52 protein-coding genes, 1 rRNA gene, 1 pseudogene and 1 riboswitch are annotated in these 57,671 nt (G+C 63.4%); of the genes and pseudogenes, 13 read left to right on the top strand and 41 right to left on the bottom strand.

Translation table 11 applies throughout. From position 1 onward, the window contains the following. Positions 1–2 precede the first annotated feature (2 nt). Together AC27E8_RS11625 and AC27E8_RS11620 are read right to left on the bottom strand one after the other, a co-directional pair. The gene (locus tag AC27E8_RS11625) at positions 3–1,115 is read right to left on the bottom strand and encodes a sugar ABC transporter substrate-binding protein (RefSeq protein ID WP_283204087.1); all 1,113 of its coding nucleotides are present in this window, start codon (positions 1,113–1,115) and stop codon (positions 3–5) included. Positions 1,116–1,446: 331 nt separating this feature from the next. Continuing rightward, positions 1,447–2,619: a glycosyl hydrolase family 18 protein gene (locus AC27E8_RS11620; RefSeq protein WP_487098933.1), complete on the bottom strand. Its 1,173-nt coding sequence runs from the start codon at positions 2,617–2,619 to the stop codon at positions 1,447–1,449. Between the two features lie 151 nt (positions 2,620–2,770). Between AC27E8_RS11620 and AC27E8_RS11615 the strand changes: the two genes are divergently transcribed. Continuing rightward, complete coding sequence (locus tag AC27E8_RS11615) at positions 2,771–3,982, top strand: MFS transporter (RefSeq protein ID WP_487098932.1); 1,212 nt, start codon at positions 2,771–2,773, stop codon at positions 3,980–3,982. A gap of 51 nt (positions 3,983–4,033) precedes the next feature. Here the strand turns inward: AC27E8_RS11615 and AC27E8_RS11610 are convergent, their stop codons facing one another. Further along, positions 4,034–5,020 (bottom strand): aldo/keto reductase, encoded by a 987-nt coding sequence (locus AC27E8_RS11610; RefSeq protein ID WP_487098931.1) that lies wholly within the window; start codon positions 5,018–5,020, stop codon positions 4,034–4,036. A 110-nt stretch (positions 5,021–5,130) separates the two neighbouring features. Between AC27E8_RS11610 and AC27E8_RS11605 the strand changes: the two genes are divergently transcribed. After that, positions 5,131–5,730 (top strand): polysaccharide deacetylase family protein, encoded by a 600-nt coding sequence (locus tag AC27E8_RS11605; protein ID WP_487098930.1) that lies wholly within the window; start codon positions 5,131–5,133, stop codon positions 5,728–5,730. Positions 5,731–5,821: 91 nt separating this feature from the next. Here the strand turns inward: AC27E8_RS11605 and AC27E8_RS11600 are convergent, their stop codons facing one another. From AC27E8_RS11600 to kdpF, 5 genes are read right to left on the bottom strand one after another with little or no spacing between them, the layout of a single operon-like run. Further along, entirely contained in the window at positions 5,822–8,086 is a 2,265-nt protein-coding gene (locus AC27E8_RS11600; protein ID WP_487098929.1) for a universal stress protein, read from the bottom strand. Next, positions 8,083–8,676 (bottom strand): potassium-transporting ATPase subunit KdpC, encoded by a 594-nt coding sequence (gene kdpC / locus AC27E8_RS11595; protein ID WP_487098928.1) that lies wholly within the window; start codon positions 8,674–8,676, stop codon positions 8,083–8,085. The genes AC27E8_RS11600 and kdpC overlap by 4 nt, the downstream gene beginning before the upstream one ends. Positions 8,677–8,690: 14 nt before the next feature. Beyond that, positions 8,691–10,742: a potassium-transporting ATPase subunit KdpB gene (kdpB, locus tag AC27E8_RS11590; RefSeq protein ID WP_487098927.1), complete on the bottom strand. Its 2,052-nt coding sequence runs from the start codon at positions 10,740–10,742 to the stop codon at positions 8,691–8,693. Positions 10,743–10,759: 17 nt separating this feature from the next. Continuing rightward, positions 10,760–12,448, bottom strand: a complete 1,689-nt coding sequence (kdpA, locus tag AC27E8_RS11585) for a potassium-transporting ATPase subunit KdpA (protein WP_487098926.1) — start codon at positions 12,446–12,448, stop codon at positions 10,760–10,762. A gap of 49 nt (positions 12,449–12,497) precedes the next feature. After that, on the bottom strand, positions 12,498–12,575 hold the full coding sequence (gene kdpF / locus AC27E8_RS11580; RefSeq protein WP_148260233.1) for a K(+)-transporting ATPase subunit F: 78 nt from the start codon (positions 12,573–12,575) through the stop codon (positions 12,498–12,500). 274 nt (positions 12,576–12,849) lie between these two features. On the opposite strand from kdpF, the gene AC27E8_RS11575 reads away from it, so the two are divergent. Both AC27E8_RS11575 and AC27E8_RS11570 read left to right on the top strand, forming a co-directional pair. After that, positions 12,850–14,439, top strand: coding sequence for a DUF4118 domain-containing protein (locus AC27E8_RS11575; protein WP_487098925.1), 1,590 nt, complete (start codon positions 12,850–12,852; stop codon positions 14,437–14,439). Continuing rightward, entirely contained in the window at positions 14,436–15,134 is a 699-nt protein-coding gene (locus AC27E8_RS11570; protein ID WP_487098924.1) for a response regulator, read from the top strand. Before AC27E8_RS11575 ends, AC27E8_RS11570 begins: the two co-directional genes overlap by 4 nt. Before the next feature lie 71 nt (positions 15,135–15,205). Here AC27E8_RS11570 and AC27E8_RS11565 read toward each other — a convergent pair whose 3' ends face one another. The 3 genes from AC27E8_RS11565 to AC27E8_RS11555 all read right to left on the bottom strand — a co-directional run bounded on the left by AC27E8_RS11565 (position 15,206) and on the right by AC27E8_RS11555 (position 18,173). Further along, positions 15,206–15,382, bottom strand: a complete 177-nt coding sequence (locus AC27E8_RS11565) for a hypothetical protein (protein WP_014463205.1) — start codon at positions 15,380–15,382, stop codon at positions 15,206–15,208. A gap of 125 nt (positions 15,383–15,507) precedes the next feature. Continuing rightward, on the bottom strand, positions 15,508–17,112 hold the full coding sequence (locus tag AC27E8_RS11560) for a S53 family peptidase (RefSeq protein WP_487098923.1): 1,605 nt from the start codon (positions 17,110–17,112) through the stop codon (positions 15,508–15,510). Between the two features lie 131 nt (positions 17,113–17,243). Next, positions 17,244–18,173, bottom strand: coding sequence for a LysR family transcriptional regulator (locus tag AC27E8_RS11555; protein ID WP_487098922.1), 930 nt, complete (start codon positions 18,171–18,173; stop codon positions 17,244–17,246). Positions 18,174–18,307: 134 nt separating this feature from the next. On the opposite strand from AC27E8_RS11555, the gene AC27E8_RS11550 reads away from it, so the two are divergent. The 4 genes from AC27E8_RS11550 (at position 18,308) to AC27E8_RS11535 (ending at position 22,682) form a co-directional block, all read left to right on the top strand. Further along, on the top strand, positions 18,308–19,933 hold the full coding sequence (locus AC27E8_RS11550) for an MFS transporter (protein ID WP_487098921.1): 1,626 nt from the start codon (positions 18,308–18,310) through the stop codon (positions 19,931–19,933). Between the two features lie 43 nt (positions 19,934–19,976). After that, entirely contained in the window at positions 19,977–21,092 is a 1,116-nt protein-coding gene (locus tag AC27E8_RS11545; RefSeq protein ID WP_487098920.1) for a 5-methyltetrahydropteroyltriglutamate--homocysteine S-methyltransferase, read from the top strand. Between the two features lie 28 nt (positions 21,093–21,120). Beyond that, positions 21,121–21,594, top strand: coding sequence for a GtrA family protein (locus AC27E8_RS11540; RefSeq protein WP_487098919.1), 474 nt, complete (start codon positions 21,121–21,123; stop codon positions 21,592–21,594). Between the two features lie 347 nt (positions 21,595–21,941). Beyond that, positions 21,942–22,682, top strand: coding sequence for a hypothetical protein (locus tag AC27E8_RS11535; RefSeq protein ID WP_487098918.1), 741 nt, complete (start codon positions 21,942–21,944; stop codon positions 22,680–22,682). A 21-nt stretch (positions 22,683–22,703) separates the two neighbouring features. On the opposite strand, the gene crcB is transcribed toward AC27E8_RS11535, so the two are convergent. From crcB to AC27E8_RS11500, 7 genes are all read right to left on the bottom strand, one after another. Continuing rightward, a complete protein-coding gene (crcB, locus tag AC27E8_RS11530; protein ID WP_487098917.1) occupies positions 22,704–23,075 on the bottom strand; it encodes a fluoride efflux transporter CrcB in 372 nt (123 codons plus the stop codon). After that, the gene (locus tag AC27E8_RS11525; protein WP_487098916.1) at positions 23,072–23,488 is read right to left on the bottom strand and encodes a fluoride efflux transporter FluC; all 417 of its coding nucleotides are present in this window, start codon (positions 23,486–23,488) and stop codon (positions 23,072–23,074) included. The genes crcB and AC27E8_RS11525 overlap by 4 nt, the downstream gene beginning before the upstream one ends. 70 nt (positions 23,489–23,558) lie before the next feature. Then, positions 23,559–23,621, bottom strand: a riboswitch (Fluoride riboswitch). A gap of 42 nt (positions 23,622–23,663) precedes the next feature. After that, positions 23,664–24,449, bottom strand: a complete 786-nt coding sequence (locus AC27E8_RS11520; RefSeq protein ID WP_487098915.1) for a 3-hydroxybutyrate dehydrogenase — start codon at positions 24,447–24,449, stop codon at positions 23,664–23,666. Between the two features lie 5 nt (positions 24,450–24,454). Beyond that, entirely contained in the window at positions 24,455–25,684 is a 1,230-nt protein-coding gene (locus tag AC27E8_RS11515) for a 3-hydroxybutyrate oligomer hydrolase family protein (protein WP_487098935.1), read from the bottom strand. Positions 25,685–25,833: 149 nt separating this feature from the next. Next, on the bottom strand, positions 25,834–27,075 hold the full coding sequence (locus AC27E8_RS11510; RefSeq protein WP_487098914.1) for an MFS transporter: 1,242 nt from the start codon (positions 27,073–27,075) through the stop codon (positions 25,834–25,836). A 94-nt stretch (positions 27,076–27,169) separates the two neighbouring features. Then, positions 27,170–27,898, bottom strand: coding sequence for an MBL fold metallo-hydrolase (locus AC27E8_RS11505; protein ID WP_487098913.1), 729 nt, complete (start codon positions 27,896–27,898; stop codon positions 27,170–27,172). Between the two features lie 72 nt (positions 27,899–27,970). Continuing rightward, positions 27,971–28,630 (bottom strand): ArsR/SmtB family transcription factor, encoded by a 660-nt coding sequence (locus tag AC27E8_RS11500; RefSeq protein WP_487098912.1) that lies wholly within the window; start codon positions 28,628–28,630, stop codon positions 27,971–27,973. 245 nt (positions 28,631–28,875) lie between these two features. Between AC27E8_RS11500 and AC27E8_RS11495 the strand changes: the two genes are divergently transcribed. Next, on the top strand, positions 28,876–29,229 hold the full coding sequence (locus AC27E8_RS11495) for a DUF5684 domain-containing protein (RefSeq protein WP_487098911.1): 354 nt from the start codon (positions 28,876–28,878) through the stop codon (positions 29,227–29,229). A gap of 171 nt (positions 29,230–29,400) precedes the next feature. Here AC27E8_RS11495 and AC27E8_RS11490 read toward each other — a convergent pair whose 3' ends face one another. From AC27E8_RS11490 to AC27E8_RS11480, 3 genes are all read right to left on the bottom strand, one after another. Next, complete coding sequence (locus tag AC27E8_RS11490) at positions 29,401–30,660, bottom strand: MFS transporter (RefSeq protein ID WP_487098910.1); 1,260 nt, start codon at positions 30,658–30,660, stop codon at positions 29,401–29,403. Between the two features lie 45 nt (positions 30,661–30,705). Next, positions 30,706–32,328 carry a putative bifunctional diguanylate cyclase/phosphodiesterase gene (locus tag AC27E8_RS11485; RefSeq protein ID WP_487098909.1) on the bottom strand — a complete coding sequence of 541 codons (1,623 nt, stop codon included), beginning with the start codon at positions 32,326–32,328 and terminating at the stop codon, positions 30,706–30,708. Between the two features lie 148 nt (positions 32,329–32,476). After that, a complete protein-coding gene (locus AC27E8_RS11480) occupies positions 32,477–33,070 on the bottom strand; it encodes a biotin transporter BioY (RefSeq protein WP_487098908.1) in 594 nt (197 codons plus the stop codon). A 107-nt stretch (positions 33,071–33,177) separates the two neighbouring features. On the opposite strand from AC27E8_RS11480, the gene AC27E8_RS11475 reads away from it, so the two are divergent. Beyond that, positions 33,178–34,125, top strand: coding sequence for an ABC transporter ATP-binding protein (locus tag AC27E8_RS11475; RefSeq protein WP_487098907.1), 948 nt, complete (start codon positions 33,178–33,180; stop codon positions 34,123–34,125). Then, on the top strand, positions 34,055–35,731 hold the full coding sequence (locus AC27E8_RS11470) for an ATP-binding cassette domain-containing protein (RefSeq protein WP_487098906.1): 1,677 nt from the start codon (positions 34,055–34,057) through the stop codon (positions 35,729–35,731). The genes AC27E8_RS11475 and AC27E8_RS11470 overlap by 71 nt, the downstream gene beginning before the upstream one ends. Before the next feature lie 60 nt (positions 35,732–35,791). On the opposite strand, the gene AC27E8_RS11465 is transcribed toward AC27E8_RS11470, so the two are convergent. The 13 genes and pseudogenes from AC27E8_RS11465 to purN form a co-directional block, all read right to left on the bottom strand. Then, positions 35,792–37,432 (bottom strand): hypothetical protein, encoded by a 1,641-nt coding sequence (locus tag AC27E8_RS11465; RefSeq protein WP_487098905.1) that lies wholly within the window; start codon positions 37,430–37,432, stop codon positions 35,792–35,794. After that, positions 37,429–37,983, bottom strand: a complete 555-nt coding sequence (locus AC27E8_RS11460; RefSeq protein ID WP_487098904.1) for a hypothetical protein — start codon at positions 37,981–37,983, stop codon at positions 37,429–37,431. Before AC27E8_RS11460 ends, AC27E8_RS11465 begins: the two co-directional genes overlap by 4 nt. 163 nt (positions 37,984–38,146) lie before the next feature. Further along, positions 38,147–39,625, bottom strand: a pseudogene (locus tag AC27E8_RS11455) (amidase). A gap of 146 nt (positions 39,626–39,771) precedes the next feature. Further along, positions 39,772–40,605, bottom strand: a complete 834-nt coding sequence (locus AC27E8_RS11450) for an anti-sigma factor (RefSeq protein WP_487098903.1) — start codon at positions 40,603–40,605, stop codon at positions 39,772–39,774. Continuing rightward, on the bottom strand, positions 40,598–41,173 hold the full coding sequence (locus AC27E8_RS11445) for an RNA polymerase sigma factor (RefSeq protein ID WP_206886087.1): 576 nt from the start codon (positions 41,171–41,173) through the stop codon (positions 40,598–40,600). Before AC27E8_RS11445 ends, AC27E8_RS11450 begins: the two co-directional genes overlap by 8 nt. Before the next feature lie 333 nt (positions 41,174–41,506). Then, a complete protein-coding gene (gene ptsP, locus AC27E8_RS11440; protein WP_487098902.1) occupies positions 41,507–43,213 on the bottom strand; it encodes a phosphoenolpyruvate--protein phosphotransferase in 1,707 nt (568 codons plus the stop codon). A 10-nt stretch (positions 43,214–43,223) separates the two neighbouring features. Then, positions 43,224–43,493 (bottom strand): HPr family phosphocarrier protein, encoded by a 270-nt coding sequence (locus tag AC27E8_RS11435; protein ID WP_082744158.1) that lies wholly within the window; start codon positions 43,491–43,493, stop codon positions 43,224–43,226. 30 nt (positions 43,494–43,523) lie between these two features. Further along, complete coding sequence (locus AC27E8_RS11430; RefSeq protein ID WP_487098901.1) at positions 43,524–44,675, bottom strand: mannitol-1-phosphate 5-dehydrogenase; 1,152 nt, start codon at positions 44,673–44,675, stop codon at positions 43,524–43,526. Further along, a complete protein-coding gene (locus tag AC27E8_RS11425) occupies positions 44,672–45,100 on the bottom strand; it encodes a PTS mannitol transporter subunit IIA (protein ID WP_487098900.1) in 429 nt (142 codons plus the stop codon). The genes AC27E8_RS11430 and AC27E8_RS11425 overlap by 4 nt, the downstream gene beginning before the upstream one ends. A 6-nt stretch (positions 45,101–45,106) precedes the next feature. Next, positions 45,107–47,131: a BglG family transcription antiterminator gene (locus AC27E8_RS11420; protein WP_487098899.1), complete on the bottom strand. Its 2,025-nt coding sequence runs from the start codon at positions 47,129–47,131 to the stop codon at positions 45,107–45,109. A gap of 3 nt (positions 47,132–47,134) precedes the next feature. Beyond that, positions 47,135–48,595, bottom strand: coding sequence for a PTS mannitol transporter subunit IIBC (locus AC27E8_RS11415; RefSeq protein ID WP_487098898.1), 1,461 nt, complete (start codon positions 48,593–48,595; stop codon positions 47,135–47,137). 144 nt (positions 48,596–48,739) lie between these two features. Beyond that, positions 48,740–49,726, bottom strand: a complete 987-nt coding sequence (locus AC27E8_RS11410; RefSeq protein WP_487098897.1) for an NAD(P)H-quinone oxidoreductase — start codon at positions 49,724–49,726, stop codon at positions 48,740–48,742. A 30-nt stretch (positions 49,727–49,756) separates the two neighbouring features. Further along, the gene (gene purN, locus AC27E8_RS11405) at positions 49,757–50,377 is read right to left on the bottom strand and encodes a phosphoribosylglycinamide formyltransferase (RefSeq protein ID WP_487098896.1); all 621 of its coding nucleotides are present in this window, start codon (positions 50,375–50,377) and stop codon (positions 49,757–49,759) included. A gap of 73 nt (positions 50,378–50,450) precedes the next feature. Between purN and AC27E8_RS11400 the strand changes: the two genes are divergently transcribed. Next, entirely contained in the window at positions 50,451–51,614 is a 1,164-nt protein-coding gene (locus AC27E8_RS11400; protein ID WP_487098895.1) for an aminotransferase class I/II-fold pyridoxal phosphate-dependent enzyme, read from the top strand. 86 nt (positions 51,615–51,700) lie between these two features. Here AC27E8_RS11400 and AC27E8_RS11395 read toward each other — a convergent pair whose 3' ends face one another. The 5 genes from AC27E8_RS11395 to AC27E8_RS11375 form a co-directional block, all read right to left on the bottom strand. After that, positions 51,701–52,483: an SDR family NAD(P)-dependent oxidoreductase gene (locus AC27E8_RS11395; protein WP_487098894.1), complete on the bottom strand. Its 783-nt coding sequence runs from the start codon at positions 52,481–52,483 to the stop codon at positions 51,701–51,703. After that, a complete protein-coding gene (locus tag AC27E8_RS11390; protein ID WP_487098893.1) occupies positions 52,450–53,061 on the bottom strand; it encodes a VanZ family protein in 612 nt (203 codons plus the stop codon). The genes AC27E8_RS11395 and AC27E8_RS11390 overlap by 34 nt, the downstream gene beginning before the upstream one ends. Positions 53,062–53,158: 97 nt before the next feature. After that, the gene (locus AC27E8_RS11385; protein ID WP_487098892.1) at positions 53,159–54,094 is read right to left on the bottom strand and encodes a DMT family transporter; all 936 of its coding nucleotides are present in this window, start codon (positions 54,092–54,094) and stop codon (positions 53,159–53,161) included. Positions 54,095–54,304: 210 nt separating this feature from the next. Next, complete coding sequence (locus AC27E8_RS11380; protein WP_487098891.1) at positions 54,305–55,504, bottom strand: MFS transporter; 1,200 nt, start codon at positions 55,502–55,504, stop codon at positions 54,305–54,307. Positions 55,505–55,645: 141 nt separating this feature from the next. Further along, positions 55,646–56,482: an undecaprenyl-diphosphate phosphatase gene (locus AC27E8_RS11375; protein WP_487098890.1), complete on the bottom strand. Its 837-nt coding sequence runs from the start codon at positions 56,480–56,482 to the stop codon at positions 55,646–55,648. A 143-nt stretch (positions 56,483–56,625) separates the two neighbouring features. Here AC27E8_RS11375 and AC27E8_RS11370 point away from each other — a divergent pair, with 143 nt between their 5' ends. Continuing rightward, on the top strand, positions 56,626–57,093 hold the full coding sequence (locus AC27E8_RS11370) for a DinB family protein (protein WP_487098889.1): 468 nt from the start codon (positions 56,626–56,628) through the stop codon (positions 57,091–57,093). 83 nt (positions 57,094–57,176) lie between these two features. Here AC27E8_RS11370 and AC27E8_RS11365 read toward each other — a convergent pair whose 3' ends face one another. Continuing rightward, complete coding sequence (locus AC27E8_RS11365; RefSeq protein ID WP_487098888.1) at positions 57,177–57,458, bottom strand: hypothetical protein; 282 nt, start codon at positions 57,456–57,458, stop codon at positions 57,177–57,179. Between the two features lie 114 nt (positions 57,459–57,572). Further along, positions 57,573–57,671: ribosomal RNA gene (gene rrf / locus AC27E8_RS11360) — 5S ribosomal RNA — on the bottom strand; the annotation flags it as partial.

The following is a 57,671-nucleotide window of genomic DNA, read 5'->3' as shown; positions in this document are numbered from 1 at the left end:
CCTTACTGCTGCTCTGCCGGGTTCTTGATGCGCGCCCAGGTGGTGAAGCCGTCCTTGATGACCGTGCTTGCGATGTTCGACTTCGTCACAACGATGGGCTGCAAGAGCACAGACGGCACGTTCGTGGCACCGTTGTTCACTGTGCCGTTCACGAGCGATGCAGGCGGCTTCTTGCCCGTAATGAGGTCATACGCCAGCTGTGCGGCGGCATCCGCCTCTTCCTTGATGGGCTTATACACCGTCATCGACTGGGTGCCGTCGTAATAGATGCGGTGCAGGCCGGCGTCGGTCGCATCCTGACCGGTCACCGGGATGCCCTTGATGTGCTGCTGCTCAAGCGCCTGGATGGCCGCACCCGCCAGGTTGTCGTTCGCAGCCAGCACGGCGTCCACATGGTTGTGCAGCCGTGTGAGCGCCTGTTGCATCTCGGTCAGCGCCTGCTGCGAATCCCAGTTCGGTGTGAACTGCTCATAGCCGAGCTTCAGCTTGCCCGACTTGAAGAGCGGATCCAGGACGTCATGGGCGCCCTGCGCAAACTGCTTCGCGTTCGGATCTGTGGGGGCGCCGTCCAACATGACCACCGTGCCGCCCTTCTTGGTGTGCTGCGCGATATACTCGCCCTGAAGCTTGCCGACCTCGACGTTGTTAAACGAGACGTAATAGTCGACCTTGGCGTTCTGAATGAGGCGATCGTACGAGATCACGGGGACGTGCGCTTTGGCCGCCTCGGTGACGATGGTCGTGGCTGCAAATCCGTTCACCGGCGCCACGACGAGGAGTTTCGCACCCTCCGTGATGGCGCTTTCCACCTGCTGAAGCTGCGTCGCCTCAGACCCCTGCGCGTTGGCGTAGATGATCTGCGCGTTCGGATCCAATTTCTTCATCGCCGCGATGAAATCAGGCCGATCATCGTACTCCCAGCGCGGCGACGTGTTCGTCTCTGGCATCAGAAACGCAATTTTGACGCTCGGGTGCGGATTCACTGCAGACGCCGCGCCCGTCGACGTTGAGCTCTGCGCATTCGTAGAAGAGGTGCCGCAGCCGGCAACAATCCCCGTCACGACAGCTGCCGCCGCCATCCACGTTGCGCTCTTCTTCCATGTCTTCTTGGCCACTCCGTACTACCCCCTTGTTGAGTTTCGATGGAAAGCACCATGCTCCCGTCGCAACCGCTTACTCACGTTGTAGCGAAAGCGCCATCACCCAGTCTCGCATTCTTCTTCCCTTGCACACTCTCGCCACAACCTGATCTATGCATACCAGACCGGAACCTAGTTTGTCAACACAAACAACTAAGTAGGCGAAGCTGATTTTTCGCCGGCGCGCCACTTCCCATCCCAACATTCGCGTTTCACGCGCACAACGAACGGCGTTTTTGCTCCGGAGTTCGCCGTTGAGGCACGTCACCGAGCGCGCCCCGCTAACCTCGGCAGGGCGCGCCTTCGCTCAACGCACGGGGACGTGTTCCCGTGTCCACTTCTTCGTGTTGAACTGGTTGTTGACGAGGATGGGCACCTGAGGGAAATTCGTGGGATAGGACCAGAAGCTCATGCCACGCAAGTTGTATTCGACAACCAAGTCCTGCTTCGCTTGAAAGCTGCGCGGGTCTTCAAACCACACGATGTGGTGCCGACCTTGCGCGTCCGAGTAGGTGAAATACGGCGCCTCGGCCCGAAGGTCGTATTGAATCGGCACATGTTGCTGGTACGCGAGGTTCACCGCCTGAACGGGTGTCAACGTCGCCGCGCGCGTGCCGGGACGATACGGAAGCGTCCAGTCATACCCGTACACCGACACACCCAGCATAATCTTGTCGCGTGGGATGGCGGTGACGGCGTAGTCCAGTACCTTGCGTATCTGGTCCACAGGAGACACCGGCATCGGGGGACCGCCTATCCAGCCCCACTCGTAGGTCATGAGAATGACGAAGTCGCACACTTCCCCGTGCCAGTGATAATCGTGCGCTTCATACAACAGCCCCGGCTGGTCCGCGTACAGCTTCGGAGCCAGCGCGCTGGAAAGCAGGAATCCCTCTTTGTGCACGCGCTCCGCGCAACGTTCGACGAAGGCGTTATACAGGTCGCGATCGTGCGCGTAGACGTATTCAAAGTCGAGATTGAGGGCTCGATACCCCTTGTCGCCCATCACGCGGAGCACGTTCGTGAGGATCTTCTCCTGCGTCGACGGCGACGTGAAAATGGCGTGCGCCACGTCCGAGTTGAACATATCCCCGTGCCAGTTGGTGAGCACGAGCATCGGCATCACGCTCTGATGGAGGGCTGCGTCCACCAAGGCCGTATCGTCCGATCGCGCCCGGATCGATCCGTCCGTCTCTGCCTCATACGAAAATGGCGACACATACGTCAGCACAGGGGCGAGCACGTCCAGCTGATGCGGCGCAGGATCGGTGAACTGAACAAAGTACGCATTGACCTCGATGGTGCGCCGCTCTCCACCTGTCACGACGCCTTCGCGCGTCGGCACGACCAGCGCCTGCCCAACCACCAGTTGTTCGGGATTTCGAATGCCGTTTGCAGCCGCGATATCGGCAGCTGAGACGTGGTACAGCTTGCCCAGCTCCCACAGCGTGTCTCCAGGCTCGACGACGTGAATGAGCATCTGCCTTCACTCCTCATGCATGGCGATCTCGACATCAGCCTATGCCCCCTGCCCGCAGGTGGGCTGGGCGGACGCCCATCGCCATGGCCATTTGGAGTTGGATGCCACACCGTCTATGATCGACATGGCGAAGCAATGGGAGGTGTGGCACATGGCAACGGTTCCCGAAAACGGGCCTTCACCTGCTCCGCCACTGTCTCGGCGGCTCGTTGTCTTCATGGCTGTGGCCGCGGGCGTCGGCGTGGCCAACCTATACTACCTGCAGCCCCTTCTGCACGAAATCCAGGTTGGCTTCCACGCGGCATCCTGGCAGGTGGGTCTGGCGGCCACGCTGACCCAAATCGGCTATGCGCTGGGGCTATTTCTGTTCGTGCCTCTTGGGGACAGCCTCGAGCGGCGAAGCCTGATTGTGCGGATGTGCATCGTGACGGCGGGCGCGCTCCTCATTTTGGCAGCCTCGCTCAACGTGTGGTGGCTCATGGGCTCCTGCCTGGTGGTGGGGGCGGCGACCATCGTTCCTCAGCTCGTGGTGCCCTTCGCGGCTCACCTCGCGCCTCCAGAAGAACGAGGGCGAACGGTCGGCACGGTCATGAGCGGCCTGCTCATCGGCGTGCTACTCGCGCGCACACTGGCAGGTCTGGTGGGCCAGGCGCTCGGATGGCGCGCCGTGTATGTCCTGGCGGCCGCCGCCATGATGGGCCTCGCGGCCCTGCTTCGCGCGAGTCTGCCTTTATCGCCGCCCGAATCGCGCACGCCGTACGGGCGGCTGCTTCTATCGCTTTTACACCTCATCCGTGCCTATCCAGACCTACGCGACGCCTCACTGCTCGGCGCAATGTCGTTTGGGGCATTCAGCGCGTTTTGGACCGTGCTCTCGCTGTATCTTGCGGGCCCTCCCTTCCACCTTGGTCCAGGCGTAACGGGCCTGTTTGGCCTCGCGGGCGTCGCGGGTGCCCTTGCCGCGCCATATGCGGGGCACATGGCCTCGCGGCTTCCGGCCATCTGGACGGCGCGACTCGCCTCGTGCCTGACCCTCGCCTCGTTCGGGCTCTTTTGGACCTTTCGGCACAGCCTCGCGGGTCTCGCGCTCGGTGTCGTCCTCATGGACCTTGGCGTTCAGGCGACGCAGGTATCGAACCAGGCGCGCATCTACAGCCTGTCGGACGAAGCGCGCAGCCGCGTCAATTCGGTGTACATGGTGACCTATTTTCTCGGAGGCGCTTTGGGATCGTTCGTCGGCGCAAGCGCGTGGGATCGATTTCACTTCGGGGGCGTCTGTGTCACGGCGTGCATCCTTCTTGCCATCGGTATCCTCGGCGTGGCCATGGTGGCGCCGTCCCGCCTGCGCGATGCCATCAGGTGACCGAGCGGGGGTTGTCCCGCTCGGTCCCACTTCTCCCTGGCGATCTCGCCCTCAGATCCCGATGGACCTCATGCTGGCCTCTGGATACCGCGCGCCCGCGGCGACGCCTTTCGGCGCGATGGCGTCGATCTCGCGCAGCTCTTCCGCCGTGAGCTGCACCTCAAGCGCGCCGAGGTTTTCCTCAAGATACTTCACCCGCTTCGTTCCCGGGATGGGCACGATGTCTTCGCCCTGCGCCATCACCCAGGCCAGGGCGAGCTGCGCTGGCGTGCACCCCTTTTCGCGCGCCAGGCGCTCGATTTTCTCGACGAGATCGAGATTCCGCTTGAAGTTTTCGCCCTGAAAGCGCGGCGACTGGCGGCGGTAGTCGTCCTCCGGCAGATCCTCAAACCGGCGGATGGCGCCAGTCAAGAAGCCGCGGCCGAGCGGACTGTACGCCACGAAGCCGATGCCAAGCTCCCTCACTGTCGGCAGGATCTCGTCCTCCACATCCCGGCTCCAAAGCGAGTACTCGGTCTGGAGCGCGGTGATGGGATGGACCTTGTGCGCGCGGCGGATGGTCTGCGCCCCGGCCTCGGACAGGCCGAGAAACCGCACCTTCCCCGCTTGCACCAGCTCCGCCATGGCCCCCACCGTCTCCTCGATGGGCACGTTCGGGTCGACGCGGTGCTGATAGTACAGATCGATGTAGTCGACGCCCAGCCGCTTCAGGCTCGCGTCGCAGGCCTGTTTCACGTATTCGGGCCTGCCATTGATGCCCAGGAACGTCCCGTCCGGCGCGCGCACGTTTCCGAACTTCGTGGCGATCACGACGCCATCCCGATACGGCCTGAGCACGCGCCCGACGAGCTTCTCGTTCTCCCCGACGCCGTACATGTCGGCCGTGTCGAAGAAGGTGATGCCGAGTTCCACGGCGCGCTCCAGGGTCCGGATGGCCTCCGCCTCGTCCCGCCCGCTGTAGAAGTCCGACATGCCCATGCAACCGAGCCCCAGCGCGGAAACCCTGAGGCCCTGCGTACCCAACGCTTTCGTCTGCACGTGCCACCCCACCTCTCAAATGTGAGCCACTCGAAATCAACGGACGCCTGCGCAGCTAGTATAATCCTTTCTGGAAAGTTCAAAAAACGCAGGTGAAGGAGGACCTCCGGTTGCAGCACCAAACGCCCGAAACCGCACCGCCCCCGCGTCACCTCGCCATCACGTTCGACGACGGCCCGGACGGGGATATGACGCCCAAGATCCTGTCCACGCTCCGGGACTACGGCGTCCCCGCGACCTTTTTCTGCATCGGCGAACAGGTGGAACGGTTTCCCGACGTCCTCAAAGCCATCCATGACGCAGGGCATGAGCTCGGCAACCACACCATGACGCATCCCCATCTCACGAAGTTGACAGACGCCGAGATCGAACGGGAACTGCGCGAATGCCAGGCGGCCATCGAGAAGGTGGTGCAGGTGCCCATTCGCTACTTTCGCCCGCCGTACGGCGACATCGACGATCGCGTCCGCCGCATCGCGGCCTCGCTTCACGAGGAAGTGGTCCTCTGGGACGTGGACTCGCTCGACTGGTCGGGCATTCCCGGCCCGGCCGTCGCAGCCAACGTGCTGCCGAAGCTCAAGCCGGGCGCCATCATCCTGATGCACGCGGGGACGTTTGCGAAGGGCACGCCTGAGGCGCTCCCGTACGTGCTCGAGGTGGCGGTGGCGATGGGCTACGACTTCGTGCCGCTCGCGAAGCTTCACGGGTGAGACCTCCACCGCGCGAATATCCCGTCCTCCGCGCGGACGTTCGCTTTGCCGCCCGGCTGGTCGCGCTGGTCCCGGACGTCGAGCCATGTTCTCACGCGGAGGGCTGGGACCAGCGGCCGGCGTACGCGACGATGTGGAGATCGACGAATTCCGCGCGGTTCAGCACATAGGTGATGGGGCGGTGGGCGAATCGTGCGCCGAGACCTCGGTTCAAGGGCTGTCCCATCACAATTTGGGAAACCGACTCGCTCTCGGCCGTCTCCACAATGACCTCCCCGACCGACTTGTGCAGAGCAGGCCGGAGGAGAAACTCCGCGCCGAACTGCTGGGCGAGATCGCGCACGGCCGCAAAATCGCGCTCGCTCTGGCTCGATAGGGGGAACTCGGTCTGAACGACGAGCACATACAGTTTCGCCTGCAGGCGGTCCGCAATGCGCCATCCGCGCCGAATGAGCGCTTCGGAGTGAGGGCGATAGTTGACACAGACCAGGATCCGCTCCGGATCAGCGGGGGGCGGTGGCGCCAAGCGGCCGTCCACGACGTCGGCCACCTCGCGGAGCGCAATCTCGCGCAGCGCGGCCAAATGCGCTGGCTGAAAGAAGTGGCTCAGCGCCTGCTCCACCTTTTCAGGCGGGTAGATCTTGCCTTCCAAGAGCCGCTCCACGAGCGTCTCCGGGCTCACGTCGATGAGCTTCACCTCGCTTGCGAGCTTAATGAACCAGTCCGGCACGCGCTCGCGGATGGTGGCACCCGTGATGTGCTCGACGCGATCCTTCAGGCTCTCGAGGTGTTGCACGTTCACGGCGGACACCACGTCAATGCCATGCTCCAGGAGATACAGAATGTCCTGGTACCGCTTCTTGAACATACTGCCGGGCGCGTTCGTGTGGGCGAGTTCGTCCATCAGGACGACCTGCGGGCGCCGGGCGATGATGGCCGCGAGGTCCGGCTCCTCGTACACCTTGCCACCGTACTCGATCCGCCGCTTCGGAATCCGCTCAAGGTCGCCAATTTGCGCCTCCGTCTCCGGACGGCCGTGCGTTTCAATGAGGCCAATGACGACATCGATCCCGCGTTCCTTCCAGTCGTGCGCGTCCTGCAGCATGCGGTACGTCTTGCCGACACCCGGCGCCGCACCGATGTAAAGCGTGAGCTTCCCGGGAAGTTTCCGCTCTCGCACCACGCGCTCGCTCGCCCAATTGCGCTGTTCCCTTGCCTCCGGCGACAAAGGGCGCCAGCCCACCACACGCAGATCGACGTATTGCAGGTGTTTGAGCAAGTAGTGTACAGGATGATGCCAGGCCATGAGGCGGCGCGGAGACGCGCCTTTCCGCGGTTGGCCCAGGACGACTTGCGTCGCGTTGATTCGCTTCGCCACCCGGAGAATGACCTCGCCGACCGGACGGTCCCGCTTCGGCTCAAGCACCCACTCCGCGCCGTGAAACTCGGCTAACCTGCGGAGCGCCTCGACCTCACCGCGCGCGCGTTCCGTCATGCGGTCTTCGTCCGTCTCGGCCGCGAAGACGACATGAAGATCACCCTTCATACGCATCGCCATGCGCCGCCCGCGCTCGATGAGCGTCGCTGCGCGTTCGGGATGGCTGACGCAGACGAGCACCACTTCCTTCGCGCCGACGGGCCCAGGGATGGCGCGCCGCTCATAGGAATGTTCCAAGCGCTCGTCGACGTCGTCCGCCACAGCCCGAAGCGACATCTGTCGAAGCCACGCGAGTCGATCCACGCGAAAGAAGTTCTGCAGCGCCGCATCCACCTTCTCGGGCGGATAAATCTCCCCATCTCGCAGCCGCTGCCTGAGCGTCTCAGGCGTCACGTCGATGACCGTGACCTCGTCCGCCTCGCGCAGCAACCAATCGGGCACGACCTCCCGCACGCGGATGCCTAATTGTTGCTGAACCTCGTCGCGAACGGACCCTAGATGTTGGATGTTGAACGCTGTCATGACCGAGATGCCGCGCTCGAGGAGGAACATCACGTCTTCGTATCGCTTTTCGTGCATCGCGCCAGGTGGGTTCGTGTGCGCCAGTTCGTCGATCACGCACACCTCCGGCCGCCGAGCGACAATCGCGTCGAGATCCGGCTCCTCGAACGCGGCCTGCCCCACCTTCAGCACCCGCGGAGGAACCACTTCGAGCCCTTCAAGCAGCCTCTCCGTCGCGGGACGGCCGTGCGTCTCGATCCAGCCAATGACCACGTCCGTTCCCTCGTCCCGCAGTCGGCGCGCCTCGCGCAACATGGTGTAGGTCTTGCCCACGCCGGGCGCGGCGCCGATGAACACCCGCAGACGCCCTCGGCGCCCCGAATCACCCGCGGGCCGAGTGATCTCGCCCCCCGTCACGTCGTCCTCGCCACCCGCGCGCTCGGGTGGAGCTTCTCCCAGATGGCGAGATTGAGCTGCATGACGTTGACCATCGGCTCGCCGTACAAACCGAGCGCCGGGAATTCGGCGTCGCGCTGCACGAGCGAGCGAAGCCACGCTTCAGAGAGCCCCGTGGCTTTGCTGATGCGCGGAATTTGATCATACGCGTCCTGCAAGTCGATATCGGGATCCAGCCCCGATCCCGACGACTCCACCATGCTCGTAGGAACTTCATTGACGCGAAGCCCTGGGTTTTGCCGGAGCACAGCGCGCAGGTTTTGCCGGACCTCCTGCACGAGCGCCGGGTTCGTGGGCCCAAGATTCGATCCGCCCGATCCATCCGCATTGTAGTTCACGGCCGAAGGGCGCGGCTCGAACCACATGGGCTGCGGAAACGATTGCGCGATGAGCTCAGACCCCACGGTGCGGCCGTTGACCGCGACGAGGCTTCCCTGGGCCTGCCACGGGAACACCACTCGCCCCAAGGCCACGAAGAAGAGCGGGTACATGATGCCCAAAAGCACGGCGAAGACCAGGGTGAACCGAAGGCTTCTCCACACGTTGATCACAGTCGCTTCCCCCTTCACACCGCCCCGAGCGCGTGCAGGATGACGTCGATGATCTTGATCCCCACAAACGGCGCGATCACGCCGCCGACGCCGTACAACAGCAGATTGCGCATCAAAAGCTGCATGGCGCTCGTTGGGCGGTATTTGACGCCGCGCATCGCGAGCGGGATGAGCAGCGGGATGATGATGGCGTTAAAGATCAGCGCGGACAGGATGGCGCTACGCGGGCTTGTCAGGTGCATCACGTTCAAGGCGCCAAGGGCGGGCAGAAAGCTCGTGAACATCGCCGGGATGATGGCGAAGTATTTCGCGACGTCGTTCGCAATGGAAAACGTCGTGATGGCGCCGCGCGTGATGAGCAACTGCTTGCCAATGGCCACGACCTCAATGAGCTTCGTCGGATCCGAGTCGAGATCGACCATGTTTGCGGCTTCCTTGGCCGCCTGCGTGCCGCTCTGCATGGCGAGCCCCACATCCGCCTGGGCGAGCGCCGGCGCGTCGTTGGTGCCGTCGCCCGACATGGCGACGAGCCTGCCCTGTTCCTGCTCGCGCCGGATGAGGCGCATCTTGTCCTCGGGCTTCGCCTCGGCCACGAACTCATCGACGCCGGCCTCGCGCGCGATGGTGGCCGCTGTCAGCGGGTTGTCGCCGGTGCACATGATGGTCCGGATGCCCATCTTGCGCAATTCCTCGAACCGCTCGCGGATGCCCGGCTTGACGATGTCCTTGAGGTAGATGACGCCGTAGACGCGCTGATTCTCGGCCACCACGAGCGGCGTGCCGCCCTCCTTGGCGACGCGCTCCACCACTGCGTCGAGATCGCCCGGAAGGTCTCCGCCCTGCTCCGCGACGTACCGCTTGATGGCGTCGGCGGCGCCTTTGCGCAGCCGCGTGCCGTCTGGCAGGTCGAGCCCGGACATGCGCGTGTCGGCCGAAAACTCGACGTTGCGGGCGTCCGCGTAGTCCTCGCGGCGGAAGGTGAGACCCATCTGGCGGGCGAGATCGACCACCGAGCGGCCCTCGGGCGTCTCATCGAACAGCGAACACAAAGCCGCTTTCTCGGCGAGCGCGCGCTCGTCGACGCCCTGCACCGGGAGAAACGCGGATGCAAGCCGATTGCCGATGGTGATGGTGCCCGTCTTGTCGAGAATGAGCGTATCCACGTCGCCGGCGGCCTCCACGGCCTTGCCGGATTTCGCAATGACGTTGAAGCGAATGACCCTGTCCATGCCCGCGATGCCGATGGCGGACAGGAGCGCGCCAATGGTCGTGGGAATCAGGCAGACGAGAAGCGCGACGAGCGTCGCGACATCCACGTGGGCACCGAGCCCCTTCGCGATGGGCGGCAGGCAGTCGATGACGATGAGAAAGATGAGCGTGAGCCCCGCGAGCAGCACGGACAGCGCAAGTTCGTTTGGCGTCTTCTGCCGCGACGCGCCTTCCACGAGCGCGATCATCCGGTCGAGGAACGTCTCGCCGGGATTGGCGGTGACGCGGATGACAAGCTCATCCGACAACAGCTTCGTCCCGCCGGTGACGGAACTGAAATCCCCGCCCGCGCCGCGGATGACCGGCGCGGATTCGCCAGTGATGGCCGACTCGTCCACGCTGCCGATGCCCTCTACGACTTCGCCGTCCGCGGGGATGAGTTCGCCGGCTACCACCTTGACGAAGTCGCCTTTGCGCAGATCGGACGCTGGAACGCGCTCGTAGCGCCCGTCGCGCAGGACATTCGCCATCAGTTCCGTCTTCGTCCTGCGCAGCGACTCCGCCTGCGCCTTGCCGCGCCCCTCCGCGAGCGCCTCGGCAAAATTGCCGAAGAGGAGTGTCACAAGGAGAATGACCGTCACGATGAGATCGTACCCGCGCGCGCCGGCCGCACCGCCAGGGCGCACCGCGGAGCCGAACAGGCTGGGATCGAAGGTCAGCGCGAGCGTGACAAGCATGCCGATCTCGACGACGAACATCACGGGATTGCGCACCAGGACGCGCGGATCGAGCTTGACGAACGAATCGACACACGCGCGCAGGACGAGGGCGCGATCGAACGAACCTTTTCGAGCCATACACACCTGCTCTCCTTTCAGCCGAGCTGCAGCTGTTCGCCGATGGGCCCAAGGGCGAGATACGGGAAGAACGTCAAGGCGCCGACGATGACGAACACGGCCACAAACACGTAGCCGAACGCGAACGTGTCCACCTTGAGCGTGCCGGACGTCTCGGGGATGCGCGCCTTTCCGGCGAGCGAACCCGCGATGGCGAGCATCGCAATGATGGACACGTACCGGCCGAACAGCATCACGAGCCCGATGGAGATGTTGTAGAAGGGCGTGTTTCCGTTCAGCCCCGCGAAGGCCGAGCCGTTGTTGGCCGCGGCCGACGTGAACGCGTACAGGACCTCGGTGAACCCGTGCAGCCCAGGGTTGCCCATGGAGGCCCGGGCGCTCGGCAAGGCCATGGCGATGGCGGTCGGGACGAGGATGACAAACGGATGGACGAGCATCGCCGCCGTCGCGAGTTTCATCTCGCGAGCCTCAATCTTCTTCCCGAAGATCTCCGGGGTTCTTCCGACCATGAGCCCGGAGATGAAGACGGCGATGATGAGAAACATGAGGATGTTGAGCAGCCCGACGCCCTTACCGCCGAAGATCAGGTTGAACATCATGAAGAGAAGGGGAACCATACCGCTCATGGGCATCAGGCTGTCATGCATCGCGTTCACCGCGCCCGTCGTGTACGCGGTGGTGGCGGCGACGAACAGGCTGGTCAAAGGCAGGCCAAAGCGCACCTCCTTGCCCTCCATGTTCGGGCCGTGCAGGCCGAGCGCATGCGCCAAGATGGGATTGCCTGCCGCTTCGTACGCGTACACGAGGTACGCCCCCGCGAGCAAAATGGCCCCGAGCAACGTGCAGAGCACGATGGCCAGCCGGCGGCTGCGCAGAAAATACCCAGCCGTAAACACGAGGGCGGTCGGAATGAGCCCCATGCCCATGATCTCCAGGATGCACGTCCATGCGTTCGGATCCTCGAACGGGTGCGCGGAGTTGGCGTTGAAGAATCCGCCGCCGTTCGTCCCGAGCTGCTTGATGGCTTCCAGCGTGGCCACCGGCCCGCGCGCGATGGTCTGCATGCTCCCGGCTAACGTGTGCACCACGGCGGGCCCGGAGAGCGTCTCGGGGACGCCGAGTGCGAGCAGCAAGAAGGCGAGGACGGCCGCGATGGGCAGAAGCAGGCGCGTGTGCGCCCTGACGAGATCGACCCAGAAGTTGCCGAGCGCGTCGGTCTTCTGGCGGCTCATGCCGCGCAGAAAGGCCATGGCCGCCGCAAGCCCGGTGGCTGCGGACGTGAATTGCAGGAAGGTGATGCCCATCATCTGACTGAGATACGATAAGGACTGCTCGCCGGCGTAGTTCTGCCAATTGGTGTTGGTGATGAAACTCGCCGCGGTGTTGAACGCCAAATAGGGCGGCATCGCGGGGATATGGGCCGGATTGAGCGGCAGCACGGCCTGCAGGCGAAATACGGCGTACGCAAAGAGGGCCATGACGAGATTGGACACCATCATGGCGCGCAGGTACGCCTTCCAGTCCATCTCCACGTCCGGATTGACGCCGATGAGCCGGTAGATGGCCCGCTCGACGGGCACCGCCACGGCGTCCGTCCACGTGCGTTCGCCCGCGAAGGTTCGATAGATGTACCCACCGAGCGGCCACCCGCACGCGACGAGCGCGAGCACCACGAGAAAAATCGCGAAGATGCCGGATGCGGTCACACGGAGTGCCTCCCTTTCCCATTGCGCCCTCGAAGCGAGCGCGAGGACTTCAGAACTTTTCCGGATGGAACATCACGTACACGAGATAGACCATCACCGCGATGGAGAGCATGAGCAAAAACCACATGATCACGACCTCCTACGAGCGATCGAAGGATCGGTGAATGACGTACAAGATGGCGAACACGGCCAAAAACAGTGCGACGGACACGACGTCCTCCACGAGACTCCCTCCTCCCAACCGACACTCCGCAGTCTATCCAGCGGCTCGTGAGGTTTCGGATGTTGATTCCGCTCGGACGGCGTAAAAAATGCATAAAAATCGTTGGCAAGGCCCCTCTCGCGCGCTACCCTTCTCTAGAGACGAATTGCGGCATGCGCGCCGAACGGAGTGGATCCGCGTGCGATTTACCCCGAAATGGCAGATTCTGAACGTCCGTTGGCCCACGTGGTGGCAGGAAGGGCGCCAAGGGGAGCCCTCTCTGCCTCGCCCCCGCGCCCTCTGGGCGTACGCTGCCGTTTGCGGCATGGACGCCCTCCTCACGGGCCTCGTGTTTCTGTTCGACTTTCACTACGATCGCGTCAATATCGCCATGCTGTACCTGATCCCGGTGGTGGTCGCGTCGGCCGTGTACGGCCTTTGGCCCGGCGTATTTGCGGCATGCCTTGGCCTTCTGTCGTTCGATTTCTTCTTTGTGCCGCCCATCTTCAGCTACGCCGTGAGCGATCTCCGCTTTCTCGTGTCGTTCGCAGTGTTTCTGGTGGTGGCCATCACGACCGCGGGGCTTGCCTCCAGCATGCGGCGAAGGGCGGAGGAGGCGAGCCAGCGCGCGCGCATCGCGCAGACGCTGTTTCGCATGAGCCGGGCCCTGACCGCCGCTGCGGATGAGCGGCGCGTTGTGGAGACCGCGCTCGAACAGGTCCGAGAGCTTTTGCACACGCACGCGTACATCGCGCTCAAGCGCTCAAACGGCTACGACCTGCACGCCCTCCCCGGCGACGAGGCGGACCCCGTGATCGATCGGCAGGTCCTCGACTGGGTCCTTCGCCACGGCGATCTCGCCAGTTTCGGCTCGAAATCCCACGGCCAGGCCGCGTTTTTGTATGTGCCCATCCGCGCACAGGACGAGGTGTACGGCGCTTTCATCGTCGGCGAGCCCGGGCAGTTTCGGCTCGCGACGCGCGGCGAGATCTTCGACATTCTGCGAGCCGTGGCGAATCTCGTGGCCATCGCGCTCAGCCGAATCGCGTCCGAGGAGCGGGCGCGCATCGCGGACATCGCGGCAGAATCCGAGCGCGTCCGGACCGCCATCCTCAACTCCATCTCGCACGAGCTTCGCACCCCCATCACCACCATGCTCGGCGCATCGGACGCCCTGCTCGACCCTGGCGCGTCGCTCGATCCGGCGGACCGGCGTGAACTCGTGCTGACACTCCGCAACAGCGCCCTGCGCATGAACCGACTCGTCACGAATCTCATCGGCATGGCGCGCATTGAAGGCGGGATGCTCGTGCTCAACAAGCGGCCGACCGATCTCGCCGACGTCGTCCGCGGCGCGCTGCGCGAAGTGGCGGAATTGACCGCCGATCACCCTGTGCGCGTTCGAACGCCGCACCCGTCGCCCATCGTGGAAGTCGACGAGACGCTGTTCCAGCAGGCGGTGGTGAACCTCCTCTCCAACGCCGCCAAGTACTCGCCGCCCGCCGCTCCCATTGACGTGACCATCGCGGCACGCGAGGCGGAGGCGGCGCTCGAGGTCCGCGACTACGGGATGGGCATCTCGGATGACGAGTTAGACCGCGTGTTCGACAAGTTCTACCGCGGCCGGCGTGTGGACAAGATCCCAGGAACGGGCCTCGGCCTCGCCATTGTGCGAGCGGTCGTCGAGGCGCACGGCGGGCAGATTGACGTGGAGCGGATGCACCCCGGCACGCTCTTTCGCGTCCGGCTCGCGGCCCGGCCACATCCCAAGGAGGCGGAGAATCGGTGAGCGGTGCCAAGATTCTGGTGGCGGACGACGAGCGCGCCATTTTGAAGCTCATGCAGATTGCGCTCAAAGGACATGGATACGAGGTGCTGGAAGCTTCGAGCGGAGAAGAGGCGCTGGTGGTGGCGAGCACGAAGCGGCCAGATCTCGCCGTGATCGACTGGGGCCTGCCGGACATGGAAGGCATCGAGGTGTTGCGCCGGCTTCGCGAGTGGTCGAACATGCCCGTCATCATGCTGACCGTGCGCGATGCAGAGGAGGACAAGATTGCAGCGCTCGACGCTGGCGCGGACGATTACGTGGTGAAGCCGTTCGGCATGGGCGAACTGCTCGCGCGGATCCGGGTGGCCCTCCGGCACGCCGCGCGCGTGCAGGATGAACCCATCATCGAGGCGGCGGGCCTCACCATCCACCTGGCGGAGCGGCGCGTGGAACTGAACGGCGAAACGGTGAAGCTGACGCCCATTGAGTACGATCTCCTGAAAGCCCTCGCTCAACATGCGGGGAAGGTCGTGACACACAGGCAACTCCTGCGCCAGGTCTGGGGCGACGTCGATCCCGACAACGCCGCCCACTACCTGCGCGTGTACATCGGACACCTGCGCAAGAAACTCGAGGACGATCCGTCCCGTCCCTGGCGCATCGTGACCGAACCAGGTGTGGGCTATCGATTGGCGATTGAACCGCCGGAGACGTGAAAAGGCCGCCCAAGCCGGGCGGCCGACATGTCTTTGCCGAGAGGAGCCTTCCGGGACACGGCGCGCAGCGCTCAGTCGTCCACGTCGACCTCTTTGTGCTCGCGGACGATGTGATTGTAATCGTAGCCGTGCTCACAGTGCTGGCAGTGCACGCGTACCACAAGCTCGCCTTCGGGCACCTCGACGATGTTTTTCTTCTCGCACCGCGGGCAGATGGATTCAACAATCCAATGCTTATGATGGCTCATGCGATCGCCTCCCAACTCACAACGCTTGAGTGTATCACACCCGCTTCAAATCTGGATTGAAGCCTCCGCATGGCCCGAGGATAAGAGACGCCGGGCGCTCGGCAAGTACCAGACCGGGCCTCGGTTCAGTCGAGCCCGTGCAAGAAGTAGTACGCGTCGATGGAGCCGAAGCCCGTCGGATGATCCCATCCAGGCCCGGCGCTGTACGCCCCATTCGATCCAGCCGTGATGTCGTGGAACGCATACGGCGCGTACGACGTGTTGCGCGCCATCGCGTAGATGCCCACGTCCGCCAGTCCAACGGGCGCCTTGCCTTCGAGTGCGCGGGCCTGATCGATGAGCGCAAACGTGGCCGCCATCATCGGCGCGACGAAGCTCGTGCCGCCCGCCATTTCCCACTGGCCCTGGTAGTAGAAGTCGTAGCCCGTGGCCGGGTCCGCGTTCAGGCTGACGTCGCACGTCTGGCGATAGCCGGTCTGCGGCACGCTCGGCCCGTACTGCCACCAGGGCTCGCCGTACACCGAGCTCACGCCCCCGCCTGTGTCAGACCAGGCCGTCTCCTGAAGGCGTTGGCCGCCCGCCCCGAGCACGAGCCGCGTGCCGCCGCACGCGGTCACGTACGGGTCGGACGAAGGATAGTCGACGTCCGTCCCGCTCGTTCCATCGGACGATCCGCTGTCCCCCGCCGCCGCGAACACGCTCTGTCCCTGCGCGGCCATTTGCATAAAGATCTGGTGCTCCGCCTGCATCGTGGACGAATCCGTCTCCGATTCGGGCGCGCCCCAACTCGTCGTGACCACGTGCGCGCCGTCGTCCGCGGCGACCTGCGCGAACGCGTCGATGAACGACTGGGCGTCCGGCTGCGCCGCTTCATACACGGCAAGCGACGCGGTCGGCGCAATGGCGTGCGCCCATTCGCAGTCGAGCGTGGTCTCGTCGTCGGGTGACGTGTACGATCCGTCGATCACGCGCTGGCGCACCACGGGATTCGGCAGTCCAAAGGCGCGATCGAACGCCTGGATATCCGATAGCTGCACGGAGCCGGAGGTCACCACCGCAATCACCTGGCCGCGACCCATGTAGTGGCTGTAGAGGGGCGTGTAGTCGTAGGCGCGCTGAATCTGCGCGGGCGTGTAGCCACCGCCCGCCGGCGCGGCATGCGCCATCACGAGGTGGCGCTCCACCGTTGCGCTTGACAGACCCACGACGGCCGACACTTGTGCAGCCAGCGGCGCGGGTAGCGTGGCGGCCCCATCCGGCGCATACCACGTAGCCGCGCCCTTCTCATACGTCACCTCGCGCACGCCAAATGTCCGCTCCACGTCGCGCGCCGATCCGGTCACCGTGAGCACCATCGGGTCAGCCGTCTGCGCCGCGCTGAGCCCGTAGGCCCGCAGCCCCTGAACCACAGCTTGCACATCCGCCTTGGTCGGCGCGAACGCCGCGTCGAATTCGGCGGGCGTCAAAAACCGCCCCGCGTCCGGCGATCCCGGCGTATACAAGTTTTGAATGAGGCGCTCGAGCTCATCCTCATGTCGCAGCCGGAGCGTGATCACCAGATGCATCGGTTGCGAAGGCGACAGCGCCCCATGCGGTTGAGCGCCGCGCGTGCGCGGATCTGGCGAGGCCACCACCACCCGTTCCTGAAGCGGTGCGGCATAAACTGCCGCCGGCGCGGCAAAAGCCATTGAAGCGGCTGCGGCGACGGACAGCCGTGTGAGCGCTCGCATGCGGAACCCTCCCTGTGTCTGTCGATTCTGTTCTTTCTAGTTAACCGACAGTATAAAGGGAGGATAATTACATTTATAGTTAAAAAAAGAGGAACCTGAATCGCATTCTGGTTCCCCTTCGTGCTCCATGGTCAGTTTGGCGACGGCGTCCATCCCTCCACGCCGCGGACGCCCTCATGGCCCACCAGTTGAGCGAAATACCGCCGGGCGAATTCGCGAAACGCCTCGGCGGCGCGCGTGAGGTGATGCCTCCTCGACCAAGCGAGGCCGATGACGCGCTCGCATCGCGGCGCCTCAATTCGCAGCCGTCTCGTCTCGTGCTCCTCCTTTTCCCACCACGTCAGGGCCGGCACGAACGCAACCCCCAGGCCCTGGCGGACGAGATCGGCAATCACGTCGGCCTCATCCCCCGAAAAATGCACCTTCGGTTCGAAGCCCGCTCGTCTGCAGAAGCCGTCCGTCAGCTCCCGGAATTCGTGCCCCTTGTTGACACAGATGAACGGCTCGTCGCGGAGTTCGGCCAGGCGAACCACTCCGCGGCCCGACAGGGGATGGTCGGGCGGCACAATCAGATACACCTCTTCCACCATGAGCGGCTCCCAGGCGATCTCGTCCCCCTTGATCTCGGCGCCCGCGATACAAAAATCCGCCTCTCCGCGCGCGATCTGCATGGCCATCTCCTCCGCGCTTCCCGTGTACTGGCGAATCCTCACGCGCGGATGCTCGCGGAGAAACGCGCGCAAGAGCCCCGGCAACAGGCGCGTGGTCGACACCGTGAGGATGACCGTCTCTTCGTTCGCCTTCGCCATCTGCCTGAGCTCGCGCTTTCCCTCCTCAATCTCCGTCAGCGCCCGATCCACCCGGGCCAAAAACGCCCGCCCATACGCGTTCAAGCGCAAATTCCGGCCCGTTCGGTCAAACAGCGGCACCCCAAGCTCTGCCTCGAGGCGGGCGATGGTCTTGCTGAGAGAGGGCTGGGCGATGCGAAGTTCCATCGCTGCGCGCGTCACATGCTCCCACCGCGCCAGGGTGCGAAAGTACGTCAACTGAAGAAGGTCCATGGTGCGCCCCCAACCTATTATGCCTCTTTAATTATAAATTCATAGTTCTTTATGTATTTTACGGAATGATTCCACCCCTCTACAATGGGATTCGCTTGAACAGCCAGTACTCACGAAACCGAAAGGAGGCCACCATGGAAGCCCTAAGTGCACATGTGCGCCCGAAGGCGCGTCTCGCCATGATTCTCGCCGCCACGGCGCTTTCGTTTGGTCCACAGTACATCGCCAACGTGTCTTCCATCCTGGATCAGTCGCTGCTTCAGTCGGGGCTTGCCGAAGGCTTGCGCGCCTTCGCACTCGCCGCGACGTTGTCCAATCTGGGGTTTGCCGCCTGCGTGCCCATCGGGCTGCGGCTCACGCAGCGGTTCGGGTTGAGGCAAACCTACCTGCCGCTCGCCGCGCTGTTCCTCGCAGCCTGCGCGCTGTCGGCTACGGCGCCCAATCCGCCGGTCTTCGCCATCAGCCGCACGGTCGAAGGTGTTGCCGCGGGCAGTCTCTTTCTCACCACCCTGCCCGTGAGCCTCACCTCGTTCCCAGCGCCCATTCGCGGCCGCTTCATCGCCTACGCCATCGGCGGCCTGTATGGCATGTCGGCCCTCGGCACCGTCGTCGGCGCCGTCGCCCTTCTAGTGACGTCCTGGCGCTGGGTCTTTGCGATTGCGGGGCTCCTGTCAGCACTGGGAATCGTCCTCGGACTGCTGTCCCTGCCCCACGAACCGACTGCGCCCGGGGCCCGGTGGGACTTCCCTGGCACGCTGCTCCTTGCCGCGATGGCCGCTTCCCTTGCTCCGCCCCTCGTCCAGATTCGGTTCGCGGGCCTCGGCGCAACAAGTGTCTGGCCTTGGTTCCTCACCGGGGCGCTCCTCTTTCTCGTCTGGATAGCCTGGGAGACTCAGTCGCGCGCCCCGCTCCTGCAGTACAGAGCCATCCGCACCGTGCGCCAGATTTCGGGTGCGGCCATGGCCATTTTGTCCCACGTCGCACTCATCTTCGTGCTCGTCGCAGGATACCAGTGGCTGCAAGCATTGGATGACGCCTCTTCCCGCCAGTGGCTCACGGCCGCTCTCCTCTTCGTCGGCTGCTTGGTCGTCGTGGCCGTCGCGGCAATGTGGCTACATCCCGTGATCGGTCCAGGCGTCCTTGGCGCAATCGGATCGGTCGGCGTTCTCGCCGTCGGCTGGCTGTGGCGAGAGCAAACCTCCGTCGTTTCTGTCACCCGCGTCAGCTGCGAAATGGCCGTGGCGCTCTGCCTCATCGGGCTCGTGCTCATCATGGGCGCGCTCACCACCGCGCTCGCTGGCGATCTCCACGAAGCGCGGCTGCGATCCTGCTCGCTCCACTTCCACAGAAACCTCGCTGGCGCCCTGGCCCCGCCCTTCGCAGGCTGGTGGATGGCCAGAAGCGCCGCCGTCGCCTATGAACACCTGCGCGATCATGCCACGCTGTTCCAGCCGAGCGCGCTGTACGCGTATCAGAAGCTGGTGGCGGCATTCGAGCTCAAGACGGGATCGCTTGCGGAAGCGGAGCAACTCGCGGGTGCCGCGCTGCTCGCAAAGGCGGAGCGCATTTCGCTCTTGGCCGCCCTGCATCACACCGCGGACGTCGTGCTCGTCATCGGCTGCGCCATGTTGGCGGCTTCCGTCGCCATGGCAGTGACGGGCAAGGGGCGCCCGCTGTCTCAGCCCGCGCCGGCGGGGAGCCATGTGCCCGCGCAGCGCGAAGTCTCCGAAGCCAAACCGCGCACGTTTGTGGTACGATGACCTCGTCCAACACACGAAATCTTGAACGACGAGGATGATCGCCATGTCACACGCAAATCTCGGCCACAAGCCGCCGTTCCGCGCGGATCAGGTGGGGAGCCTGCTCCGCCCCGAGCCTGTCAAGGAGGCGCGCCGGCGCTTTTTTGCCGGCGAGATCGACCAGGACACCCTCACGGCTGTCGAAAACGACGCCATCCGCCAGATTGTCGCCAAGCAAAAGGACATTGGGCTCGCCGCCGTCACCGATGGCGAACTGCGCCGCTCGTGGTGGCACTTCGATTTCCTCGAGCACCTCGAGGGCGTGCAGGGTTACGAGCCCGAGCAGGGCGGCATTCAGTTCCACAACGTGACCACTCGCCCCCGCGCCATCCGCGTGGTGGGCAAGCTCGGTTTCCCAAAGGATCACCCGATGCTCGCGCATTTCAGCTTCCTGCTCGACGTCGCGGGAGAACACGTGGCGAAGATGACCATCCCGAGCCCGAGCATGCTGCACTTCCGCGGCGAACTGGCGGATGGCGTGTACCGAGACGAGGACGAGATGTTCCACGATCTCGCCCTGGCCTACCAGGACGCCATCCGCGCATTCTACGACGCGGGCTGCCGCTATCTGCAGCTCGACGACACCGCCTGGGCGTATCTATGCTCGGACGAGCAGAAGCAGCAGATGATGGCCAAGGGCTGGGACCCGAAGCGACTTGAGGCCAAGTATGCGGAGACCATCAACAAGGCGCTCGAGGCGAAGCCCGCGGACATGACCATCACCATGCACATCTGCCGTGGAAACTTCCGCTCCACCTGGATTTCGTCCGGTGGGTACGAACCCGTCGCAGAGACGTTGTTCCAGAAACTCGACATCGACGGTTTCTTCCTCGAATACGATACAGAGCGGGCGGGCGGGTTCGAGCCGCTCCGGTTTGTGAACCGCAAGTCGCTTACCATCGTGCTCGGCCTCATCACCAGCAAACACGGAGCGCTCGAGGACAAAGACGAGGTCAAGCGGCGAATTGACGAGGCGACGCGCTACGTCCCGATCGAGCAGCTTTGCCTGAGCCCACAGTGCGGCTTTGCGTCGACGGAAGAGGGGAACCTGCTGACCGAGGACGAACAGTGGGCCAAGCTGCGCCACGTCGTCGAGATTGCGCACGAAGTCTGGGGATGACAGAGAAGGTCAACAAAAGAGGGGTCAAATGGTGTACGCGGTGCGCGTCGTCTACCGCTATGTGCGGCGCTACTTCAAGTTTCTGCTCGTCGGCGTGATGAACGCGGCCGTCGATCTCGGCGTGTTAAATGCGCTTCTGCTCGCGTTTCCGACGAGGTCTCCGTTTGTGCTGATGGCGTACAACACAATCGGCGTCATGGCGGCCATCTGCAACAGCTACTTGTGGAACCGGTTCTGGACCTTCGGCGACATCGCGACGGGATCGCGCCGGGAGAAAATGAAGTTCGCGCTGCAGTCGCTCATCAACCTGGTGTTGAACGACGCGATTCTGGTGGGCGCGAACGACTACCTGGTCACGCATCGCGGACTCCCCTACATGCTGGGAAGCAACATCGCCAAGGGCGGCGCGATGTTCGTCTCGTCGTCCGTCTCTTACGTGTTCATGCGCATGTTCGTGTTCAAGCGGCGAAATGCGCTTCACCTGGAGACGCATCGCCGATAGGAAGCTTGCGCTAACAGGTCCAATGGATTGGATTTGAAATCAACAATTACCTTCCCACATTTTCGTCTCCCATGCTATGATTAGTTTGTCACCCATGCGCGCGCATTCCTCAAATCAGGGTGGTGTCCACGGGGACTGCGCGCGCATTTGGTTTTTGAAATTCCCATTCATGAATTCGCCAAAGATGAGCCTCCGCGAGACCAAGGCGCGGACGCGGGTTTTCATGGTGTGAGTTCCTCTCGGTTCTCCGAGATCAACATTTTGATTTTTAGGGATTGACAGACGAATTGCACCCAGCTATGATCCTCTCATATTTTATCTCTTTTTCCTCTATGAGGGGTGATTTCGTGTTAACGGCGCGTTTTAGGGCCCTCGCGACAGGCGCAACTGTGCTTCTGTGCGGTGCGTTCCTCGCGGTTTGGGAGGCGCCGCGCGTCTACTCCAAACCAACGCCCGTCCCCGTGCCATCCTCGGGGAACGTGGTCCAACAGTGGTGGCAAGAACAGCATTCGTCCGCTTCCACACTTGAAAAGGTACTCTACACGTCCGAGTTGTACGTTGAGATGCCGCTTGTCAATCAGTATACGCGACAGCTCACGTTGCCCGACTTTTTGATGGTACAAGGCACGCCGTCGCAGAAGTATGCAGACGGAAGGATGACAGTCTTTTACGTCTCGTGGAAGTCATGGGGAGATGCCTGGATTCACGATTTCCACTACTACCCCACCATCTTGCGTTGCACCCTGTGGCGCCACAAAGCCACGGTCTCCATTTTGCCTGCGGCAACCGAACATATGACCGCCAACCCGGCGGTTCTCGCCAACTTCCCGGGCGTCGTTCATAGGTTGACGCTGCAACAGGATGCGACGGGCGCCTGGAAGGTGGCGGACGACGATTATACCGACGAATTCAAGCAAGACGTTGGTTCCAACGTCGATTGGAAGAAGCTCATCGAATCCCTGCCGGGCGAGATCGCGCGCGAAAAGTCACAGGCCGTTACCCAACCGCCTCCACGTTCCGGCCTCCCGAACGTCACGGGCTCGCCCGGTGGACCGTCCAACGAGGCCATGAACGCGTCTTCGCGCTGACTCGCGCCGCGATACGGCCAGTCAAGCGGCGCGAGGCATCCACGCGTCCACCACGGCGGCAATGGCGAGTCCCAGGATCACGGACGACGCCACGTACGCGATGGCCAAGCCGCGACTCACTCTCCACAGCGCCACGGTTTCCGTGGAGAAGCTCGAGAACGTGGTGAATCCGCCGCAAAAGCCCGCGCCGAGAAAGATGAAAAGGTGCGGGTCTTCGTGCGCGAGGCGCGCCGTGAAGAGCGCCAGGCACAACGTGCCCACCATATTGATGATCCACGTTCCCCATGGAAACGGCGTTTTGTTCACCTTGCCAATCCACTGACCCACGAGATACCGAAGCACCGCCCCGATGGCCGATCCGCCCGTGGTCAACCAAAGCACGGCGTCGTTCACAGCGAGACCTCCTCTTCCGCGTCCCACTCCTCTTCGGGTGTTGCCTGCGCAGGCACAACTTTCGTTCCGAGCCATGCGCACAGGGGCCCCAGAATGGCGGTCAGCACCACGTACAGCGCGCCTTGCCACGGGGCCATCCGCAGCGCCTCCCACGCGCCGACGGCAAACGTGGAAAACGTCGTATATCCGCCCATGACGCCCGGGCCGAGGCCCGCCACCAGCCAATGGGGAAGCGCGTGCCGCACGGCCAGTTGCTGAATGAGGCCGAGCAAGAAAGCGCCCGTCAGGTTGATGACAAAGATGCCGAGCGGGAACAGGTGCACCTGACCCACAGCGACGTCGACGAGATCGCGCAGTCCCCCGCCCACAGCGCCGCCGATCAACACGGCGGCAATCTTTTTCCATTCGTCCAAACCCTTCTCCCCCTTCTCTCCGCATGAAAATGGCTCCTGCCACGCGCAGACGCATCCAGGAAAGCGTCCGTGCATCGCAGGAGCCATCAGCCCGTCGCGGGCGGTTCCGGTGAGCTCCATCACCGCATCGGTTCTACCGCCATCTTAACCGACGGAGCCACCCAAGACAAATCCCCTACTGCGCCACGTATCCCCCGTCGATCACGACGGCCTGGCCCGTGACGGAGGCGGCGAGATCGGACGCCAGGAACACGGCGTAGTGCGCCACCTCCTCGGGCGCGAGCAACCGCTTCTGCGGCACGAGCGGATAAATCACGTCCTCCAGCACCTGCTCCACGGGGACGTTGCGCGTGCGGGCGAGATCGGCCAGTTGGTTGCGGACGAGCGGCGTGTCCACATAGCCGGGACAGAGCGCGTTCACCGTCACGCCGTGCTCGGCCGCCTCGAGCGCCGCCACCTTCGTCAGGCCGATGAGCCCGTGTTTGGCCGCGTTGTACGCCGCCTTGCCGGCAAACCCGATGAGGCCGTTGACCGAGGCCATGTTGAGAATCCGCCCATACCCGCGGGCCTTCATCCCGGGCAGCGCCCGCTTGATGCTGAGGAACGGCCCCGTGAGCATGAGGTCCACCATCTTGCGAAAGACGTCGGACGGGAACTCCTCGATGGGCGCCACATGCTGCATGCCGGCGTTGTTGACGACGATGTCCACGCGGCCATACTGCGCTTCCGCCTGCGTGAACAGCCGGTCGATCTCGCCCTCGTCCGAGGCGTCCGCCGCAATGGCCGTCACCTCCAGTCCGCGCTGCCGCAGGGCCTGTGCCTGCGCTTCGGCCGCATCCTGGCGCAGGTCTGACAACACCACGCTCGCCCCCGCTTCGGCCATGGCCGTGGCGACGGCGAGCCCAATCCCACTCGCGGCGCCGGTGACGACGGCGACACGCCCTTGCAAAGAAATCTCCATCTTCATCACGCCTCCAAATTGGTGTCTGCGTACAGTTCCGCGCCTGCTGCGAGAACGTCAACCGTGCGGTACAGGCCGCCTGGCGGCGGCTCCTCTCCGCGCTCCACCCACCGCTCGAGGCGCGTCAATGCCGCTTCAAAATACGGAAACACCGGCTGCTCGTCGCCGCGATCGAGCCGCAAGAGCCCGTCCACGTGATTGCCGCGGTCGATCTCGTACAGCCGGTGCAGGTGCGCGCAGCCCGATGCGGCGACCTTCTCGGCGTACGCCGCCTGATGATGGGCAAAGGGCAAGAGGCAGTCCCAATTTCCCGCCACCGTGAGCACGGGCACGCCAATCCGGCCGGTGTTGGCGATGGGGCGGATGCGGGACGCGACGCGCGAAGCCCGCTCTTCGGCTGGATAGGCCGCAAGGTCGGACGGATCGCCCAGCCAGTCGTTCGACCAAGGGAGCGCGAAGGTTGGCCAGTCGGGATCCAGATTGCGGCCGTAGAGCCAGAGCGTGACGAGCCAGTACATCTGGTGATAGATGGCCCAGTGGCGCTCGGCACCGCCCGGCAGCCCGAGTTCCACAAGGCCATCCCGCAGCCGATTTCGCTCGGCACCGTCAGCGCGCGCGTACGCGGCGAACCCGGCGATCCATGCCGGAAGCGTTTTCAAAAGGTGCTGTCCTTCTGGATCCCAGTGCACGCCCTCCCAGTCGACGGCGCCGTCGATCTCGTCCGAATGCCGCTCGGCCAGGATGCGCGCCACGTAGCCGCCGTTCGATACGCCGAGCACGTAGGTGCGAAGCGGCACCTGCGCGAAACGCAGGGCGAGCACGCGCTTGGCCACCTCGATGAGGTGGACGTAAGCATACTCCCACTCCGCCATGGAACGGGCGGGATCGCGCAGAGTTAGGCCGGGCGTCGCCTTGTCGCAGGCGGCATAGGCGTAGCCCCTTTGCAACACGATGTCCGAGACGAGGTGATCCAGGGCGAATTCCGACCGGACAGCGGGCGTGGCACCGATGACGAGCTTGCCGTTCCAGTCGCGCGGCACGCGGATGAGCGCCTGCGCGCGGCCCAGCGCGCCGTGCCACTGGTACCCGGGCACCGGGTGAACGATGCGCGGCGGCCGATACACAAGCGCCTGCGCGTCTTCGTGTGCGCCCTGCCCTCTCGTGGTGAGATCCTCCAGCCTTTCGAGGCCCTGGGCGACGCGCTCCGCGTCCTGGGCTGCAAGCGGTGATTCCATGCCCACGCCGCTCCCTCCTCCGCCCTCGCTGTTCACCACGATCCTTTCGAGCTTTCTCCCGACGATCCTGCTGATCATCTGTTCGACAGATTTCACGCACCGCATGAACCCTTCCTGAGTAGGACACTTGAACCGCTCCACACGGTATGTCATTCGGTACGTAAGGTTTCCCTCATGAGAATCATCACGACGATCCCGGACAAGAACACCACAATGGACAGCAATGCAAAGGTACTCCGGATCCCCAACAGGTCTGCGCCAAACCCTAGCAAAATTCCACCCACCGCGTATCCCCCGTCGCGCCACATGCGATAAACCCCCAACGCCGCACCGCGCCAGGATGGATGCGAGGCATCACCAACCGCTGACAGCAGCACCGGATAGACCAACGCAGTGCCGACGCCCATGAGCACGGCCATCGTGACCCAGGCGGCAAATGACTGAGTGACGAGTACGAGGGCAGTGCCGGCTGCATTGACCAATTGCCCGAGTACAATCGGGAATTTCCGCCCGATTCGATCACTAAAAGCTCCTGACCCGAGTTGCAAGACACTCCACGTAAATGTATAAATGCCGCTGACCAGTCCAATCTGGGCATCCGTCATATGGGCCTTCGCCATCTCGACCGGTACCAGGCCCCAAATCGCCGTATCGCTGAGCTTATTCACGAGTCCAGCCTGACTCAACGCGAACAATGTCTTGTCCTGGAAACTCACCAATCTCCATACCTTGCCGAGAGACAGCGTTTCACTCGATTCCTTGGGCTGCGGATGAGCCTGCAACTCAAGCCTTGCGAACGGCAACGTTTCTCGGATGATCACAAGAGCCATCATCAGGCCAAGGACCGCGATCGCCTCAGAGAGGAGAAAGGGCACCGGTCGTGGGCCGTAAGTCGAGGCTAGGAATCCCGCGACGATGCTAATCAGAGATACCCCGATATATCCTGCAAACTCATTCACGCCGAGGGCCAATCCTCTGCGCTTAGGTCCGACCAGGTCGATCTTACTGGTGACGGTCATGGACCACGCGAACCCTTGGTTCGCTCCGAGAAGAAGATTCCCCAGAACCACCCAAGTCCATGACGGCGCAGAAATGACCAACAGCGGCACCGGAATTGCGAACAGCCAACCAAAAATCAGGACCGGCTTTCTCCCCCACCGGTCACCCAGTTGACCAGCGACGAGATTCAAGGGGCCTTTGACGAGACCAAATGACGTAATAAAGGAAAGGAGTACGGCCAATGAAGCCAGGTGAAACGTTCGTTGGCCGAGAATCGGAACCACGGTTCGTTCGATGCCGAGCATGGCGCCCACAAACGCATTGTTGATTGCGAGTAAAGTAAATTGGCCAATGTTAGGGCGTAAGCCCAGTTGCAACTGTCGTGTCGACATCGTGTATCCCCCGATTCAGGCAAGTACGGAATGAGGGCGTGTTCGATACACGCCCCCGCTTGCGACAACAAGCCACATTTCGTTTGCGGCTCGTTCATTCACCGGCGTTGATACGGCGAATTTTCTCGTGATCCCGAGGAACAGGTGGCACATCCTTTGTCATGAAGGCGATAAACTCGGACTTCGATCTAGGCTTCAGCGCTTGGTTAAACTTTCGTTCATAGCCTATGGTCGAGCTCGGCTTGCCAGAGAGATAGCGTCCGCAGACAGAGCCAGAATACGCTCCAGGATAGACCTCGACGGTATCCTCCAGGGTGAGCAGTTTGTTGAACAGGCTGTCATATAGGGCACTAGCGCCTTCTTCCAAACTTGTGGCCAGCTCCGTTCGCCCGACATCACCAATCATCAACGTGTGACCCGTAACCACAAACCATGGTTCTTCACTGCGCCGTAGATCCGACACGAGAAGTGAGATGTGTTCAGGCGTGTGACCGGGTGTGTGAAGGACTTGAACCTTGGTATTGCCGGCGAGTAAAACATCTCCATCCTCGACAGTTTCGAACGAATACGCAACATCTGCCGAACGATGCAACACGTATTGGGCGCCTGTCCGCTTTGCTAACTCGCGCCCACCTGACACGTGATCGGCGTGAATGTGTGTATCGAACACATAACGAATGTTTACGCCAAGGCGCTGAGCCTCGCGGATGTACCACTCGACGTCATCCACGGGATCGACGACAATCCCCTCGCTCTTGCTACCGCAGCCGAACAGATACGAAATGGCAATCGGATCTTCATGGAGATACTGCCGAAAGATCATGCTGATCTCCTCCCATCTGGCTTCCACCAAAGTGTCACAGACCTCACGCATTGCGTGCCTCACAACATTCGTTCAGGTCGCATGAGCGAGACGATTCCACTCGCGAACGCCCTCATCGAGCCGAACCACGTCGAAACCGTGGCGCCGGAGAAGCTGTACGGCCTCTGGTGCGTACAAACAGTAGTGACCGCGGCAATACACCACGATTCGCTTGTCGCGAGGCAACTCGGATATCTTCGATTCCAGTTCATCGATGGGGATCGACAACGCTCCGGGAATATGGTCGTATTCGTATTCATCCCTGGGACGCACGTCGACCACCACCACATCGGGACCGCCAATGAGCGACATCAATTCGCCCATGTCCATGACATCCTGCGCCTCGAGCGAAGCCGTCCATTCGTCGCGTAGCCGGACAATATCGGAATAGAGCCACTCCCCAACCCGCTGAAATTGCAAGATGAGATCTTCAACTTTCGAATCGGATAACTGGTAGATCGACAGATTGCCCCTCTTCTCAAACTTCACCAGCCGACATTCGAGCAGCGTCTGCAGATGCTGTGAGACGTTGGCCACGCTTTGCTGGGTTTCGCGAGCCAATCTCTCCACAGACTTCGGCCCGTTGGACAACAAGTCCAACAGTTCAACCCGCAACGGACTGGACAAGGCCTTTCCCAGGCGAGCCAGTTCAGCGTACACAGCGGTTTTGAAAGGACGGGAATTGATCGCCACGACCTTATCACCACCTTTCAATTGATCAATTGAATACTAGTCGAATCTCATCACTTCGTCAAGCATGTCGATCTCACTCCCCTGTGTTTATCACGCGGCCGCACCAAGTCACCTGGGCGCGACCTTCAGTGTCATTCCATCGAAGATCCACCCCCCTAGGCAAGGAGATGGAAATTTCATAAGATGAGAGCGCGCGCATAAGTTGACTTTTGAGGCCGTTGCAGCCGACGGAGGGAGGTGATGAAGTGCTCGTCCTGGTGTACCTCATTGACATCGCACTTTATATTCTTACATCCATCGCCCTTTATCGACTCGCCAAGAAGGCGGGACTCGCGCGCATCGCCTGGTTCGCCTGGGTACCTGTCCTGAACATCGTCCTGCAGCTCAAGATGATTCACAAAAGCGCATGGTGGATCTTGATTTTGCTCGTGCCCATCGTCAACGTGATCTTCTTCATCATCTGGCAGGTGAAGTTGTGCCGCGCGTTTGGGCACAGCGGCGCGAACGTGTGGTGGATACTCATCCCTTTCGTGTACAACATCATCTGGATTGTGTGGGGATTTGAAAAGGAGACTCAGTACGTGGGGTTCTGGGCGTAATGGCTTCACAGGCCCGCCTGATGCGCGTTCATCAGGCGGGCCTCTCCATGGACGCCTGGCGAATGGTGCTCATTGCGGACTTCTCGCCCAGCGGATCGACCGCATGATAGGCTCGCAAGCTTCCTCCCATCGAGCCTCGTCCAGGCTCGAACGCCAATATGCAAAACAGAGTTACCGCGGACTGGCATCCCCTGACGGATCGGAAGACATCTCACGCAACGCCAACTGCCCTCTCATGCGGAGCAGGAACGGCAAACCTCCGAAGGAAAACAGGAAAACGAGCGCGCCGCTGAAGAGAAGTCCTGCGGCCACCGAGTGGTCCGCAAAGTAACCAACAACGGGGTTCAGAATCAAAGTCAACAGGGTGCCGACCGCAGTCAGAACGGATAAAGCGGTCGCCCGGACCTCCGAGGGCACAAGTGAATTCGTGAGGCTGTTCAACAGGGGCGACCGCAGTGATTCGCCCATGTTGAGAATCAAAATGGCGACGACAATCCATGCCAGGTGATTCGTCCACGCCATGCACGCAAAAGCAGCGGACATCGCCAGGGTGCTGGCGACAACGGGGCCCATGAAGCCAAATTGCTGGTTTACGCGGCCAACCAAGAGCGAAATCGCCATCGCGGCGAGCGATCCGGCCGCCATCACCCAGCCGAAGTCATGCACTGGCAACCCTGCCCTGACGAAGAGCGGCTGATTCAGATAGTTGAAACCGTTGAACACCACCCACACCGCGGGGCCAGCAAAGGCCAACAGCAGTAATCGCGGGTTTGACACAATGAAGTTCCATGTGGAGACCAACGCGCTCCGCTGGTTCGTGGCACCTTGAGCGCTCTCTTGTCCCTGATTCTCCCGAATCCGCTGGGCCGGCAGGAGCAGTACGAGGAGGAGCCCTGCCGCATTGGCTGCAGCCGTCGCGTAGACCGCCAGCACGTAGCTGTGCATCGCCAGCCAACTGCCCAACGGAAAGCTCAGCACGGTGGCGCATTGTTCCGCAGCGTTAAGCCGGGCGTACACCCGGGTCGCATGTTCCTGCCCATTGAACGCTTTGCACAGATCGTATACATACGCCGATTCAACGCCTGACAGGATGGCGATACCCACACCGCTCAGCGCATAGCTGACCGCAAACATCCAGAATGGACGCGCCCAGGCAAAGACCAGCACGGACAGCACCGCGGCTGCATGTCCGACGACCAACATCCATTTTCGATCATATCTATCCGCCCACGCGCTCGAAGGAATGTCCACAAGGAAAAGAACGAGGGCCAAGACGGACTCCAATGTGAAGATTTCTGTGTAATCAAGCCCTCGCGACACCATGAAGAGCGAGGCAACGACGCCATATAAAACGACGCTCGAGAAGAATTTCTGCACCACCAGAAGGGCCACATATCGCTTCAACGCGCCTGGGTATGCCAAATCCGCCAACGCCCGATCCCCCCGTCTCATCGGCGCACCTTTCGCCCATCTCCGCTAAAGCGGATCTGTATGTCCCGCCGCCACCTCCTGCAGGGCCGACGCGGTCACAGGCCGACCGTAGCGAAAGCCCTGCAGCCTGTTCACGCCTATCGCCCGCAGGAGCGCCTCCTGCTCCGCGGTCTCCACACCTTCGGCTGTGACTTCGAGCCCCAGTTCCCCCGCGAGCGCCATCACGGCGCGAATCAGCCGCTCATAGTACTCATTTGTGTACAGGCGCGCCACGTAACTCCGGTCGATTTTGATCCGGGTCACCTGAAACCGCCGCAGATACGCGAGCGACGCGTACCCCGTGCCAAAGTCGTCGAGCGCGATGCGAAAGCCGCGCTGACACAGCGACCGGACCAAATCCTCCGCCGCGTGCTCCATCAGCGACTGCTCCGTCAGCTCGATCTCGACGTCTTCCGGCTTCACGCCGTACTCTGCGACAGCGCGCGAGAGGTCGTCGACGAGATCGCCGTACAATTGGCAGTCCTGCGCGGAGATGTTCAAAGAGATGGTGAGCGACAGCCCGCTCTCCCGCCACGCCGCGAGGCTTGCGATGGCCTCCTCCATCATGCGCCGCGTGATGGCCGGCATCAGCCTCGCTTCCTCCGCAACCGGGAGAAACTCGCCCGGCGACAATTCGCCGAACTCCTTGTGCCGCCAGCGCACGAGCGCCTCCGCGGACACCAGCTCGCCCGACTTCGCGTCCACGACGGGCTGGTACACCACGTACAACTCGCCCCGTGCAATGGCGCGAGGCAATTCGTTCCGCAGGCGATCCGCCCGCGACATGGCCGCCGCAATGGACTCCCGATAGAAGCAGACCTGGTGCCGCCCTCGCCGCTTCGCGCGCTGCACCGCGAGCTCCGCCTTGCGCAGCAACACGTCCGGGGTGGTGCCGTCTTCGGGAAAGAAGGCGATCCCGACACACGCGCCGAGATCGAAACGATGCGCCCACGCATCCACTTCGCGGCACGAAGCCATGAGCCGATTCGCCACGGCGAGGACATCGAGCTCCGGACCTGCGTGCGCCATGAGAAGGGCGAACTCGTCCCCGCCCAGGCGGGCCAAAACGTCCGCGCTGCGCTTTTCGGCCTGCCATCCCCGAGCCACGGCGCGCAGCACGTCGTCGCCCGCGCGATAGCCGAACGCGGCGTTCAGCGCTTCGAAACGGTCGAGATCGAGGTACAAAAGCGCGAGGCGATCCGCGTCTCGCTCCGCTGCCCGCACCGCGTATTCGAAGTAGTCCATGAAGTAGGCGCGATTGAGGACTCCGGTGAGCGCATCGTGGCTCGACTCGTGCGCGAGGCGCCTGCGCAAGTCACGCTTTTGGCGCAGATCGAGAAACAGTTGGCGGTACGCAAAGGCGGAGAAAGCGAGGAGGAGTGCGGTGCCGATCCCTGCAATCCAAAGCGTCACATAAAGCGGACGCGAGGCCATCGCGCGGAGAATGGGCAGGCTGTCCACCCCGATGGCTCGTTCCCAATGCGCCAACGTGCGCACCCCGCCCGCAGCATCGTACACAATGGCCGCCACCATGGCCAGCACCACCACCTGCATGCTGACCACGTACGCCAGCAGCCGATACTCGGTCGCCAACGGCTTCAGCAAGAGCCACTTGAGCCACGCCCGCATCGATTTCGGCCCCCCGTGCGGAGCATGCGTATCGATGTAGTTCGTGCTTCTAAATGCAAAATCCTTCTCTTCGCAAAAAGCGCGACGAAGGCCCGCCGCCTCAGACAAGGCGCGGGCCTTCTCGACATGCATCGAGCCCACTTGGGTCTCAGGACTCCGCGGCACTCGATTCCGCGGCGTACCGCTCGCCGCGGAGGATGCGCTCCGTCGGATACACGCGGCGCACTCGCGCCACAATGACGGCGGCCAGCACGCTCTTGACGAAGTCGCCGGGCAAAAACGGCCACACGCCGCCTGCCAGCGCGGAGCCCCACGGATGCAGCGACGGCACCACGTGCCGCAGCCACAGCACGCCCGGGATGTAACAGACGAGATCGCCCAGCACGAACAGGATGGCGATGAGTTTGACGATCTCGCCGCGCGATCCGGGCCGCACCCGCGAGATGGCGAGCCCCGCGAAGAGCGCGCAGAACGGCCAGCCCCAGATGTAGCCGGCCGTCGGGCCGAGCATGAGGCTGGGACCGGCGTGACCGCCGATGAGCGGAAGGCCGATGAGATCCAGTACAATGAGGAGCACGAAGGTCAGCGCGCCGTACCACGGCCCGAGCAAGCCGGCGCACACCTGCACCACGAGCGTCTCGAGCGTGATGGGCACGGAGCCGACCGGAATCTGAACCAGGCTCAGCACGGCGAAGATGGCGATGAAGAGCGCACAGAAGATGAGACCGCGAACTTTGGCCATGAAACTTGATCACTCCTCCGAATCCATGTGATATTGTTAACCTACGAGTGGATTATAGTTGACAATAGGAGCAAAAGACAACCTCGAATGCGAGCGGAGGGCGCCTCATGTTGAATTCACCTTCGAACGTGTCCACGCGGCCCAAAGACGCGGCCCAGATGCGACCTCCCGCGCTCGCGTGGCGGGGGCTGTCCGTCTCGCCCCCTGGGGCTTCGAAGCCGGTTTTGCGCGACGTGTCCGGTGAAATCGCCCGCGGGCGCATCGTGGCGTTCGTGGGCCCAAACGGCGCAGGTAAGACCACGTTTTTTCGAGCTCTGGTCGGATTGGCGCGGTTTCAGGGCGAGATCGACGTGCATGGTCGGCCCTGGCGCGAAGCGAGGTGGCGCGTGCAGATGGGCTTTCAGCCGCCCGCGGCGAGCTTTGTCGGGCAGACGGTGGAAGAGGAACTCGCGGTCGCCATCGCCGCGCGCGCCGCGCACCTGGGCCATCCGGCACGGGACCGGCGCGCGCTTCAAAGCGAGATTCACGAGTGGCTGCAAACCGTCGGACTCCGGGTGCAGCCGGATCGCCCGGTCGACGCGCTTTCGGGCGGTGAGATGGCGAAACTCGCAGTGGCAGGCGCACTCGCGTCCGGCGCCGACGTGCTCCTGATGGACGAGACGCAGGCGGAGCTCGATCCCGACGCGCGCGCCTCCATGCGCGCCGTGTTCCGGCGGCTCGCGCAGACCGGGCGAACCGTGCTCCTCGTCACGCACGACATGGACGACGTGCTCGCGGCGGACGCCGTCGTGGTGGTGAAGGACGGCGCCATGCGCGAGCCCATGTCGCCCCGCGCCTTCTTTTACGGACGCGACGGCCAAGCCCCCTGTGACGATCTCGGCTTTGCGGCGCCCTACCTCGTTCAAGCCGCGCGCCGGATCCGGGAAGCGACCGGGGCGGACTTCGCGCCGCTCACAGAAGACGAGTTTGTGGAGGGATGGCGGCGTGCTGTTGCAGGTGAAATCGGCGACTCTCGCGCGCGGAAAGGTGCCGATTCTGTCGAACATCTCGTTTGAAGCGTCGGCCGGCGAGTGGATTGTGCTCGTGGGGCGAAACGGCTCGGGCAAGTCGACGCTGCTCGACGCGCTGGCTGGCGTGTCGCAGCCCGTGGCGGGCGAGATCGGCTACCGCCCGTCTGCGGGAGCCACGGACGTGCGGCGAACGTACCTCCCGCAAGCGCCGGAGCGGCTGCTCATTGCCACTTCCGCGGCGGACGAGTTCGCAGCAAGCCTGCGGATGCCAAGCACCGACGTCCGGCGCGGATGGGGCGAATGGGTGGTGCCGCGGCTCGCCCCCTTCGGCCTCGGCCATCTGCAGCCGGACGATCTTCCGTCCCGCATGTCGACCGGCATGCAGCGCAAGTTTGTCTACGCCATGGCGCTCGCGCGGCCTGGCGAGGTGCTCCTTTGCGACGAACCGACGAGCGGGCTCGACGCACCGTCGCGGGCCGAACTGCTCGCCGAGATCGCGCGATTTGTGCAACAAGGCGGCCTTGCCATCACGGCCCTGCACGATCTCGACGAGGCGCTGTTTTCTGCCACCCGCGTACTGGCACTCGCCCGCGGCCGCCTCGTCTTCGACGGGACGCCGCAGGCATTCGCGGAATCCGCGGCGTCCTTGGAGCGAGACGGCGTCCCCCTTCCGCCGTCGGTGCGGCTTGCGCTGGCCATCGCGTCCGCGGGCGGGCCAAAGCCTGGCCTCTGTCGCCCGGAAGATCTCGCCGCCCGCCTCCTGGCGTCACCCGCTGTGCAGGATGGAGCGAGGTGCTCCGAAGAGGCGTTGAGCCAGGAAGCCGGGCCCGTGCCCGCGGCTGCGGGCGCCTCGAGCGAGTTGGCGTCCGCCGCCATGGACACGCCGCCACCGGAGGCCAGCGCTGAGAGCCGTGTGGGCGCCTTTCACCCAGCCCTGCGCTGGCTGTCGCTGACCGCGATCACCATCGCCATTGCGCTCGTGCACCGGCCGGCAGGCGATCTCGTCGCCGTGCTGGCCACGCTCGCACTGCTCGCCGCCCTGCGCGCGCCGCTGCGCACGAGCCTGCGCCTGACGTGGACCTGGGTGAGCTTTGCCGCCCTAGCGTGCGCCGTGAGCGGCCTGCAGCTGGGACCGCCCTTCCATGCGCGCTGGGCCTTTCATGCCGCCACGGCGAAGCACACGTTGCTTGAAGTGGTGCCGTATTGGTGCTTCTTGCAGATGGGCCAGCTGGCGCTCGCGCGATTTTCGTCGCTCCAATTTGCGGCGCTCGTCGACGGCGCCCTTTCTCGCGTCGTGCCGCGCCGGCAGCGGCTTTTGGCCAGTTGGTTCGGCGCGCTTGTCACCCGGTTCATCCCCGCTGTCGAAGTCATTTACCGGGAACAGTGGTATGCCTACCGGGTCCGCCTGCAAAACACCGGCCGTCTCCTTAGCACCTCGCGGGCGCTCATGGACGTGGCGAACGTCATTGCGCCGTATGTCATCCGCATGCTCCGCTTCGGTGAAACGACGGCGGATGCCATGGAGGCGCGCCGGCTGTTTGAAGTTCCGCCTCCCTCCGCCCTGCTGCCCGAGTGGCGGGTGCGCGGAAGAGACCTCGCCGTGATGGCGATGGCGCTCGTCAGCATCGCGCTCCTCGTCTGGACACACTGAAGCCCGGCGAATCGCATCGCCGGGCTTCCTCTTAGGCGTCTGGAGTTGCGCTTGCGGTCCTCACATCGAGGTCATGATGTTGAGCGTCGAGCCGCCCCACGTGTACTTCAGGCCGAGATCGTTCAGGATCTTGGCGACGTCCGACATCGCCATGAACGTGGTGGGCTTGTGCGAATACGGATCCACGAGGACTGTGCCGTTCGCCATGCCGACCGCGTGGCCGTTGATATCGAGCGTGATGTACCCACCGCTGAACTTCGAATTCCAGTTGTACGATCCGCTCGTCTGGATCATCCACTCGTGCCCGTTCCAGCTGTTGTGAATGTTCAACTTGTCGAGCACCTGCATCACGTACCAGATGGGTACGTACTGCTCGCTCTGGTTCGTGGCCGGGTTCACGCCCCAGACGCCAAGCGGCATCTTCCACGCCTGGCCGTTCACCTCCAGCGAGATGCCGGTCCAGGTCCAAGTGTCAATCGCGCTCTCGAACTTGACCGGGTACTGCTGGACAATGCCGGCTGCCAGGGAGTCGCCGGTCATGAACATGTGATTGTAGGACATGGCGAACTCGGTCGCGGAATCCGCATAGTCCTTGTTCACGTAGTCGTTGAAGGTCGCAAGCAACTCATCGATGTGCGTCTCGAGGCCGTCCTCCACCGCCTGGACGTTGAGATTCGGGTTCTCGCTGCCCAAGAACTCCGCAAAATGGACTTTGTAGTCCTCAAGGGCATTGAGCGCCTGCTGGCGACCGCTCGCGTCGTTTTTGGCCGTCGCGACAACGTAGTTCACGAAGTCATTGATGTGATCCGCCCAGAACTGCTTATATTCCGCTCCTGCCTGCGCGCCGTACACCGAGCCATACGCGCTCGACAGCTGATCCGTGTTTTGGCCGAGGACGTTGGCCAGGGCTTGGAAATCTCCCGCACCGCTGTATCCAGCCTCCATGGCGAGGTTGGCGAGATCGGCGTGCAGGGCCAGAAGCTGATCCAGGGTCACGCGCAGATTCGCCGCAGCGGTATCCGGAGAGGCTGTCCCGAACTTCTGCGGGAACTGCTTCACGATGGCGCCTGCGAGCGCGTCACCCACCATGAACATGTGGTTGTACGCCTGCACGAGCTCCTGAGCCATGTCGTTGTAGTCCTTGTTCACATAGTCGGTGAACGCGGTCAAGAGCTCCTGGACGTGCTGGCGAAGGCCGTCCTGCACCGCCTGCTCGTTCAAGTACGGGTTGGCAGACGCCAGGAATTTGGCGAAGTTCACCTCGTACTGCTGTAGAGCGTTGAGTGCGGCTTGCTGACCAGCCGGATCGTTCTTGACCGTGGCCACGACGTAGTTGACGAAATCCTGAATGTGCGCGCTCCACATTGACTTGAATTCCTGACCTGCCTGCGGTCCATAAACGGACGCGATGGCGTTCGACAGGGCGTCGGTGTTCTGGCTCAAGAGCGACACCCAGTTGTTATAATCCGGCGCGTTGTCGTAGCCGGCCTCCATCGCCTCAATGGCCAGCACGGCGTGCTGCGCGAGCAGGTTGTCGAGATTGACCCGCAGGTTGATGGCCGCGTTGGCCGTTACCGGCGACGGCTTCACCGGCCACATATTGGACGTTGTCCCCGCCATCGCGACGCTCGACATGCTCCCCAGCGCGATCATGGAAGCGGCAGAAGCTCCGAGCCACTTAGCCTTGTTTCTCATCTTCATTTCGACATCCCTCCATGGGTTCTGTGAAATCTTTCACTCGTGTCTACGGATGAAAGAGAAGGTTGGATCACTTCTTCATTCGATTTTTCTCGAAGAAGCGCTATCATGGTTCCGATTTGAATCCAGAAGAGAACAAAATCAACGGGAATACCCTCATCGTAGGGGTCCGACGGATTGAGGAAGTAGCTGCCTCCCTGAAAGAAGAAGAAGTTCATCACCATGAAACTGGCGACGGCGAGCGTGACAACCGCGATGGCCTTTTGAACCGGCGACAGCCGGCGAAACCAAGCGATGGCGCCAAGCGCGAGCAGGAGCACGCCACTCGCACACTCGCCAACCATCACGAGCCACCCGAACAGTTGCGCGTGGGGGACGAACACGTGGGACAAGAGCGACGCGTAGAACCCATACGGCAGGCCGTGCTCCGCGGCCGCGAGTTGACCGGCCAGCCCCTGCGCGAAGTTGTGAGCGAGCACCTTGTCGAGTCCAGAGATGAGCCATTCATATCCGACGAGCAGCAGCACAAACGCTTGGTACCGGTGGGAGCGCATCAGCCGCCCTCCTTTCTGTGACACTCGCCTAGGGATACGAAGGGGGGCGGCTCATGGATCACACGACCGACGAAATGGGCGGCGCATCGAGAAGCGCCGCCCAAACCTTGGACGGCGCGCTCGAGTTCATGTGAGGTGTTTTGGAGAGGGCAAACGTGGATATCTACACATCCTGCGATGGAGGGCGGCGATCTTCGCGAACGAGGGGGTTCTGCTTCACATCCACCCAGAGGTTCGTCTGCTCCAACACAGCGGCGAATTGAAGGAGCAAATCTTCTCGACCTCGCGCAGCCAGGACCTGGACGCCGAGCGGAACGCCCGTCGCAGACCTGTACAGTGGCAGCGACATCGCCGGCTGACCGGTCAAATTGGCGAGTTGGGTGAACGGCGTTCGCATGAGGCTTGTCTCCACGAGCTTATTCACGAGGCCCGCCCGCGCGAGAAGCCGTGCAATCCCCCAACGGTGCGACTAGCGGGCGATCTGCTCTTCGCTCCATCGAAGCGACAGCTCGCCGATGCGCGCGGGTGGCATGGCCGTCGTCGGCGTGAGGTAGACGTCGTACGTTTCATGGAACGTTTCCATCTGCGCAGCCGCCTCGTCCCATGCTCGCAGACGCGCGACAAAGTCGGCCGCAGAGACGAATCGCCCCATCGCTCCCAGGAGCCAGGTGGCGGGTTCCACGTCACGCGGCCGGGGTTTGCGCCCCAAGATGCTGCGGAGAGATTGGAGCTGAGCCCCCACCTCGCCGAAATACATCCAGATGTAGCTCTGGGCCAGCTGCCGGCCGTCGACCGGCGCCGTTCGCTCTTCGACCTCATGGCCGAGCGACTCAAGGAACCTCGCCACGCGGACCACCGCCTCGGCGCACGCCGGGTCAACCTTCGTGCCAAGCGGAGACTCCGTGGTAAACGCGATGCGCAGTCGCTTCGGCAACGGGCGGTGGATCACGTCAAGGTATCGTTCGGCCGATCTCGGCGCCATGAACGCCGCCGCCTTCTCCTCCATCACGTGACAGTCCAAGGCGGCCGCGCTGTCACGTACGCTCCGCGTCAACACGTGATTGACCGACGCACCGAGCCAATGGCGCCCGAGCTTGGGCCCCACAGGCGTCCGGCCGCGCGTCGGCTTCAGCCCAAACAGGCCGCAATAGGCCGCGGGGATGCGAATGGAGCCCCCGCCGTCGCTCGCCCCTGCCAACGGCACCATGCCCGCGGCAACCGCGGCAGCCGAACCGCCGCTTGATCCGCCCGGCGTCACCTGCAAGTCCCAAGGGTTGCGCGTCGGCCCGTAGTGCCTTGGCTCCGTGACGGCCATGAGCGCAAATTCCGGCACATTGGTGATACCTAGGAAGATGGCTCCGGCGCGTTTGAGCTGCCGAACAAAGTGGGAGTCTTCGCTGGCGATGTGCGACGCGTACGCCTTGGAGCCAAACGTCATCGGCTCGCCTTGGATCTCCTGGTGCACGTCCTTCGCGAGCACCGGCACGCCAGCCAGCGGCGCGTCGAGGGGCACGTTCTCGGCCTCGGCGAGCGCCTTCTCATAGCGCTTGTGAATGACGGCGTTCAGTTTTGGGTTCAGCGCTTCAATGCGCTCAATGGCCGCCTGAACGAGCTCCCGCGGGTGGACCTGTCTCGTCCGCACCAGCTCCGCGAGGCCGAGCGCATCGCGATCCGTCAAGAGGCTCGACACCCCAATCGCCCCACTTCCTCTGGACCGCTTCAGGGTGATGCGTTCGATGCGCCCGCAACAAACTCCTGCCTCGACGCTTGCCTCTCACCGGCTTGCCATCAGGTGGAGAGCTGTGCCTTGAACACCATCGTGCCTAGCGGCCGCACGTCAATCGCCTTTGGCTCCAGCGTCACCGCCACGACATTCACCGGTTCGTTCGGCATCAGTGAGGCAAACACGGCGTTCCCCTGCGCGTCCGGGACAAACACGCCGGCGGACTGCGGCGGCTGACCGTTGTGAATCACCCAGACCTGGTAGACCTGCGATCCGACCGGTCGCTTCAAACCGTGAAAGCGGATGAGCATCTCTTTACCCTGAGGCGATTCGATAACCCACATCTGCGCGCTGCCCATCCCTGCCGTCGGCGCGAGTTGAACCTGGGTCTTCACCTCGCCAATCGTCTGGTACGGGGCGACGCGATGCAGGGACCACCCGAGCCCTGCCGCGACAAGCACCAGCGCGGCCCAGGGCGCCATCCACCACGTCCGAATCCGGCGCCGCTCGCGCCGCGACGACCAAGCCTCAACCGTCGATTTCGAATCCGAAGCCGGTTTGAACACAGAGGGGGGTTCCACGGCACGCCGGTCGTCGGTCGCGCGGTCACGCGGCGCTGGGCCCTCTTTCGAAGCCCGTGGCGATGCAGATGCGCCGTTCGCATCGCTTTCCGCGCCTACCTCTGCGAAGACTGCGGTCAAGACGCGCTGACGCAACTCGGGCGGCGGCGACACCTCGTCGAAGTCGTACAGCATGGCGTCGGCGATGGGCTTCATCTCGGCAAGTTCGGCCTGGCAGTCGGGGCAAGTGGCCAGATGTTCCTCGAACGAGCGCCGTTCAGCTTCGTCGAGCCCTCCGAGGACGTAGAGCGCACACAGTTCGCACACCTTGTCAGCCACGGCCCTCCACCTCCCATCCGACGCTCTGCAATTCTTCGCGCAGCTTCTGCATCGCCAGCCGAGCGCGGCTCTTCACCGTCCCGAGCGACCAACCGAATCGTTCGGCGATCTCGTTTTGCGTATACCCCTGGAAGTACATCCACTCGACAACCTGCCGCTGCTCCTCCGGGAGCTTGGCAAGGGCCTCCCGGATGCGGGATCGCAGGTCGCTCTGCTCCGCCACGCGATCCGGCGTGGGCCCGTGATCCGGCAAGATGGGAAACACATCTTCGCCCGACTCGTGCTGTTGGCGCCGCTCGCGGCGGTGGAGATCAATGGCGGATCGGCGCGCGATGGTCAAAAGCCAGGTGGAGACCTTGCCCAGCGCGGGATTGTAGGCATGCGCCTGACGCCACACCTTGACAAACACGTCCTGCACAATCTCTTCGGCGTGCGAGACGTTGCCCGTCACGCGGTAGGCGAAGCTGTACACGAGGCGCGCAAATCGGTCGTAAAACGCCTCGAGCGCATCGCGCTGCCCGCGCGCGATGGCGGCAAGCAGCATGTCGTCGGACAGCTCACCGTTCATGTCCACTCTCCTCAAACGGACGATGGAGTTGGTTGTGCTGTCACGTATGATAGTGGAAGCCGCCGCACGGGACAAGCTGGAGGCCATGGCTTGCCGCTCCTCAAAGACCGACGTCGCGTTTCATGGATTCATACGCAGCGAAGCCCATGTGGGATCAGTGGGAAGTGCGGGTGATGAAGCGGGAATGGGGCGTTCACACTCATTAGGAAGATACGAGCGAACGTAGCGAATGCGCGCCAGGCTCGAATGGGCAAGCGACACCCTTCTGCAAAAATCCCACGGGGCGATGCACCCCGCGGGATTTTTATGGTCGATCGCGTCGACTCCAGAGGCTCAGGCTTCCAGCAGTTTCAACACATCCGCCTCGGTATCGGCCTCGAGCGCCCGGGCCGCCAAAGCCTTCGCGTCCTCGTAGCGCGTGTTGCGCACGACGTCACGCACCTTGAGGATGGAGCCCGCGCTCATGCTGAATTCGTCCAGCCCCAGGCCGAGGAGAATCTTGGTCGCGCGCGGATCCCCCGCCAGCTCACCGCACATGCCGACCCACTTGCCCTCGGCGTGCGCCCCGTCAATGACCATCTTCACCAACCGCAACACGCTCGGGTTGAGCGGCTGGTACAAGTGGGAAATCCGCTCGTTCAGTCGATCGCACGCCAGCGTGTACTGGACGAGATCGTTCGTGCCGATGGAGAAGAAGTCGACTTCCCTCGCCAGGCGATCCGCCATGACGGCCGCCGCCGGAATCTCGATCATGATGCCCACTTCGATGTCCTCGTCGAACGGCACGCCCTTTTCGCGCAGCGCCTGCTTCGCCGCCTCGAGTTCGCGCTTGGCCGCCCGCACCTCCTCCACCGTCGCGATCATCGGGAACATCACGCGCAGCTTGCCGTAGTGCGACGCGCGCAGGATGGCGCGAAGCTGCGCCGCAAACAGTTCCCTTTGATCCAGGCAGACGCGGATGGCCCGATACCCGAGGAACGGGTTGTCCTCGTGCGGCAGGCCGAGATACGGGATGCCCTTGTCACCGCCGACGTCGAGCGTGCGCACGATGACCGGGCGTCCCTGCATCGCTTCCGCCACTTCCTTGTAGGCCGCGAACTGCTCCTCCTCCGTGGGTGCGGTCTCGCGGTTCATGTATAGGAATTCGGAGCGGAAAAGCCCGATGCCTTCCCCGCCCTGGGCCAACACCTGCGCCACTTCGGCGGGCGTGCCGATGTTCCCGGCGATCTCGACCCTGCGCCCGTCCGGCGTGACGGATTCGGCGTCCCGCAGCGCGGCCAGCCTGGCGCGCTCCCCCTGCTGCCGCTCCACTTGCGCCGAGAAGCGCGCCAACTCCTCCTCATTCGGCTCCACAACGACGAGTCCCTCGCTCCCGTCGACGGCGAGCACCTGCCCAGAGGCCACGTGCGCCGTGATGTCGCCGAGCCCCACCACCGCTGGGATGCCGAGCGATCTCGCCATGATGGCGGTGTGCGACGTGCGCCCGCCGATGTCCGTCACAAACGCGCGCACAAACGCGGGATCCAGTTGGACCGTGTCGGAAGGGGCGAGATCACGCGCCACCAGAACGACGGGCTCCGCGAGATCCGCGAGGCTCGCCCCGCCACCGCCCTGGAGATGGCGGAGCAGGCGGCTGCCCACGTCGCGGACGTCCGCCGCGCGCTGGCGCATGTACTCATCGTCGAGCGCGTCAAACAGGCCCACCAAGGTGTCGATCACGCTCTTCACCGCCCACTCGGCGTTGACGCGCTCCGCCTCAATGGCTTGGCGAATCTGCCCCGTGAGTTCCGGATCGTCGAGCATCTGCGCGTGCGCGACAAACAGCTGCGCCTCCGCCTCGCCCAACTTGTCCAAGGCTGTCTGGCGCAACGCCGCGAGTTCCTCTTTCGCGGCGGCGATGGCCCGCTCGACGCGCGCCCACTCGGCCTGAGGATCTGCAATCTCCACGCGCTCGACGGACGGCTCACTCGGGGCGATGAGCCACGCTTTCGCCACCGCTACCCCGTCCGACGCGGCCACGCCGCGATACACCGTGCCCATCTTGGTCACCTCACTCGCCGAACCCGGACGCGACGAGATCGCACAGCGCGGTGACGGCCTGCTCTGCGTCGTCGCCCTCGGCCTCAATCTTGATGACGGTGCCTTGCCCGATGGCGAGCGACAACAGACCGAGAATGCTTTTGGCGTTGATCCGCTTGCCCTTCGCCTCTAAGAAAATCTCCGACTGAAACTTGTTCGCCTCTGCCACAAACAGCGAAGCCGGCCGAGCATGCAGCCCGGAAGGGTTTTTCAGTTCGATTTCTCGCTGTGCCATTGCCATCTCCATGACCTCCTGTGGGTTTGTCTTGTTTTAATGGATAGGGGCTTGCAGTTCTTGGTACGCAGCCATCACGCCGCGAAGCGGTGCACCCTCGAGGCCGCACACCGCGCGAGCCACCTGCTCCACGCCTTCCGTCGCGATTCGCCGCTGCAACTCCAGCGAAGCCTCGTCGTTCTCGTCCAGATAGCATAGCGCAGATGCGATGGCCCGTTCGATGGCCGTCGTTTCGCAGCCCGCTTCGGCGGCCGCCACGAGAGGGCCCATCAGGCGCTCGCCGGGCGCCAGCTTGCGCAGTGGATCGCGCGCGACGCGCGTGACGTGATCGACCACGTGCGGATTCGCGAAACGGGTTCGCACCTTTGCCGCGTACGAGGTGAGATTGGCGACATCGAAGGCGGGGTGCCGATGCGCCAGCCCGCGCGCCGCTTCCTCCTGGAATCGCGCGGCGTGCTGCTCGATGTCCGGTTGCGAGAGCGCCTCGCCGATGGTCGCAATGCCGCGGAGATGCGCGAGATAGGCAATGGCGGCGTGCGCCCCGTTCACGAGGTAAAGCTTCCGCTCCAGATACGGATTGAGATCCGAGACCCACGAAATGCCGTGCGGCGCGCCGCGCACGGGACTCCCCTCGACCACCCACTCGTAGTACGACTCCACCACGGCGTCCAGCGCGTCCTCCGCGTGTCCCTCGCGGTTTGGAGCGATGCGGTCCACCGCGGCGTCGAGGAAGCGCACGCGCATATGCAGGAATTCGCGCAACGCATCGTCCGCCAGCCGCTCGACGTGACGGCGCAGCTGGGACGTCGCCCGCACCGCGTTTTCGCACGCAATGACCACCACGTCGCCTTCTCGCCCGGCTCTCATCCGCCGGCGAAATCCTTCCACCAACACCTCGGCCACGCCTTCGAGGTGGCGAACGCCGACCGCCGTCGTGATCCAATCGCTTGTCGCCGCAAGCTCGACGCACCGCTCCGAGCCGAGCAGGCACGCGTCCACGCCTTGCACCTCGACGACGCGCTTTTCTTCGCCGAGTTCAATGACGCGGTAGCTCCGTTTCGCCGCAATCTCCTCCACGAGGCTTGGCACGACGTCCGCAAACGTCACTTGAAAGCCGGCTTCTGCGAGCAACCAGCCGATGAAGCCGCGGCCGATGTTGCCCGCGCCAAAGTGCAGCGCCCGCCTCATGACGCGCGCTCCAGAATCTGCACAATCTCGTCGGCCGACGACGCCTCGACCAGCTTCGCGACGTTCGACTCGTCCATGCAGACCGTGGCGATCTGCGAAAGCAGCTCCATGTGCTCCTCGCCCTTGCCTGCAATGCCGATGACGAGCCTTGCCTTCTCCCCGCCGAAATCCACGCCATCCGGGTACTGCGCCACCACGATGCCGGATTCGCGAATGTACTTCACCGAGTCCGGCATGCCGTGTGGAATGGCGATCCCGTTGCCGATATACGTGGTGGTCGAAGCCTCGCGCTCGAGCATGCTGTCCACGTACGGCGGCTCGACATGGCCGAGATCCACGAGCATGCGACCCACCCGGCGAATGGCCTCTTCCTTTGGCTCCGACCCCACATTCAGCGCCACGTGGCGCGCGTCCAATTTCACCATCTTCATTCACTCCCCTAGGCGAACCATCGCGTCGTACAGACGCCGCCGAATTTCCTCTTCGTCGGCGCTTTTCAGCGCCTCTACCAGCGCCTCCGATTCGACCAAGGCCGCCGAGATGCGACCGAGGCCGTCGATGACAACTGGGTCCTCGTGCACGGGGGCGAGCAGCACCAGGAAGACCGACACGGGCTCCTCCTCCGCCACTCCCCGCATCCATATGGGCCGCTCCAAGCGGTAGACGCCGACAAACGGGCTGTCGATCCCGTCGGTCCTCGCATGCAAAACAGCGAGCTGCCGGTCCGGCAGTACGACGCTCCCCAACCGCTCCCTGCGCTCGATGGCCTCCACAATCGATTCGGCGTCGGAAGCGCGCCCTTGTCGGACGAGATCGAGCCCGACGAGCCGAATGACCTCGCCCACGGTCTCCGCTCGAATCGTGGCTGTCCTGGCCAAAAAAGCGAGCCGCGAGGCCCACTTGGATGCGCTCGTCAGTGTCTCTTCCGGCTTGAGCGAGGTGCGCGCAGGCCGCTCCATCTTGGCAAGCGCTAGCCGAACCGCGCGGAGGTCCTCCTCCGTGAGAAACGGCGACACGACCACCGCGGGCACGCCTGACTCCGGCAGCGAAACGGTGGACAGGATGAGATCGGCGTTCATGTGCACAGCGGATTTCGCCGACGCCACCTCCTGCACCGAGATCTCGGGCAGATCCTTGCGCACACGGCTCGCGAGAAGCCTCGCAGAGCTGAGCCCGTGAGGGCAGACAATGACGGCGCGCCACTTCTCCTCCGCCCATCGCCGCTCCCGGGAAGCGCCAAGGTGCATGGCGAGAAAGCCGATTTCCTCATCCGGCAGCCGAAGCCCATGCGCGGCGAACACCTCGTGCGCTGCCGATTCCGCCGCGGAAAAGAGATCCGGGTACCGGGCCTTGACCTCCTCCAGCAGCGGATTTCGAATCGGCAGGCCAGCACGGACGCGATCGAGCACAGGCGCGAGGTGCTGGGCGAGCCCGCTCACCAGCAGATGGTCCGACGCAAACGGCAGCCCCGTGATGTCTTCCACCGCGCGCACGAACCGGTGGGCGAGATCGAGCGCAGTCACGTTGGACGGAAGCAGCCGGAAATCGTCATCCAGGCGCACGCGCAGGCCGGCGAGGTGCCTGGCCATGTACCGGATCTCGGGCTCGGTCGCGAGGGCTGAGAGGCCCGTCGCCTTCGCGACACTCGTCAGGAGCTCCTTCGCCAGCGCAACGTCGCCAGGCCTTGCGCCCTCGTCCAGATCCGTTCCGCGCACCAGCCCTCGTCTGGCGGCCCGCAGCCATTGGATCACCGCGTACAGCCAGACCTCGGATCGATCCGCCTCCTCGACCGGCGGCTCCGCGGCGCCGAGTACGGCTTCGACGGTGTCCGCGAGACCCTTGAGCACCGATTGCGGCACAAACTGAACGAGCCAGCGCGCGACGGGATGGCTGAGATCGCCTTCTCGCGTGGTCATGCGAGCCAGTTGATACGGAGAAATCTGCTCGTAGACGATGTCAGCCATGGCTTCGCGCCTGGTCACTTCGCTCCCTTCGATCAACACGCCGAAGCCCTGCCTGCGCACGAGCGTCAAATGGCGAGCTCGCAACCAGGGAGCGAGATCGTTTAAATCGCCGCTCAAGCTCGCCGGCGCCGCGTCGAGGACCTTGCCGAGGTAGGCAAGTTTGAGCGGCCCCGGCTCCGCAAGAAGCCACAGGGCCAGAAGCGCAGCGCGCTGCCGCGGCGTGATCGCCACCGTCCGCGCGTTCACTGAGCCCAGCGCCGCTTCAATGCGCTCCAACTCCTGCGGCGAAGCCAGGAGGCACAACCGCCCGCCTTGGCTCTCGACGCGCGCCCGAAACGAGTGCAGCCAGCCAGCGACGGCGCGCAGATCGCGCTGCAGCGTGCGGCGGCTGACGTCCAAACGGCGCGCGGCCTCGGAAGGATCCACGCCTTCCGAGTGCCGCACCAGTTCGAGGAGCAGGAGCTTTTGGCGATCCGTCAGTTCGTTCGCCATGCCTCATCCCTTCAGACGGTTCAGGTCCTCAATCAACTGGTCGTACGTCGCCTTGTTCAAGAAGTTTTGTACCAAATAAATCTTCGCGTTTGGCGCGACCTGCCGCGCCCGCGTCTCGAAACTCGCCTGCGTGAACACCACCTCGGCCGTGGGCGGCAACTGGTTCACCGGCACGTGATGCACAGGGATGTCGTAGCCAGCCTCCTGCAGCCGCTTCTTCAGAATCGACGCGCCCATTGCGCTCGATCCCATGCCGGCCTCACACGCGAAGTACACGGCCTGCGGGACTCCTGCGAGCGCCGCTTCTTCCGCCACAGCCTGTGCCGTGGGCTGCGCGGACGGTGCAAACTTGGACTGAGACTTCATGTCCTGCACCACGGCCTGGGCGAACGCCAAGGTGCTCTCGTCCATCTCGTCTCGAGACCGGCGGATGAAGAAGGAAGCCACCAGGAATGAGACGAGCGCGCCCACAAAGATGCCCGACAACACGGGTACGTAGCCGCCTTTCGGCGTCATGGCAATCTCGGCGAAGATGCTGCCGGGCGACGGCGTCGCCACAAGGCCGGCGTGGAGGACCATGAAGGTCGTATCGGCTGCCATGCCGCCCAGGATCACGGCGAGCACCAGGACGGGCCGCATCAGCACGTACGGGAAGTACACCTCGTGAATGCCGCCGAAGAACTGAATCAGAATTGCGCCAGGCGCCGACTGCCGGATGGCCCCCTTCGCAAACGCCCAGTAGGCCATGAGCAGGCCGAGGCCCGGCCCTGGATCGGTCTCGAGAAGGAAGAAGATGGACTTCCCGGTCTGCTTGGCCTGCTCGACGCCGATGGGTTCAAGGATACCGTGGTTGATGGCGTTGTTCAAAAACAGGACCTTGCCCGGCTCGATAAAGATGGCGATGAGCGGCAGAAGATGCGCGTTGGTCACCCACACGGCCGCCGCGCCCAACCAGGCCGACACGCGATCCATAATGGGTTGCACGGCCAGAAAGCCGAGGATCGCGAGCGCACCGCCCAGAATGCCTGCCGAAAACGTGTTGACCAGCATCTCAAATCCGGCGCGGATGCGCCCTTCGACAGCGCGATCGAACTGCTTGATTAGGTAGCCGCCGAGGGGACCCATGATCATCGCACCGATGAACATCGGCTGAGACGCGCCGATGGCCACCCCGGCCGTGGCGATGGCGCCGACGACGCCCCCGCGGATCCCGTGCACGAGGCGCCCTCCGGTGAAGCCAATGAGAACCGGAATGAGGAATGAGACCATGGGAGAAACCAGTTGATCAAGCTTCGCGTTCGGGGTCCAACCCGTGGGAATGAAAAACGCGGTGATGAGCCCCCACGCGATAAACGCGGGAATATTGGGCATGACCATGCCCGCCAGAAAACCACCGAACTTTTGCATCGCCGCCCGAGCTCGGCCGCTCGACGCAATCGGTTGTGCTGCCACCTGGGTCGCCACGTTACGCCCTCCTTCGACAGTTGTAATCGCTTTCTGTCGAACAAGATACATACGCGCGTGGCGCGCATCAACGCAAACAAATTCAGGCCTGACACGGGACACCGCGTCAGGCCCGAAGAGTGCCGTCAGGGCGAGGCTCTTTCGTCATTCCGTCACCCTGAGGACAATTTTTCCGATGTTCTGATTGGCCTCCATCCGCTCGTGCGCGGCGCGGACGTCGCGCCAGTCGTACACCCGGTCGATGACCGGCGCGATCTCGCCTTTGGCCAGCGCGTCGTAGGCGAACGCCACAAACGCTGCTGTGAGCTCGATCTTCGCCTCCAAGCTGCGGGAACGGAGAGCGGTCCCGATGATTTGCTGCCGCTTCGCGAGGATATGGCCGAGATCAAACCCGTCGACCTTCGTGCCGCCCATCGTGCCGATGACCACGAGCCGCCCATCGACGGCCAGCGCGCGCAGGTTGTCGTGGAAGTATGGCGCCCCTACGAAATCGAAGATGATGTCCGCGCCGCGACCGTCTGTCTCCCGGCGGACAAAGTCGACGAACGATCCGTCGTGGTAATTCCATCCCGCCTTGGCGCCGAGCTCGAGGCACTTGGCGATCTTGTCGGCGCTGCCCGCCGTCACGATGCTATGCGCCCCCGCGAGGCGAATGAGTTGAATCGCCGACGTGCCGACGCCACTCGCCCCCGCGTGCACGAGGACCGTCTCCCCTGGGCTCAGGCGTCCGAGCACGAACAGGTTCAGATAAGCGGTGAGAAAGGTCTCTGGGATGGCCGCGCCCTGTTCGTACGAGAGGTTGTCAGGCAGCCGAATCAGCATGCCAGCCGGCACTACGGCGTACTGCGCGTAGCCGCCGCCGGGCAAGAGCGCCGCCACGCGATCGCCCTCGCGGACCGAGGTCACGCCTGGGCCGAGCACCTCCACGTCCCCCGCCATTTCGAGGCCCAGGATGTCCGACGCCCCCGGCGGAGGCGGGTAAAGGCCGCGCCGCTGCAGAAGATCCGCGCGATTCAAAGCAGTCGCTCGAACGCGCACCAGCACCTCGCCAGGACCTGGCTTCGGCGTCTCCACCTCGCCGATTTCGAGCACCTCCGGCCCGCCGAACTGCTTCATGATGACCGCGAGCATGTCGTCGCCTCCCCTTCGTTCACCATCGTATCACAGGGACGCGGTCGCACCAAAAGCATCCAGATCGATCTCGCCCCGCTCCAACTTCTTGAGCACCTGCAGGTACAGGGGGCCTTCCACCTCCAGGACGCGCGCCCGCAGACGTTCGGGAGTGTCGCCCGGGAGAACGGGGACCTGGACCTGCGCCAGCACCGGGCCGTGATCGTACTCGTGATCCACGAGATGGACGGTCGCGCCAGTGACCGATTCGCCGCTCGCGATCACGGCCTCGTGCACGCGCATGCCGTACATGCCGGGCCCTCCGAACTTCGGAAGCAAACTCGGATGAATGTTGAGGATACGGTTTCGGTAGGCGGAGAGCGTCGCAGGTCCGATGCGCTTCATGTAGCCGGAGAGGATCACCCATTCCGCGCCGTGGGCGCGCAGTGCCTCGCACAGCGCCTCATCCGCCTCCGCTTGGCCGCCGCAGCGCTTTTCGTTGAGGATAGCGGTCGGGATGCCCATCTCGCGCGCATACGCGAGCGCCTCGCTGCCTGGATTGTTGCTCACCACGAGTACCGGATCAAACTCGATTTCGTGGCGCGCCCGGGCCGCAAGCAGGTAGCGCATGCCGGAACCGTTGTGGGAGGCGAGAAACGCGATTTTTCGCATCGGCGACTATTCCACTCCTTTGAATGCGTGTATCCTGAAAGAGAATCTGCAAACGACGAGCGAGGACGATAGCATGACACCATCGGATCGACTCAACCAACTTCCAGACGGCGTGTTCCAAGAACTTGCCATCGCGGCCCACGAGCGCCGCAAAAAGGGACTCGACGTGATCGATCTCAGCGTCGGTTCGCCCGATCTCCCTCCGCCGCCGCACGCCGTCGAGGCCCTGATTCGCGCCGCGCGGGATCCGCGAGAATATCGGTACGCCATCACGGCGCTGCCGGAGTTCCACGAGGCCGTGGCCCGCTTCTACGAGCGGTACGGCGTGAGCCTGGACCCCGAGCGGGAGGTCCTGCAACTCGCCGGATCGCAGGACGGACTGAGCCACTTGGCGCTCACCTTTCTCAATCCGGGCGACGTGGCGCTCATCCCCGATCCTGGGTATCCCATCTACGACGCAGGGGTTCGGCTCGCGGGCGCGCAAGTGGAACCCATCCCGGTGGATGCCGAGACGCTCCAGCCCCGCTTCGACGCCATCCCAGCCGAGGTGTGGCGACAGGCGAAGATGATGATCCTCAACTTCCCGTCCAATCCGACGGCCGCGATGGCGACGAGAGGCACGCTCGAGCGGGCCGTGGCGCTGGCGAAGCAGCACGACCTGCTGCTCGTGCACGACTTCGCCTATTCGGAGCTCGTATTCGACGGCGTTCAGCCCATCAGCATCCTCTCGATCCCGGGCGCCAAAGAAGTAGCCATTGAGTTCAACTCGCTCTCGAAAACTTACAATCTCGCGGGCGCGCGCATCGCGTACGCCGTCGGGCGCCCGGACGCGCTCGCCGCGCTGCGCAAACTGAAGTCGCATATCGACTTCGGCGTGTTTCTGCCCGTGCAGCGCGCGGCCATCGCGGCACTCACGACGCCGTGGGACGGCTACGAGCGGCAGCGAGCCGTGTACGCGGAGCGGCGCGATGCGCTCTGTGAAGCGCTCGCCGAAGCCGGCTGGCCTGTGCGCAAACCGGCGGCCACGATGTTCCTGTGGGCCCAAACGCCAGGCGCGCAGCCTTCCTACCCGTTCGCGCTCGCGCTGCTGAAAGAGACCGGCGTGGCGGTCACCCCAGGCATCGCATTCGGGTCCCGCGGCGAGGGGCATGTCCGCATGGCGTTTGTCCACGACATCCCCGTGCTCAGGGAGGCTGCGCGGCGCATCGGCGCGTGGCTCCGCCAGCAACGCGGATGAACGAGCATGCGCCCACGCGTCCGCACACCGGCGCGTGCGGTGCACATGCCCCACGCGCTTCACAGCCGCCTGTCACATGGCCTGCCTCACCACGCCGCCGCCAGCCCGCCGTCGATGTTCAGAGCGACGCCCGTGACGTACGACGCCGCGTCAGAAGCGAGAAACGCGATGACCCGCGCGGCCTCGTCCGTGTCGCCGATGCGCCCCAGCGGAATGTTGTGCTCCGGGAGCCGCGAAAACTCCTCCCAGGTCAGGTCCGGCCGCTGCGCCTTCCACATCTTCTCAATCTGATCGCTTCGAATCTGCCCGATGCACACCGCGTTCACGCGGATCCCGTGCTTGCCGAGGTCCTTGCTCATGGCCTTGGTGAGCGCGATCCCGGCGGCACGCGAGACAGACGACGGCAGCGACGACGGCCCAGGCGTCTTGCCGCCAATCGCGGTGACATTGACGATGGCGCCCCCGCCCTGTCGCTGCATGTGCGGCACGGCGCGGCGCGAGCAGCGGATGGCGGCGAACAGCTTCAGGTCGAGATCGCCCTGCCAGTCTTCATCGCTCACCGTGAGAAAGTCCCGCGCGTTGGCGGTCCCCGCGTTGTTCACCAGAATGTCGATCCGGCCAAACGCTTCCGCGACCGCGTCGATGAACGACTCACACGCCTGCGCCTGGCGCACGTCAACGGGCATGGCGAAGACGCGCCTCCCCGACGCCTGTTCGATGGCGCGCTTGGCCTCTTCGAGCGCCGCCTCCGTGCGCGCACAGATGGCCACATCGGCGCCCTCCATCGCAAGCAACGCCGCGGTCCTTAGTCCAATGCCCTTCGAGGCGCCGGTGATCACGGCGACTTTGCCTTTGAGCCCAAGCTCCATGTTCCTCGCTCCCCTCTTGGCATGTCACCCATCTCCTCCAGTGTAGCGGATGTCGGGCGAAGAACGCGAATGAGCGCCTGGGCGCGCCATAATCCAAAGCCGATGGCCGCGCCGACACAGTTGAACAGAATGTCGTCGATCTCGAACAGCCGATAGGGGATGCCGACGCGAGCCGAGATGATGAGCCCGGCCACCTGAAGAGCGGACCCCGCGAAAAACGACACCATGAGGACGAGGGACAGCCGGCGCATCGAAACGTACAGGGCAGGAAGCGCCGCGCCGAGCGGAACAAACTGCGCAAGAGAGCGCGCGAAGATCTGCCAAACGCCCGTGCGCACATTCAGCGCGTTCCTCAGGGTCTCCCAAGGAGACAGGTCGATCTCGGGCCACGACGGCACGCCGTGCAGGGGGATGGGAAAGAGCGCGGCGTCCACCAGCCACAGCGCGTAGAGAAACAACGCGTGGTGCGCGCACAGTGCGCGCCACTCGAGGCGCCACCGGTGCACCGCGGCGCGCACCACCCAACAAGCCGTGTACGCACCCCAGAACATAAGGCCGAAGGGGAGAAACGTGATCATGCATCTCCTCCTGGACTTGGCATCCGGAGGGGATGCCTCGCCCTCCGGTCCCAGCATGGCGATCCGCACGGATCATAACGCAGGAATGCCGCGGACGTCATGAGTCTTGAGACCCGTCTTTGGATAGCGAAGACGCCCATCTCACAGATCTTTCAGACGATTCTGGCTCGCGGATCACGAGTGCCACACCCCCGAGGATGAGCAGAGACCCGAACCAAAAGGATGGTGTCACATTTTCCCCCAGAACGATCCATCCGAGCGCGGTGCCCACGAGCGGCTGCAGAAAGAAGTACACGCCCCCCGCGCCCGCGGGCATGCGCCGCAAACCCTCGTTCCAGAGAAGGAACGCGCCGGCCGTGGACAACACGCCGAGATACAGGATCCCCAGCCACACCCACGTGTGACCGAGGAGGGCCTCGAGGCGCGGCATGTGCGGCCAGCTGACAGGCGTCATCACAGCCAGGGCCACGAGCATGGCATACGCCGTGACGACAATGGACGAATATTGAGACGGCACGCGCTTCACCAGCACAGACTGAAGTCCCCAGGTCACGGCCGCAACAAGGAGAATCAGGCCCCCCCAAGCCTCCCGGCTGTGCGCCTCGTGGCCGAGGCCTATCATGACGATGACGCCGAGCGTCGCGAGGATCACCGACGCAGCCCGCCTCCACGTGATGGCTTCGCCAAGAAGGACGCGCGCGAAGATGACCATAAACGCGGGCGTCCCCGAGGTGATGACGGCCCCCATCTGCGCCGTCGACCATTGGGTCCCCACGAATTGCGCCCAGATGGAGAGCGCGTAGCCCACGAGGCCGATGGCGACCACCGTGCCAACATGACGCGCCGACATTCGCCAGTTCACCCGCCGTACAAGACCGACCGCACCAAGCGCGAGCACGCCGAGCGCGTACCGCAGCCAGATGAGCGCCGAGGGATCAACCCAATTCATCACTGCCTTGCTCACCACATACGTGCCGCCCCAAAGAGAGGCTGCAAGCGCCAGACACAAGGCGCCCACCCAGGAAGATTTCATCCCGATCCCTCCGCCCGTTGTGTAGTGGAACCTGGCGAAGGGCTGTGCCCTCGCCTTCAGCCAAGGGCACGGGGCACGTCGAGTTCAAAGTGCGCTGGCAATGTGGCCACCTCCCGTTCGCTTCCATCCTAACTCCGCCGCCCCGGCCCTGTCGATAACCCGTAGAAAAGAAAAACACCGCTCTGTACGAGCGGCGCACGGGTCCACCCGTCAAGCGCGAGCGAACGATCCGCCCTTCGAATCGACGGGCAAAAAGGCGGAGAGGATCGCCCCGACGATGGGAACTGCCATCAGGATGTAGAGGACGCTTGTGAGGCCGACGTGATCGGCCAAGACGCCGAAGAAGGTCGCGCCAATCCCGCCCGCGCCCACGCCGAAGCCGATGGTGAGCCCGGACGCGAGCGAGACGTTGCGCGGCAACAGCATCTGCATGTAGACTACCGTGACCGCAAACGACGAGAGGATAAAGAATCCGAACGGCAACAGCGCCACGGCAGCCCACGCGCCGTGAAGGAACGGCAGCCCGAAGGCGAACGGAATGGACAAGAGCATCGACAGAAACAGAATGCGCTGTTTCGGCATGCGATCCGCGAGGGCACCGCCGATGAACGTCCCCAGCGCGCCGGCCCCCAGAAACACGAACATGAGGGCATCAGACAGCTGATACGACATCCCAAATTTGTGCGCATAGTAGAATGGCATGAACTGCGCGATGCCAATTTGGCACCAGGAGCGAAGCACAATCACGACGACCAGCAGCGCGACGGCGCCGATCCGATTTTCGCCCTCGATGGTCCTGCGCACCTTCGCATAGTCGCGAAGCGCCGCCTTGTACCACGGATACAAGCGCAGCGTGAACACCAACCCCAGCGCCACCCCTATGAGCATCCAGAGGATGCTGTGAAGACCAGCCGAGAGAATGAACAGCGACACGATGAGGGGCCCAATCGCTTGGCCGCCGTTTCCGCCGACCTGAAAAATGGCCTGTGCGAGGCCCTTCGCCCGGCCCGCCGCGAGGTGTGCCACGCGCGAGGCCTCTGGATGGAACGCCCCCGACCCCAGGCCGCTTACAGCCACCATGAGAAGCAGCACGCCATAGCTGGGCGCGATGCCGGTCAACGTGATGCCCAGCGTGGACAGAAAGAGCCCCAAGGGCAGCATCCACGCCTTCGGGTTTCGATCCGCCCACGCCCCAAACAAGGGCTGCGCCACGGAAGACGTGATATAGGACACAAGCACAATCAGGCTGATCTCCGTGTAGTTGAGGTGAAACAGAGGCTTGTACAACTGCGTCAACGCCGGCACAAGCCCGGTCGTCGACAAATCGTTGAGAAAGTGGGAACCGCTGATGCTCCACACGGCGTCCCGGTTCATCCGCCCCTTTTCGCGAACTGCCTGCACCACAGCCACGCACCATCACCCCTGCAGAATCTCTCTTTAGGAACGTCGAGGCGCAATCGCACCGCTATTTCGCATCACGAATCAAACGTCGAAAAAGCGGGCGAGCAGTTGGCTCACCCGCTCGCGCCATCGCAGCGTTTCGCTCTGAATTCAAAATTGGATGTGCAGCGCCGCCAGAATGGCAACAACCACGCCTACTACAATACAATACCATCCGAATGGACGCAAGGCGCGGACTTCGGTGGTCTCGAAGTAGCGCATGAGAAAGGCCGTGCTGAGGAGCGCCATCACGCCTGCGCACAAGCCGCCGATCAGCCCATCGTGAAACATCACGTGATTGTGTTGGTGCAGCATTTTCGGCACTTCGAGGATGCCAGCCCCGAGAATGACTGGCGTCGCGAGGAGAAAGCTGAAGCGCGCCGCATCCTCGTATTCGAGCCCGCTCGCCAGGCCAGCCGCCATCGTGATGCCGCTTCGCGAAAAGCCCGGGATGAGCGCGAACGATTGAACAATGCCGATGAGGAAGCTCCGGCCGTACGACAGATTCTCCATGCGAGTCGTCGTTCTCCTCCGCTTACGGCGCATGCCGTCGGCCCAGAACAGCACAAATCCGTTCACAATGAGGAAAATGGAGGCGGACAAAGCGGAAGGGAACAATTCCTGAAGTTTGTGTTCGAAAATCTTGCCCAGAACCGCGGCAGGGATGGTCGCCACGATGATCAGGAGCAGGATCCGCCGCTCCACGTTTCTCCGCCGGTCGAAAATCGAAGCGATGAGATGGAGCCATTCCGGCAAGAAGTAAATGAGAAGCGCCAGGCCTGTCCCAAGGTGGAGCATCACGACGAAAGGAAGAAACTGATTGGATTGTGAAAACTCCGTCCAACGTAACAGGTACGGCAAAATGACCGCATGTCCGACGCTCGAGATGGGAAATAGCTCCGTGATGCCTTGCACGATTCCGTAAATGATGACCTGCAGTAGGTGCATACAGCGCCTGCCTTTCTTTCGGAAGATGGGGTCTCGGTCCCATTGTACAAGAAGATTCGATCTCGCTCACCTGATCCCGGTCTTTTGTGCAGGACGCGATCGTGCTAAGCTCGAAGCGAAGCAAGAAAAAGGAGTGATGTCGCATGAGCAAAGTGGAGTCCGTGCTTACGCACTGGCACTCGCATCGAGACGTCCTCGCGCCGCTCGTGGATGCGGTGCCCGAGGACAAGCTCGACTTCAAGCCGTGGGATGGGGCGATGTCGTTTCGCGATCTCGTCTGGCATATTCTCTCGACAGGTGCATGGTTTGCGGCCGCGGCCAAGACCGGGCGCATCACAAACCAGCCCGAACGACCCGATCTCAGCACGAAACAGGCGATCTTGCAGGCGATCTCGTCCTTGACCGACCGCACGCATGCGGACGTCGCGTCCGTGTCGGATGAGCAGTTTGAAAGCCTCGTCGACACGAAGGCGGTGTTCGGAAGGGATTTGCCTGTGAAAGTGCTGTTTGGCAGCATGATCGACCACGAAGTGCACCACAAGGGACAGTTATTCGTGTATGCGCGGATCATGGGCGCGGAGAAACTCCCATTTTTCGTGCACCGAGGATAAAGGGAGCAGACTCTGAAAGGCCCTGCGGAGTTGGATTCCGCAGGGCCCTGCTTTTTGGTTGGAGCGATAGTTGAGGGCCTTTCTCACTGGGTCCGGCTGTGCAACACCTGTCGCGAGGGACGTGCCCGTTCCAAGCGCCGGGATCGCCGCGCCCGACCTACCCTGGTGGTGGTCGAAGGCGACAGCGCCGCGTCAACAAACGGCTCTGACGCCTTGCGCGCGGCCCTCAGAGCGTAGAGTGATAAGCCGATGGAGACAAGCATGATTGCGGTGTTCAGCACGGTCACCGCGGTGTTCACCTGCGTCACGCGCGTGTTGATGTCGTTGGTCACCGTGTTTTCCTGAAGAGGAGTCAACGGACGCACGCCGGATCGCCCCTTGACGTCAGCGTACGCAGGAAAGGCGGTGCGTGTGCACAAGGATCCAAACATCCGCAAAACGACAAAAGGCCAGGCTGATGTGCCTGACCTTTGTCACTCGCCTGGCAACGACCTACCTTCCCAGGAGGCTTCCCTCCCAGTATTCTCGGCGCTGGAGGTCTTCACGTCCGTGTTCGGGATGGGTACGGGTGTTGCCCC

The sequence above is a fragment of the Alicyclobacillus sp. CIJ1 genome (assembly GCF_057538885.1).
Note: the sequence above shows the minus strand (reverse complement) of the source record. Positions and strands in the feature narration are given on the sequence as shown.

Bases quoted from the DNA above. Each gene is read 5' to 3' on its own strand.
- AC27E8_RS11620 (WP_487098933.1), bottom strand. From the start codon at position 2,619: ATGCTCATTCACGTCGTCGAGCCTGGAGACACGCTGTGGGAGCTGGGC.
- AC27E8_RS11370 (WP_487098889.1), top strand. From the start codon at position 56,626: ATGAGCAAAGTGGAGTCCGTGCTTACGCACTGGCACTCGCATCGAGAC.
- AC27E8_RS11560 (WP_487098923.1), bottom strand. From the start codon at position 17,112: ATGCGAGCGCTCACACGGCTGTCCGTCGCCGCAGCCGCTTCAATGGCT.
- AC27E8_RS11565 (WP_014463205.1), bottom strand. From the start codon at position 15,382: ATGAGCCATCATAAGCATTGGATTGTTGAATCCATCTGCCCGCGGTGC.
- AC27E8_RS11400 (WP_487098895.1), top strand. From the start codon at position 50,451: ATGACACCATCGGATCGACTCAACCAACTTCCAGACGGCGTGTTCCAA.
- ptsP (WP_487098902.1), bottom strand. From the start codon at position 43,213: ATGGGCACGGTGTATCGCGGCGTGGCCGCGTCGGACGGGGTAGCGGTG.
- AC27E8_RS11520 (WP_487098915.1), bottom strand. From the start codon at position 24,449: ATGGAGATTTCTTTGCAAGGGCGTGTCGCCGTCGTCACCGGCGCCGCG.
- purN (WP_487098896.1), bottom strand. From the start codon at position 50,377: ATGCGAAAAATCGCGTTTCTCGCCTCCCACAACGGTTCCGGCATGCGC.
- AC27E8_RS11385 (WP_487098892.1), bottom strand. From the start codon at position 54,094: ATGAAATCTTCCTGGGTGGGCGCCTTGTGTCTGGCGCTTGCAGCCTCT.
- AC27E8_RS11375 (WP_487098890.1), bottom strand. From the start codon at position 56,482: ATGCACCTACTGCAGGTCATCATTTACGGAATCGTGCAAGGCATCACG.
- AC27E8_RS11480 (WP_487098908.1), bottom strand. From the start codon at position 33,070: ATGGCCAAAGTTCGCGGTCTCATCTTCTGTGCGCTCTTCATCGCCATC.
- kdpB (WP_487098927.1), bottom strand. From the start codon at position 10,742: ATGGCTCGAAAAGGTTCGTTCGATCGCGCCCTCGTCCTGCGCGCGTGT.
- AC27E8_RS11435 (WP_082744158.1), bottom strand. From the start codon at position 43,493: ATGGCAATGGCACAGCGAGAAATCGAACTGAAAAACCCTTCCGGGCTG.
- AC27E8_RS11420 (WP_487098899.1), bottom strand. From the start codon at position 47,131: ATGGCGAACGAACTGACGGATCGCCAAAAGCTCCTGCTCCTCGAACTG.
- AC27E8_RS11410 (WP_487098897.1), bottom strand. From the start codon at position 49,726: ATGCTCGCGGTCATCATGAAGCAGTTCGGCGGGCCGGAGGTGCTCGAA.
- AC27E8_RS11430 (WP_487098901.1), bottom strand. From the start codon at position 44,675: ATGAGGCGGGCGCTGCACTTTGGCGCGGGCAACATCGGCCGCGGCTTC.
- AC27E8_RS11540 (WP_487098919.1), top strand. From the start codon at position 21,121: ATGGTGTACGCGGTGCGCGTCGTCTACCGCTATGTGCGGCGCTACTTC.
- AC27E8_RS11515 (WP_487098935.1), bottom strand. From the start codon at position 25,684: ATGGAATCACCGCTTGCAGCCCAGGACGCGGAGCGCGTCGCCCAGGGC.
- AC27E8_RS11485 (WP_487098909.1), bottom strand. From the start codon at position 32,328: ATGCGGGCGTGGCTCAAGTGGCTCTTGCTGAAGCCGTTGGCGACCGAG.
- AC27E8_RS11425 (WP_487098900.1), bottom strand. From the start codon at position 45,100: ATGGTGAAATTGGACGCGCGCCACGTGGCGCTGAATGTGGGGTCGGAG.
- AC27E8_RS11475 (WP_487098907.1), top strand. From the start codon at position 33,178: ATGTTGAATTCACCTTCGAACGTGTCCACGCGGCCCAAAGACGCGGCC.
- AC27E8_RS11555 (WP_487098922.1), bottom strand. From the start codon at position 18,173: ATGGACCTTCTTCAGTTGACGTACTTTCGCACCCTGGCGCGGTGGGAG.
- AC27E8_RS11545 (WP_487098920.1), top strand. From the start codon at position 19,977: ATGTCACACGCAAATCTCGGCCACAAGCCGCCGTTCCGCGCGGATCAG.
- AC27E8_RS11445 (WP_206886087.1), bottom strand. From the start codon at position 41,173: ATGAACGGTGAGCTGTCCGACGACATGCTGCTTGCCGCCATCGCGCGC.
- AC27E8_RS11550 (WP_487098921.1), top strand. From the start codon at position 18,308: ATGGAAGCCCTAAGTGCACATGTGCGCCCGAAGGCGCGTCTCGCCATG.
- AC27E8_RS11460 (WP_487098904.1), bottom strand. From the start codon at position 37,983: ATGCGCTCCCACCGGTACCAAGCGTTTGTGCTGCTGCTCGTCGGATAT.
- AC27E8_RS11615 (WP_487098932.1), top strand. From the start codon at position 2,771: ATGGCAACGGTTCCCGAAAACGGGCCTTCACCTGCTCCGCCACTGTCT.
- kdpF (WP_148260233.1), bottom strand. From the start codon at position 12,575: ATGTGGTTTTTGCTCATGCTCTCCATCGCGGTGATGGTCTATCTCGTG.
- AC27E8_RS11505 (WP_487098913.1), bottom strand. From the start codon at position 27,898: ATGATCTTTCGGCAGTATCTCCATGAAGATCCGATTGCCATTTCGTAT.
- AC27E8_RS11395 (WP_487098894.1), bottom strand. From the start codon at position 52,483: ATGGAGCTTGGGCTCAAAGGCAAAGTCGCCGTGATCACCGGCGCCTCG.
- AC27E8_RS11510 (WP_487098914.1), bottom strand. From the start codon at position 27,075: ATGTCGACACGACAGTTGCAACTGGGCTTACGCCCTAACATTGGCCAA.
- AC27E8_RS11390 (WP_487098893.1), bottom strand. From the start codon at position 53,061: ATGATCACGTTTCTCCCCTTCGGCCTTATGTTCTGGGGTGCGTACACG.
- AC27E8_RS11465 (WP_487098905.1), bottom strand. From the start codon at position 37,432: ATGAAGATGAGAAACAAGGCTAAGTGGCTCGGAGCTTCTGCCGCTTCC.